Genomic DNA, 57,671 nt, shown 5'->3' on the forward strand with positions numbered 1-57,671 from the left:
AAAATCGCCAATTTTTCAGCTTTAGAATATTTCATTCGAGCCATAAAAAATACTCCCCTTAGATAAGCAGATTTTTATATTTTATCTGTCTACCTAATGAATGGGGAGCATATCAAGATTGCTCAAATTGAATTCTACATTTTTGAGTACAAATGGAATTTTTATAAAGAAAAATCGAATGAACGAAAAAATATTTTTTAGATTTATTCACCTGCTGTGCACAAAAATAAAAAAGTCGTTCCCTTCTTTAAAGGAAAACGACTTTTCTATCTTGAAGTTTATTCTATGTTATCGCCCTCGTCTTTGCTGACCTTGCTTTGCATCACTTTTCTTTTTACTTGATTTATGAAATGATCGTTGTTTTCCATTTTTGGATTCTTCACGATTGTCTCTTTGACGATATTGACCTGTTTTCTTTGGTTTCTTTGTGTACTCTTTTTTCTTATGCTCATTTTTTGCAGGTGCTTGATGTGCAGGTAGTTCCAATTCTTGTCTTTGCAGAGTTGTACCAATGCCTTTTTCAATCTCTTTTAAATGCATTTCATCTTTCGCTGCAACAAATGTAATTGCAAGCCCCGTTCCGCCAGCACGACCAGTTCGGCCAATTCGATGTATATAACTTTCTACGTCTTCAGGGACATCATAGTTAAATACATGTGTTACACCTTCTACATCTAATCCACGAGCAGCTACATCTGTTGCGATTAAGTATTGAATTTTTGCATCGCGGAAACTCTTCATCACTCGTTCACGTTTTCCTTGCGATAAATCGCCATGAAGTTCATCGCAGTTATAACCGTATCCTTTTAAATCATCATATAATTTACTTGCTCTACGCTTTGTACGGCAGAAAATAACTGCTAAAAACGGCTGATCTCGGTCCATCACATGACGCAGTGCATCTTGTTTCGCACGATCCGTTGTTTCAATTACGCGTTGCTTTATACTATTTACCGTTACTTCTTCGCTTTGAATTTGAATTATCTCAGGTTCTTTCATATAACGCTTCGCAAGTTTTTTAATATCTTTCGGCATCGTTGCTGAGAATAACATCGTTTGTTTACTCTCAGGTGTTACTTCTAAGATGTCTTCGATATCATATAAAAAACCGAAATGAAGCATTTGATCCGCTTCATCTAACACAAGCATAGAAACATTTGATAATACAATTGTTTCACGACGTAAATGGTCTAATAAACGTCCTGGTGTCGCTACAACAATGTGCGTATTTCCTTTTAGCTTTCTCATTTGCTGTGCAACATCTTGCCCACCATATATTGCAAGAACGTTAGTATCGTCTTTATGAACAAGCATCTTTTCAACTTCATTTGTAATTTGTAATGCTAATTCCCTAGTTGGTGCAACGATTAAAGCTTGTACATCACTTGACTCAGGGTCAATTTTTTCTAAAATTGGCAAGACAAACGCAAGTGTCTTACCTGTTCCCGTTTTCGCTTGACCAATTATATCTTTTCCTGACATAACAATTGGTATAGCCTTCTCCTGGATTGGTGTAGCTTCAGCAATCCCATTTTCACGTAGTGTATGATTAAATGTTTCACTAATTCCTAGTTCTAAAAAGTTTTTCAAACAGATCACTTCTTTTCCTTATTTTTCACATTAAGTTTTCATTGTACCATTTGTTTCACTAAATATGAAAAATAAGATAATTCTTATCTCCTTTTTTCCTGCTCGCTATGAATTAAGTGGATCAGTTCTTTCTGTTTCTCTTTTGATTTTGGTAGAAATTTCATATTTGCAGGCGACAAAATAAATTTCTTGATTTTTCTATTATTCCATATAAGCCATGTGTATCTTGAGTCTTCATGTAATTTTCGAAACCATTCTCCTTCACTTAGCTTTGCAATATGATGCTTTAGCTTCACGTCTGCTCTCGGATAAAACAATATAATATCTGCTATCACATCAAACAAAATGCCCATATTTCTTTCTCCTATCTTTTCCTTTTTTATCTTATGAAAATTAGCAACAAGAAAGAAACAATAAAAAAGGTTATTTTATCGATTGTTTGTCTATCCTTTTAAAAACTCTAACTTTTAAATATTTTTACATAATGTTGAATATGCTTTTACAAAATTAACAAAAAAGACAAAATGAGGAGTGGTTGTATGGAGAAGCAGAAACTATGGAGAAAATTAAAGCACGGTGCAACAAAGTTAGGAAAGTCCGGTGCGTATGAGAGCATTATTTTATATTACACCTTACAAAAGAAAGGACTACCTACTAAAACCAAGATGATTATATTAGTTGCACTGTCCTATTACGTATGGTCAATAGACTTAATCCCGGATCTAGCAGCTATTATTGGAATTGGTCTGTTAGACGATGTTATAGCAATTGCCTGGGCACACAAGTATATTATGGTACATACAGATGCAGGAGTTCGAGAAAAAGGGAAAATGAAAATGGAATCCTTATTTGGCTCAGCACATGCATAATACACGAAATAGAAAAGACGGTTTTCATAACCGTCTTTTCACTATACATGTACTTGTTCCACGTACATCTGTAAACTATTCAACATTCTTTTCATTTCACGTTCTTTATAATGATTTAAGCAAGCGATTTGAACCCAATTATTTTGTTGCAAATAGGATGATTCATAATGGATGATGAATCCTTGTAACGCTAATGAGTCCCCTATTTCTTTAGACGAAAGTTCTCTACCTAGTGCGATTGTAAGAATGATAGGTGCAGCATGTTCCTTAGGTGAAACAAGTTGCAATCCCATATTATTGACAGCTTTTTCAATAAAAGCATACGTTTGATATATTTTTTTATACTTATGTTCATCTTCAAATCTCTTTAATGCTTCTTGCAATGCATGAATTAAATTCCAAGACTGAGAATAACTTTCCATTTAAAGAGAATAGGGTATACATGCCCTATAATAACTGCTAATAACGAAAGTAATAAAAATATAGAATCCTCAAAGAAGAGGCTTGCTACATACACAACAATTACACCTTTAAGCGCATCCCCTAAAAATGTAGCAATAAAATATCCTTTTCCATATACCCTTCCCATATTACGGGCACCGGGATTTCCGCTACCAGCTTCTCGAATATCTATCCCATATTTCCATTTTGTAATCATATCTGCCGTTAACATGTTCCCCACCATATAAGCGCCTATTACATATAGAAGCTGGTTCATACTGATCATGTAATCATTCACTTTCTAAATAAAAGTAGTTTGCTATTTTCATAAAATCCCCCATGTATACGAGGTATATTGGAAAGCGATAAAATAACATATAACACTCACTACTGTTGTAATCACTATCAATTTCCATGCAATTACACGTAAAGATTTAAAATATTGTATACTATATCCTGCTAACCAGGCTACAAATACACTTACGGGTACTATAACTTGCAGTTTATACAATGGAACTTTATCGATTCCTATAATAGCTATAATATTTATAAATACTATAAATAAGAAAATTGGAAATAGAATTCTAAATAGCCCCCCCTATTTTAACCCCAAGGCTCATACGATACCCTCTTTTTGTAAATAATATCAAATCCCTATTTAAAATAAAGATAATCTTTTTGCCGCTAAAAAATAAGCGCCTTTAGCTGATGAGATTTCACTTTTGATAAAGTTTATTTTATTGATATGCTCCCTGCAGCATCTCTTAAATTCAGCATATATTTCCGGAACTGAACAAAGTATTCCGCCTTTTACTGCAATGGAAATTGGCACTTCAAATGACATCTTCTTATAAACATCGACTGTAATTCTTGCTAATTCTTTACCAGCTTGCAATATAATTTTGGACGCATCATTATTTCCTTTTCTAGCTTCTTCTATAACAAGAGGTACAATGGCAGCGACCTTATCTTTCGCTGAAGAATATACAAGCTGTTTGATATCAGATGGCGTGTGAATATGAAACTGCTCTTGTACTGCTTGACTAAGACTACAGAACGGAATGCCTTTATCGTATTCCATTGTCATTCTTTTTAATGCTTGCATGGCGATCCAATATCCACTTCCTGCATCTCCCAAAATGTGGCCCCAGCCCCCACTGTATTCGTAAGTCTCCCCCTTTTTCCCTAAACAGATTGCACCTGTTCCGGCTATCGTTAAAATACCGTCTTTTCCTTTTAATAAGGCTGCATGTGCAATCATTGCATCATCATAGATTTCAATATGAGTTTGATACTTCTCTATTAAACGTTTCTTTAATCCTTCAATATCTATACTTTTGACACCTGCCAACCCTAAAATAATACAAACACAGTTCTCCTGAGGTAACCCTTGTTGACATTGATTAATTGCAGTTATAATGTGTGATAGAGCTTTTTCATACTCTAGCAATACATTTCCAAAACGACTCATTCCTTTTGCAACTTCTTTCCCATTTTGATTAAACGCTATTGCTTCTGTTTTCGTTCCACCACCGTCTACACCAATCATATACTTCATTGTTTCACCTGCTCTTTCTCATTTCACAGTTGGTGGAAATGTTATATTCCCTAAAACAACAGATTCTCTTGCACCTGTAGCACTTGGTACATTATTAGGATTACGATGATACGTTTCATTCGCTAACACAGCAAAAGCAATTGCTTCTTTTGCTTCGGAAGAATAACCCAAATCTTCTTGTATACATACTTTACAATCTTCTTTTAAACCTTCTTTTATCATTTCTACAAGCGCCATATTATAACTTCCGCCCCCACCAAGAATCACTTCATCAATATGATAATGCGGGAAAATAAATTCTCGATAATGATGAACAATTGAAGCGGCTGTAAACATCGTCACAGTAGTAACTATGTCTTCCTTTCGGTGCTCCTTAAATCGCTTAAGCAATTCATCGGTAAACTCTTTTCCAAATTGTTCTCTACCTGTTGATTTAGGTGGAACCGTTATAAAAAACGGATGATTCATACAATACGAAAGCATTTCATTTACAACTTCCCCCTGTCTTGCTAGTTCCCCATTTTTATCAAAAGGCTGCTGAAATAATTGCTGACATACTTCATCGATCACCATATTCCCAGGTCCCGTGTCAAATGCAATCACTTCTTGTTTAGATACTCGACTTGGAATGACAGTTACATTCCCGATTCCACCAATATTTTGGAGGATTCGGTTTTTCGTTGCGTCTCTATATAAAATGAGTTCTGAATACGGAACAAGGGGAGCTCCCTGTCCACCAGCTGCCATATCCATCGTTCGAAAATTTGAAATAACCGTTGTCGCTGTTTCATAAGCAATAACAGCAGCTTCTCCAATTTGTAGTGTCGATGAAACCATTTTGCCGTCTTGAAAAGGTTGATGATAAATTGTTTGACCATGTGAACCAATTAAATCTAACTGCTCTATTGGAAAATCAGCTTGTTTACAAATCATTTTCACCGCATTCGCAAAACATAATCCAAGTTTAAAATTCAAACTGCATATGAGTTGCACATGAGAAGTTTCCAACGATTGCGCTTGCTGAATCTCACTTTTTATTTCTTTTGAAAACGGTACTGTAATAAAGTGGATGAGTTCCACTTTTGCATCCTCACCACTTCCTTCAACATGGACAAGGGCAACGTCTATTCCATCTAAAGATGTACCAGACATTAAACCGACAACATACATAGCATTACCTCCGAATTTTATTAAAAAGCAATCATATAAGTAAGCAATGTACAACCAACTAGAAAAGATACAAATCTAACAAACAATTGAATTTTTGATGAATACGTACCATCTATAAAAGATACAACGATTGTCAACATAATACTTGCTGAAATACTGGTCACGATCCATATGCTATGCATTTGGGATACTTCTAGCATTTTTAAAAGAGGCGTAAACAGAAGATTTGAGCAAACAACTACAAATAGAAGTAAAAACACGCTTTTATAACTGAATTTTATACTCATATCATTTCACCTTCTTCTATTGATATAATGAAGTATGAAACTATCAACTACTACAAGTGATTTTATATAGATAGTTCATCTCTTCTTTTCAAAAAATAAAATGCTATGATCATATAAACGATAGCTATCCCTATACCTAATTCTGTAGTAAATAATTTCGTATATTGATGATTAAACCCCTTACCAATTTCAACTTCAATCATGAAAGAAGTGATAGACGAATTGCCTATCACTAATACATAACTATATAATTTCTTCTTATTTACAATCATTACACGTTCACAGAACCTTGTTCACCATTCCCATTCTTTTCAACTTCAATCATATTTTTATCGTACATTTTAAAGAATGGCAGATAGATAAGGAATGAGATTGCTATATTAATAAAGACTAATACAACCGCTCTCCAGTCTCCACCTGTTGCCAAATAGGCACCTATTGGGGCCGGTAATGTCCACGGCGGCATAATATAGGTCGCTGTAACGAGCCCCATCGCAGTTGCAGTATATGCAATAGTGGCAGTCACAAGCGGTGTAATAATAAAAGGAATAATTAAAATAGGATTTAAAACAATCGGAAGTCCAAATATAACGGGTTCATTAATATTGAAAATACCAGGCACAATACATGTTCTTGACAACGCTTTGGAATATTTTGATCTACCAAACACAATCATCGCTAACACAAGTCCTAACGTCGCCCCGGAACCGCCAATCCATATAAACCATTGGTATAATGGTTCTGGTGCAATAAAAGGAATATTGCTTGCTCCACCAGCTACTGCCTCGGCGTTTTTCCCAATATAAACTTCCCATAACGGACGTGCAACCGTACCAACAACGGAAACACCGTGAATGCCAAAAGACCAGAAGAATGTAATTAAAAACACCGGTAGAATAACTCCAAAGTAACTATCTCCAGCTTTCACTAATGGAGCAGCTAACTTATCGACTACATGATGTAAATCAATGCTAAAAACAACAGTAATCATACTCATAATAATAATAACGAAAGCAGCAGGTATAAGTGCTTCAAAGGAACGAGATACAGATGGTGGTACTTGTTCTGGCATCTTAATCATCACATTTTTTGTCTTACAAAACCTTAAGATTTCAACTGATAAAATGGAAACAATCATCGTAACAAATAATCCATGCCCTCCAAGGTTTGTCATTGGGAGCATAAATCCTTTCTTATCAATTAGTTCAGGTGTCAATGTAAGCAGTAGGGAACAGACTGCAAGTTGTGCTCCTGATAAAGCATCTAATTTGTAACTTTTCGCTAAATTATATCCAATACCAAAGGCAATATAGAGAGACATAATAAACATCGTTAACCGATATGGTATTAAAATACTCGCTTGATGTTTTGCTGCCCAAAGTGATATAAAGCTATCCTTTGGAAGTGGTGGAAATGCTACTATTAAAAAGAAGCTTCCTACAATAATAAAAGGTAATGCTGAAATAACACCGTCACGAATTGCTTGTAAATGCCTTTGTTCAGAAAGCCTCGCCATTGGACCAGATAAGTTATTCTCAAGAAATGAGACAAACTTATTCATACAACTCCCTCCTAACCAATTAATTCATTTACAGCTTTTAATAGTGTCGGACCACCAAGCGGTGTATAAGCCTGCGGTGGAATCACCCCACAAGGAACAGACTGCTGATCTGCTATTTTTTTTACGGTATCAAATCTATGCCTTACTTGCGGAGCTACCATTACAACATCCCAACCATTCTTCACCTCTTCTTCTACTTCACTCGTTCCAATTGCATGGACATCCATACTGATCCCTTTTTTCTCCGCCTCTTTTTTTAAAGCGTTTACAACAATTGAACTGGACATTCCTCCAGAACATACAAATAGAACCTTCATTTCATAATCCTCCTATATGCTTTAAGTAATTTTTATCCCTTTTCAAGGATTGTCAAACCACCAACTAAAGTAAGTTTCACGTTATTAAAAATCATATGAAGAATATAGACAAATTAGTTCTGATGAAATGAAATTTCAGCAAAAATATTTTTTATCCTGCATTAACGGGCTGTAAGACCCCCACCTCAAAATTGAGAAAAAACAAAGAAGTTAGGTGGGGATCAACTGCCCGTAAAAGCCCGATTCGTGAGGGCTGATAATCAGTGGGGATGAAGAAAACCCCACTGATTAAAGTTTCACTTTATATTAAATAGAAGTTTTAGCACTTTACTTTCTCAATTGCGAATCTTACATTCACATGATATAGTAGTTTTAATAATAGAATATGTTAGGAGGCGTACGATGATTTTCAGAAGATTATTAATGAGTTGTTGTAGCGTCATCTTGTTTATCCCTTTCCTGTTCATAACCCCTAAGTCCACACATGCTGAAGTACCCACTACTTATCAAAAACAAGAATTACGTGCCGCATGGATTGCATCTGTTCTCAATATTGATTGGCCCTCCAAACCAAACTTACCGATAGAAAAACAGCAACAAGAGTTTAGAAAATTACTAGATGATGTAAAAAATGTAGGTATGAACGCAGTTGTTGTACAAATTAAACCAACCGCAGACGCTTTTTATCCTTCCAAATATGGTCCTTGGTCCGAATATCTCACCGGTACACAAGGTAAAGACCCTGGCTATGATCCACTCGCATTTATGGTTGAAGAATCCCACAAAAGAAACCTTGAATTTCATGCATGGTTTAATCCTTATCGAATAACCATGAACCACACCGATTTAAATCGTTTAGCAGAAACTCATCCCGCTAAACAACATCCTGATTGGGTTATACCTTACGGCGGGAAACTATACTATAATCCCGGTATTCCAGAAGTGAAAAATTTTATAACTGAAAGTGTATTAGAAGTTGTACAAAACTATAATATTGATGCAGTTCACATGGACGATTATTTCTATCCCTACAAAATAGTTGGCGAGGAGTTCCCAGATCGAAGCACATATGAATCATATAATAACGGAAGATTCTCTACTATAGAAGACTGGCGCCGTGATAACGTGAACCAACTTGTAAGTGGTTTAAATACTGCTATTAAACAAGAAAAGTCGTATGTGAAGTTTGGAATTAGTCCATTTGGCGTATGGAGGAATATCGCTGACGACCCAACTGGTTCTAACACAACCGCTGGACAACGAAATTACGATGACTTATATGCCGACACACGAGAATGGATTCAAAAAGGATATATTGACTATATTACTCCTCAAATCTATTGGAATATCGGTTTTGCACCTGCAGCATATGACATCTTATTAAATTGGTGGGTGAAAGAAACCATAAACAAACCAATTCACTTATATATTGGCCAAGCTGCATATAAAATTAATAACAACTCAGTTCCCGCATGGTCAGACCCTGAAGAATATCCAAGACAAATTGCACTAAACCATCAATATTCACAAATAAAAGGAAGTATGCATTTTAGCCTTAAAGATATAAATAATAATCCATTAGGAATAAAAGATCGACTGCAAAATGACATTTACGAACACCCTGCATTAATTCCACCAATGCCTTGGTTAGATAAAGATCCACCTGAGCAACCTACGTTAAAAGGTGCTATCTCTAGAAATGATGGTGTTGCTTTAGGAATCCTCGATGATAGAGACAATGACTCTACGTATTATGCAATCTATCGGGTAAATGGAAAGAACGACATTGATATTCAAAAAGCAGAAAATCTCCTTACTACTGTACGAAAAACAAAATCTGGGGAAATTTACGTAGATAAGACCGCTACACCTGGTGAAACGTATACGTATGTAGTAACCGCACTGGATCGATTGCATAACGAAAGCACTGCCTCGAACAAAACTACTATTAAAATGAAATAGTAAAATCCCCCACTCTATATGTGGGGGATTTTACTTTCCGTACATTCTAAAAACAAACTACTATTTTCTTAATTCACTATACTAAATGTGAATTCTATTTTCAGGATTTTTATCTACTGTATATAATACAAGTAAGAAAAACCATTCCAACGGCTTCATTATGATATAAATGAAATCAGCTGACCATTTCGTATTGATGTGTTTACTAATTGGGTAACCATATTTATCGTAAAAATTACGAATGACTTTATGCCATTTTCTCTCTACTCTTAAAAAATATAAATAAACTGAATCAACTTAGTAATCTCAAATAAAAACAAACGAAACAACCATTTTTCAAACCATTGTATTATAATACATCAAATAAACGTGTATTTATACTATAAACCCCCTCTTGAATACTTATCAAGAGGGGGTTTAACTAGTTCTTAAACTTCTCCTTCGCCGCTCTCATTTTCACATTCAAATCATGATCAATGGAGTCTCGAATATCACGCTCTACTGCTTCCATTTCTTTTTGGAAGTTTTGTAAGTAGACCTGTAATTCTTCTTCTTTTTCAGGACGTTGTGATGGTGGCAATTGCGCCACTAGTGACAACATATCCGTTAAATCTTTCATTAAGAACGTTTCCAATTTGTGTTGTTGTTCAAACATGCGCTGTTCTTGATAGTACGGAAGTGCATGTAATACTGAAATTGTAATTTCATCAACCGTTCTTTGTAATGAAGGATTAACTGAACGTTTATACACTTGAATGGTATTTAACGCATCCGGATAACGGTCGTAAAAATACAATTTATAAAACGATAGATCCGTTGGTTTAGATGATTGTTGTGATTCTTGTCTTAAGAAACCCTTTACTTTCATCGCTGCTACATCAATATCTTCATTTGTAACCTTTTTCGTTTTTTTCGCCATTACGTGTACTTTTTTCTGTTTATCTTTCGGTAACATAGAGAGAACTTGTTCTCTTGCACGTTGATCCGCAGAACAGAAAAGAGTATTCAATGCTTTTTGTTCCTTTTTTCCCTCTGTACGGATCCAACGATAAAAGAGTGGATGTTGCGTAAATTCGTGTAAAAACGGTGTTGATTTATTTGAGAGTTTTTCAATTGATTCGTGTGCTCTCTTATAAGGTTTCGTCCATGAAAAATAAAATTTCCGGCCGAAATACACAAGCAAGACAACGATTGTAAATCCAACTAAAAGCAACGTTCCAATTAGTATTAAAACCATTTTAATGAAACCCATCTTTTCACCTCCTCTAATGACCCTTTATTTCTTTGGACGCTGAATGAGCTTCTGCTTCATTTCATCATTAAATGTGTCAAGTTCAATAACAAACTTCTTACTAGATTCAATAATGCGCTCTGATGATTTCTCAGATGCTTCAATAGCCGCAAACACATTTTGGAATGATTCTCTCAGCTTATCCATACTGATCGCAGGATTTTCAAGCAATTTAGTTGTTTCTTCTGTATTTTGTTTTAATGCTTGAGAGTTACTTAATACCATTGATTCAATTGCTTCATTCGTAGCATTCACTGCATCAATCGTCTTACGTTGATTTGTCAATGCAAGCTGAATCGCTGCTGATACAGTAACTACGTTTTGCGTCATTGTAATCGCATTACGAATTGCTTCTGTTAACTTCTCATTGTTTTTCTTAATGATATCTACAGACGCGATAGATTGTAGTAATACACTTTTAGCTTGCTGCATGTTACGTGTACGTACAAGAATTTTCTCTAATGCATCATTAATTAATGGAATATCTTTTTGACGTTCTGGATTTTGCTTTTCTGCTTCCAACATGCCAGCAAGCTTCCGCCCTAGGTATACTTGTTTGTCAAGAGCATGAATTTTATCGTGTGATTGCTCTTTTAACATTTCTAAACCGACTGTATCTTCTTGTAAATTATCACGTCCAATAAGTAATGATCTTATAATCTCCTCAATTTGTTTATCGATGGATTGATATTTATGAACATATGTTTCAAGAGGATTTTTCTTAAAAACCTTAAACATAAATTTCTTCATACCTGATGCTTTTAGTGAATTTGGATCAAGTTCTGATACCACTTTACGCAATTCTAACAATGTATTTGGAATTTCTTCATTCTTTCCATTCATCATTGCAGTTACCGGACGTTTTAGTGCTGATAATGTTTGTCCTGCAGCTTGTTGTTCTTTATCTCCTAAGTCTCCAAGTTGTGATAATACTTTTGAAAGGTCAGTATTTTGTTCACTATTTAACTTTTGTACATAGATATCGGCTTCTTTATTCAGTTCAACGAGTTCTTCATCTTTAATAACTGTATCAACAATTACTTCTACATTCTCCTTCACTACTGATACAGGTTCTTTTTTCTCTAATTCAGTCAACAAAATCGCTCCTTTATTTATATGTGCGAAATTATTTGCACTATATTTCATCTAAAATATCGTATTCAACATGCATTACACTTGTTTGAAATCGATTTTTAATAAACGCCTGCTTATGCAGTCATTCCCTGTTTCTTATCATAAGTATACCTGTTCTCTACATAATTTTCCTCAGACTTAAGACCTAGAAGGCTAGGTGCTGAAGGCGGATTCTTCACATGTTACACAGCTTATTACTCAATAATTCCGCTTTCAATTTCATTTTATCTACCTTCCCGTTCGGCTTCTTTGGTAATTGTCGTAATACAGTCCAATTTCTTGGTTGTTTATACGATATCAATTTTTGACGGCACTCTTTCTGAATATCTACTAATTCTCGAGAAAACTCTTTAACGATAACAGCCCATATGATTTCCCCGCGTTTCTCATCCTTTTCCGAAAATACTACTGCTTCTGTAATCCCGGTGATTCCAAGTAATACATCCTCTATTTCACCAGCGTATACAAAACTCCCAGCAGCTTTTATAACGTCTCGGTCTCTGCCTACTAAAACAATTTTTCCATCTTCTCTTTGGAAACCAATATCATGTGATGTTACCCAATCTTCTATGAAAGTATTGTTCGTTTGTTCTTCAATTTCAATATATCCTTCAAAAGCTTGATCTGATCGAACAAATAATTTCCCAAAGTTTTCTGGATTAGTTGCTATTCGTTCTTTCTTCTCATTAAAGAAGGCAATCTCCACATCCGGAAATGGTACTCCGACTGTTTCAGGTGCAGTTCTTGCATTTTCTGGTGTTAATAATGAGGCATATCCCATTTCTGATGATCCGTAATATTCATATAAAGATGATTTAGAAAAACATTCCTCAAATTTTTGTCTTTGTATAGGCAATAATTTTGTTCCGACTGAAATTACACATCCCGGAATTGTTTCCTGAACATTTCGTTTTTGCTTTGTATAACGAATTAAAGGTTCAATTAAAGCAGGTGTGATAGAAGCACATGATGCTTTTGCTTTGAAAAATGCCTCTGGTGTGAATTTGGATAATAAAGTAACTTCAGCCCCAATAGCTAGCGCGTGAAGCGCTGGATATAACTGAGCTGAATAAGATAGATGTAACGGCACTACTACACGATCACTTTCAGTTAGCGAAAACGCCTTACTCCATCCTTCAAAACTACAAATCCATGACCGATGACTTTTAACAAATCCTTTCGGTGTACCTGTTGAGCCAGAAGTATAACCAAAGAAATATAACTCATCCGCTTTACTCACATGTCTAAAAGGAAATTGAATATTATTTTGCTCCATCGTTTGACATAGTGTCTCTTCACATGTGATAATCCAATTGGGCTTCGTTCTACTTATAATATCTTCCCATTCAATCTCTGTAACATCCGGATGAACAGGCATTAAAATTCCACCAATTTTTGAAATTGCAAGTGCATCTCGAATCCATTCCATACAATTTTCTAACTTTATAATAAAAATCTGTCCTGGTATCGCTCCATCTTGCATAAGAGCTAATGCACGCTCTGAAACACATTTCGCCAATTCATTGTAAGTCCAACTATTATGCTGTATCGAAAGTGCAACACGATTAGGATGTTTTTTTGCCTGTTCATAGAAATAAGAATGTATACGCATTTTCAATTAATCTCCTTGTTTGTTATAGCTATATCTCTTCCTTTTTTCGGGCTACAAACGCTCCTTTTTGAAAAGCTAGTAAAACTGTTTCAAATGTATCGTCTTCTTCAATCATCTGAATGAATTCCGTTAACTCCTCTGCATGTGAAGTCGCATTATCAATTACAAGAATTCCTTTCAGCTCTAATATGCGCTTAATATTTTCCCACCACCACATATATTGCGTACGCTCTGAATCTAAGAAAATGAAATCAAATGATCGATCTACTTGCACATCTAAAAAGGCTCCTGCTTCCTGATTATGAATGTCAATTCGATGTCTGAGTTTCGCCTTTTCAAAATTCACAAGTGCCTCTGCAACACGTTCCGAGGCAAGTTCAACAGTTGTAACATGTCCACTTGTTTCTTCAGCTGCATTTGCTAGCCATAATGTTGAATACCCATTGGAAGTACCAATTTCCAATACTCGCTTAGCGCTGCACCCTTTTACCAAAATGGATAAAAACTGTCCCATTTCACGAGAAATATTTCGTAATCCTTCTTCACGTTTTTCTTTTTTACTATCATGCTCTTCCCCGTATCTTTCAAGCTCTAACAAAAGTGATTCTAAGTAACTCATGTGCTATTCCTCACCTTTCTAACAAATTTAATAATTAAAAAATTGATGAGAAAGTTGATTATGTTTGTCTACTTTCTATTATATTCGAAACGAAATTCTTTTTCCTTCTATAAGACAAAAAATCGAATTTTTTTGTAGCATATTGTTTCATTTTTTGGTAAAGTTAATTTCTACGTGAAAATTATTGAATCCACATTATTTTATATTCAAAATGCAATTATAAAAACCATTTACATCTTATTTATATGAATCGGTATTTCAGATCAAAGAAGCGCCTTTTTTGGACGCATTTTCTTTTGTTTATAACTACATTTAAGGAAGGATGCTTTTACATGAACGTGATTAATTTAGATGCTGCTAGAAAACGTAAACAGCAAAAAAAGCACATGATAACTATACCGATTATTAAACGTATTTACGAAGAGGACGGAGAAATTAAATTTGAGGTATTAGGTGAAAAAGACGTACCTCTTGAAATGTTAGAGAAGTAACGTACATGACCCTAAATGTAATTCGTATTTCCCTTGTCTAATTAAAAATCAAGAGACTTCATAAATCACTTGGCAAAGAAATATTTATAAAATTTCGCATATTATATAAGTGCTAAGAGAATGATAGCTAAAGCAGAAAAGCATTAGGCCTTAGCTATCTTTTTTGTACTACATATTACCTCATTTACTACCACACCCGTTAAGTTTTACCACAACAGAATGAACTTAATAACCGAAAGTAAACTTTAGTATATTAATCCGTATTATTTTTCTGAATTTTATCACAATTAATCTATATTCTCTCAAACTACTAATCAAAATATATATTCAAAACATGATAAATAAAGGATGGATAGGTTTCAAGGTGTAGCCACCAAATATTTTGATAACTACCTCTATTGGTTCAGCTTCCTTCAACAAAGTAAGAAAATCGAGGAAAAAGAGCGAATAAATCAAATGCTGCTCAGTGCTTGTCAAAACTCGAACAGCATCACTGTAAATTTTTCGCGAGAGATAAAAAAACAGCCATTTCATTAAAGAAACAGCTGTATTCCTTATTACACTAAAGCTACCGATAGTTCAATAAGCTACTTTTGATTTTGGGTAATATTGTTTTTAGCTCAATTAAGTCATCTATTACCAAATCAGCCTGAGCGAGTTCATCTTCTTGTGCAAAATCAAAATTACATCCAATTGCAATTAAACCATTATCTTTAGCCGCATTTATATCAGACAGACGGTCTCCAACTACTGCTGCTTTTTTTATATCATATTTTTTTATAATTGTTTTAACTAAATCGCCTTTATCAAGCGTTTGTATCTGCCCAATACTAAATATTTCAGTAACCCAATTATCCAAATTATAATAACTCACAATAGCTTTTAAATATTCCGTTAAACCATTACTCGCTATGTAAATTGAACAATTATTCTCTTTTAAATAACTGAAAACTTCCTTTACATTAGGATATAAAGCACCTTTCCCATCCCTTATATTTTTAACTAATTTTTCCAGAAAATAAGCATCAGTTTGTTCTCGTACTTCATTGGAATGATTAGGTAATAAAGTTTCCCATACTTTTGGTAAAGGTACACCCATAATTTCACGATACTTTCCAATGGGCGTAACTGTATCCCATAAATTTAGTGATCGTAAATGGTTAAAAGTATCCTCAAGTGATAGTTCTAAAATTTTATCTGTTTGAAATAGTGTTCCATCCATATCAAAAATCAGTGATTGTAACATTGATTTCTCTCCCTTTTTACAATTGCTGAATAACTTCTGGTTTTACATAAAGATAGAATAACTCAACTAATCTGAACGTTTAACGAGTAAACATCTTTAGCTATTATACTATAAAAAGTAAGTTTTTCCTTGTAATACTAACAAGCAACAATTTTTACAAAAAGAGCTCTAATAAAAGATTAAAGTCATGTAGGATTAGTGATTTAGTTCAAAATGCTCTTCTTTAAGTTCGACAATCTCAATGTCATCATTTAAGTCTCTTATACGTTCAACTAAACTTCTTACTCCATATATTTCAGTAAAAGTATGACTACCAACTATAAGGTTAATTCCTACAAACTGAGCATATTGGATTGTGTATAAAGTTGCTTCTCCAGTGATATAAGCATCACATTCTGCTTCTACTGCTAGTTTGATATAATTTGAAGCATGCCCCGCACCAGTCAATACCCCTATTCTTTTTAGTTCTCTTTCGTTATTTTTCCAACTTCTTACTGGTTCATTTAGATTCGTTTGCATTCTTTGAACAAGTGTTGAAAAACTTATTGGTTTATCGAATTCACCAATTCCAGGATTATCTCCATGATCATAAAAAGAATATTGTTTTATATAATCAACTTCAACAACATTCATAAATTCCTCTAACAATTCTTTTTTAAATAATTCTTTAATGGTATCCTCAAATCGTTTTAAGTTCATGTTAAGAATCCCCTTCTGTGAAAAAGTCATTTTTTTCTAAATATTATAATCTTTAATAAGCGGACTGAAAATACAAAATGATTTTTTTATACATGTAATCTTTACTGTATTCATGTGAAGTTAACATCCTTCACTTATCAGACGTACAAAAAAGTACACCACTACATGTATGAGTGATGTACCCTATTCATATACTGCGCAACATTATATGCAAGATATTGTTTCTAACAAGCTCCTGTATGATTACAGAGTAAATTGCGGCTTTTCACTTTATATATTCCTATTTAAATGGATAAGCTTTTCTGGATTTGCCATCATATAAATAGAGGAAACCCCTTCATCTTCGAACTCAAATGAAAGTACATATGCAACGCGGTCATTAACATGTACAATAATACCAGGGGTACCGTTTACCATTCTAAAATGAATAGAATGTTTCTCTGGTAATTTCTTAGCAATTCCAAAGAACAAGCTTACAATTCTTTCAGCAGTATAAATCGGTTTAATTGCTGTTGTAACTTTGCCACCGCCATCTGATTTAAATATAGCATCCGTTTTTAAGATTTCTAACATTCCTTCCACGTCTCCTCGCTGCAAAGATGCAACAAACTGTTCAACATACGTGGTCATCTGCTTTATATTCAATTTTGAATTTTTGGGTTTATCTATTAGGCTCTTTCTTGCCCGCTGAAAAATTTTCCGGCAGTTCACACTATTTTTATCAACAATTGAAGCTATTTCATCATAATCATATCCAAACACTTCTCGTAATATAAAAACTGCGCGTTCAACTTCAGATAATTGTTGTAAGAGTAAAAGATACGCTGTAGAGATAGATTCTTTCATCATATATGTCTCAGATGGATCATCGCTTTCTTCAACCAGTGGTTCAGGTAACCACATGCCAACATAAACATTTCGTTTATGTGCTACTGAACGTAACTTATCAATCGCACGATTCGTGACCATCTTACATAAATACGCTTTCACATTATCAACAGATTCTATATCTTTTATTTGATTTAATGAAAGAAATGTATCATGAACGATATCTTCTGCATCCATGACACTCCCGAGCATACGATAGGCTAAAGAAAATAACAAAGGCTTATGTGCTTGATACAAGTGCTCTGTTTCCACACTCACGTGCCTCTCTTTCAATTTGTGACTTTACTCCATTCTAAAATTTGTAGTGCTGCTCGTTTGCCGCTAGCAACTGCGGCGTCAGCTAATAATTCATCATGACCAGCCCAATCTCCTGCAACATACACTCCTGGCATTTCAGGAACAGCAGGTCCTGGATTTTCAGTACGACCAATATGCGGAAAATCATATACAACTGTTATTTTCGGTAAATATTGCTTTACAACTAATTCCTGTTGCCAATTAGGATGTAATCGATCCATTGTATGTTCTAACAAAATTTTATCCTCATCAGAATTACTAATGTGTAATGTAGGATTCTGATATTTTATCAATCCCACTACTACAGTTCCATCATCGCTTAGCTTAGCGGCTCTTGATTGATTCGTAAAAAATACAGGTTGATCTAACCCCAAGACAAATTGATGTGATGGATTTGGCAATTTTCTTAAACCGAGATCTAAGGCAGCTGCTGTAACTGGTACAGATTGTTCTTTCCATATATGCAATGCGGTGTCTTTTGCACCTCTTACAATTTTATAGGCCTCTTTTGGTGGTATAGTGATGACAACCGTAGGAACTTCAACTGATTCATCGCTAGAACAACGTATTCTTTGAATATTGGCACTGTGTTCAATTTCAATTACGTTTTTATTCGCTATAAACTGGACTCCAGCATTCATAGCTTCCTCTCTTAGTTTTGTTATAATAGTCTCCCATCCACCATCTACATAAAAGACACCGTCTTTCATTGATCGCTGTATTTGTTTTAATACGGAAGATGCTAACTGTAATGTAGGCGCATATGTGTAGGTTGATGTCCGGCATAATGCATAAAACATATTTCTTATCATTGGGTCTCTTATTTCTTTCTCTGCCCATACACTTAAACTCATAACAGGAATTGTATTTAAATCTAATTTTCCGAGTTTTAACATCAAATGAGAAAACTGTATTTTAGCAGACCATGAAAGTAATGGTGTAGATAAAATTGACCGAAAATCTGTTGGCACTATATACACATCATTTTTCCATATACCATGTGCAATAGTTGAAGGTATCCCTCCTGGAATACGGATCCCAAGTTCTTCAAAAGTCGATAATGCTTCTCCCCCTCGATATAAAGCATGTGCTCCAAGATTCATAAGAACGCCCTTTTTATTTGTTGTTATTGCTCTTCCCCCAAAGCGACTTGATTTTTCTAATACAACAACCTTTTTACCTTCTCTAGCTAAATAAATTGAGGCTGTTAATCCTGCCAGACCTCCGCCAATAATGGCTACATCAAATTTATCCATGTAAATCCCTCCTTCTCGTTCTACACACAAGACGAATAAAGAAGAAGTGATGTGACATTTTTAAAGATTTATTTTTCAATAAAAAATAAAAAGATCCTCTATTTCATATTAGAGGATCTTTTGTTTACATAATATAATTACCATAGACTTATATAAGTAGTAGACTGCAATGGAACTGGCTTCCAACTTTGTTGTATTGTTTGCCATGATTTTACTGTTCCATCTTTACCTTTAATAAACGCTTTAAATTCTATATTTCTCTCAGCTGGCAACACAACATTGCCTCTCCAATCATTATTATGAGAATCATAAGATAATCGAATTGGATACTGCTTCGTATCCCATATTCCTAATTCTGCACGATTCCCAGTAATATATACCGTATCGCCTACTGTTGTAGGAGCATTTTTTACTACAACTGTTTGCATAACAGGAGTTACACCTAATAAGTCCTTAAATTTCCCCATTAATGAATTGTTATAAATTACGTCTTGATAACGAAGTAGTGTAAATCCAGCAAAATTATAATTAAAGGCCATTTCTGCAACTCGTTTATACTCCGCCTCATTTCCCATACTTAAAGCATTTTCACCATTTAGTACAATTCCCTTTTCATTAGCTAATGTTGCAATCGTTTGTACCAATGTTTTTGGCATTGAATATTCCGGATAACTCCCTTTATCCGTCATTTCTAAACAAGTAAATGTTACATCTAGCTTTGCATCTTTGAAAGCATCAAGTAAATGGCTATAATCATTATATCCTGCTGGCTTTTCAGCTCCGTGAGGTATGAGCGGATTATTATACTGCCAATGTACACCTGCAATTTTTGCACCGATTGGTACTTGAAAGCTTGAATCAAAAGCGTTGTGGGCCAATTCACCAATCAATTTTGTATGACTTTCCAAAACACCTTGATACCATTCTAAATAATCTTTTCCATATGAAGAGTTATATCCATTCATAAGAAACTGTTCTCCATTACTTGGTGGTAGAATCTCTGAGACCGAAGTAAGTTTTGTACTCCATACTTTGTTCACTTCATTTAAAGAACCATATTTATTTAATACCCAGGAACGAAATTTAGATTTTGCAAACTCTGTATATGCTTGAAGTTTTCCACGTGACGGATAACCAGTTCCATCAGCAGATGTATAGGAAGGATATCTCAGTTCTCCAGCTGGTCCTCCAGATAAATAGATTTTTGCGATTACATCTTTATATGGTTTCATAGCAGCTGCAAATGCTGTATATAATTCGCCGTATTCCTTTCGAATTACATCAGAAGCTAATGGATTCAAAGTTTCTTTATTAACGGTTCCTGTTTCAGATTTAAAATAAAGACTATCATCTGATTTTTGATTCCACACCCACGAAGGAATCGATACATTACAATCATCTCCAACATTTCCACCGCATTGATGTGTGGACAGGATAGGAACCATTTTCATGCCCGCATTTTTTACCGATTGAGCAAACCGCTGCGCGTACGAAAAATCGAATTGTTGATCTCCGGCCTTTTCCATGTCTCCCCACCAAAAATCAACAGTAATTGCATAAAAACCATTTTGCTTCGCCCACCGCAAATCATTTTCAAATGTCTCCCAATTTGTTACTTCCGGAATCTTTTTTAATGGCGCCATTAAGTAAGCTTTGTAATCTTGATTCATTCCCTTTCCATTTACAGCTGCAAAACTTACTTGCGGACTTAATGAAGATATACATAATATCAAGGCAAATAAAATGACAATACTATAAAACTGTTTTTTCATCTCTTCTCTCCATTTCAAACTATTTTTATCATACCCTTAATGTATGTGCTTTCATTATAAAACAGACAACGAAAACGCTTGCATGCAATAATGCATATTTTAATTAAAAAACCTAAAGTAGTACTTCCATCAATAGGACTACATCCCCCCCACTAATGATTCTCCCTTCCTAATCAAACTTTCACTAACAATCCCTACATCTAAGTCCTTCACTTTCGCTAAATTTTGCAGTATGGAGATTGCTGTACGTTGTTAATATAAAAAAGAACTAGACATGTACCTAGTTCTTTATTTATATACTAAATTCATTTATTTTCTAACTTTTTTACAAATCTATCATACTGCATCCGGAAAAGTTCAATGAGTAATGGAAGATCCTCTTCACTTTTTATATGGTAACTAATCCATCCTGATTCAGGTAATACATGATGTGGCTGTGCTAAGCCTTGATTTATTAATTCATTACGTTTTGATTTTGGAAATGGCAGATCAGCTAATGTATCTCCGTGAAGATGACCTAATTCTTTCTTTTTATAATTTAATTCAATACCACCAAATCGATGTGGCTTTTCAGAAACACCTTCCCAGCTCAACACTTCTTTTCTAATCATTTCACTATATGACATAACCATTCACTCCTTTATTAATCTGAATGTAAGAATAGGATATCTTTTTTCATGAAAAATTACTTCAATCAAAAGTATGAATGTATATGCGAAAATAGTTTATAACAAGGAAGAAGCAAATACGTTTTTATTTATTTTTCGTTTTCATTACTATTACACTCTTCAATATGTACGTTTGAAAGATTACAACGTTCAAATGTCATTTCTCCTCCCCTTGATTATGATGCCACCCTAAATTTATATCATTACAAATTAGCCAACCATCACCTATAACTTGAACCCATACCTCTTTCCAGTATGGGTTCAACATATGTTAGATTTAAGTGTTATACAAGATATTTACCCGCGTATAACACCTTCAATCCACGGGGAAGTGTTTCCAGTCTCATTTCTTACTGTTTCCATGTTTGAATATTATATTAATGATTATTGATTACCTGTGGTAAAATTTTCAATTCAAAACACTGGTTACAACACAGGTCCTACGTTATCTTGAAACCCTTTATTATTCCTAGTTGGATCATAGGCTCTTTGATTACTTCTGTTGGACTCGTAGGTTCTGTGATTATCCCTATCCAGACCATAGGCTCTTTGCTTACTCCTGTTGGATTCATCAGCCCTGTGATTATCCCTATTCAGACCATAGGCTCTTTGATTACTCCTGTTGGATTCATCAGCCCTGTGATTATTCCTAATTGAATCATAGGCTCTTTGATTACTTCTGTTGGACTCGTAGGTTCTGTGATTATCCCTATTCAGACCATAGGCTCTTTGATTACTTCTGTTGGACTCATCAGCTCTTTGCTTATCCCTAGTCGTACCATAGGCTCTTTGATTACTCCTGTTGAACTCATCAGCTCTTTGTTTATCCCTAGTCGGATCATCGACTCTATAATTACTCCTGTTGGATTCATCAGCTCGTTTATTATTCCTAATTGAATCATAGGCTCTTTGATTACTTCTATTGAACTCATCGGCTCTTTGTTTATCCCTAGTTGGCTCGTATCCTCTTTGCTTACTCCTGTTGGATTCATCAGCTCGTTTATTGTTCCTAATTGAATCATAGGCTCTTTGCTTACTTCTGTTGAACTCATCGGCTCTTTGTTTATCCCTAGTTAGCTCGTATCCTCTTTGCTTACTCCTGTTGGATTCATCAGCTCTTTGATTACTTCTGTTGAACTCATCGGCTCTTTGTTTATCCCTAGTTGGCTCGTATCCTCTTTGCTTACTCCTGTTGGATTCATCAGCTCTTTGATTATTCCTAGCCGAATCATAGGCTCTTTGATTATCTCTGTTAGACTCATAATCCCTGTGATTATCCCTAGTTGGACCATAGGCTCTTTGATTACTTCTGTTGAACTCATCGGCCCCGTTGGTCCTATATCTCCTAATGACCTTACGACTTCTATTGCCCCTGTTCATCCTACGGCCCCTTCCTTTAGCTTCTGTTGATCTAAATTTAGGCAAAGGTACCGATATACATGGATCCTTTTTAAATTCACTCATTTTTCCACCTACCTTATAGATAAAACAGTTTTCCTAACTACATACCATAGCTTATGAATCTACAAATATACAAGTATAAGGAAAGCATCTATAAAAACTATAAAAGAACCATCAGATCAAGCCTTATTTTACATTTCAAAATAGAAAGCATATCATAAAAAAGAATACATTCTCCTCAAAACACTTTCAGTTGAATACTGTATTCATATCAGACTTACATAACACATCATAATTAAATCATTTCCTCTTAAACCATACAGAACACATATAAACTTTACATGTGTTCTGTATGGTTTATTTTTCAAATATTGTTGATTACTACTTTTCTAATCAGCTACAACAAGTTAAAAACAGAAAGAAATGATACACTGTTAGCTAAATTAGGATTATTTTCTATAACCTAAAAAACACCTATTTTAAAATAGATGTTTTTTACAAATAACTTAAAAAACTATAATTCTTGAACAAATATTCATTACCGCACAATATATGAACTAGACTCATATCCTAATCCGTATACCTATTTCAAAATAGAAAGGCAGGAAAAGTGTATGACTTCCTATATAGATTATGCTTCTCCCTCTGTTAGCTTCACTCATGATTTAAACACAAGTAATTTCTTTAAAAAGGATGCTCAAAACTATATAAACGTACTTGGTATTAAACAATTAAATACACTAGATAATACATCCTTATTAGATATTTTTTTAAGTACCGGTAATGTTGTTGAGCCTCATGTACATCAAAATGCAGCCGAACTTGTTTACTGTATATCTGGAGCTGCTGTCGTTTCTTTACTTAATCCGTTCACAAATCAAATTCTGAATCTCCCTATAAAACCAGGGCAAGTTGCCAATGTTCCACAAGGTTGGTGGCATTATGAAATTGCTTCTGTAGACAATACACATTTATTAGCAATTTTCAATGCTCCTACGCCAGAAGTTATTTTTGGATCTGATATTTTAAGACTAACCCCATCAAATGTAATGGCCCATACTTATTGTCTTGATGAACAGCAATGGAAACAAGCAATATCTCCTCTCCAATCTACTACTGTAATTGGTCCTCCAGCAAACTGTAATCAAAGTCAAAACCGAGATGGTATGCATCATGCTGTATATTCAAATCAACCACCTGTACAACAGCCACCTTCTTATTACCAACAACAGCTTCCATTTGATCCATATTGGGGATATTAATACAGAAAGCTCTGGTTAAAACCCCTGCGTAATAAATACTTTCAAAACCATATCATATCTCATTGCCAGTTGATCAATTCTTTTTCACTGTATTTTATAATTATAAACAATATACTTACTGGCAATTATCCCTTTACCCCTATACCTTCTATCGTAACGATTACTAAAGCTTGTACATATAATAATATTAGTATGTTATATAGGAGGTGATGTTAGCGTGAATAAAAATTACAACTCTAACAAAAATTCTTCGAACAATAAAAATAACCGTACTCAATCTTCCGATCAACGACGGTCCGAAAATTCATACCAACAAGGATATGTAAAGAAAAAAGGTTGTAATTGTGGTAAAAATAAATAAATCTTTATTTTATACCAAAAGAGCATTTTTCAACTATCAAATCATCCATTGTATCATAATCAATGGCTTATTCTGATTCTCAACACTTTATCGTAAAGTTATCTTTATCAAATTGACCATCTAAAAAGGAATACTCATTTCTGAGAGTACTCCTTTTTAGATATTTTGCAAGTTAAATCTGTTAAAGTTAATGAAGCGAAAACAGTATATAATGCCACCTTTTTTCTTCACACTATATTGAATACTTTCAAATTTCGGCGCTTCCATCTCCGGAAAATCTTTTGTTTCATCTATTTCATATAGTGTTTCCGCATCAGACTTTGCCCCGTCAGCAAACGCTAACGTTTCTAATGCTATATCCATCACTTCCTCCTTACTTAACGTTTTCAGTAACTCTATTAATCCTCCCATAGTTTCTGGCATCCTCATAACAATCATCCTCCTCTAGATTAGAATGGGATTACATAAACTTTTACATATACACCATGTTTCATCGCAAATTGCTCCAATGTTTTTTGTCTATACTCAGTCACTGTAAAAAAATGAATGATTGGTATTTTTCCGTTATATTTAATTTTATAATACATGGTAAACTCGCCATATCTATTCAGTTTCTCGCTATTCACATTCATCATCTGTGTACGATCAATTTCCACTGCATTTAATATCCCTTCTTCATCTCGATACTTTACATCAGGAATAATTGTTTTCTTTTTATCATTTACTTTATAACGGATGGGTTCTTCTATTCTCCAATCGTCAGGACAGAATAGATAGAACCACGCTTCATTTCTCATAAGGCTGTGTGCTAATCGAATTGTTGGTACTATCTTTTCTGTATCATCAAATAGCGCACGCCCTTTTTTATTTAAATAATATACATACTCTTTTTTATAAACTGTACTATTCACAAAGGGATTTAGGTCTTTTAAAATTCGATTCGCATTCCTTATTCCCCCCATATCATGAATAGCCATTAAATGCCTTCTTGTTGCAAATTTTAGCTTTCTAATCGAGGTCAGAATCGTCATCTGACGGTTCAATTTGATGTGTGTTTGAATGTTCATGTTTCTCCACCTCGTATTGTTTTAATACATTCCACATCTTTTCATTAGAAATATAAGGGACCTGTATCTCTGTCAATCTATCCGTTTTGAAAAGCGCACGTCCGGGTATGCTTTCAATGGATTCAAGACCAGCTTCATCAATTACAACTTGAGAAGCTATTTGAGTTGGTAACCTGAAACCGAGTTTTGCATCTGAATTTTGTTTTACTTGACGAGGTAATGTGTCACCAGTTGGATACTGTGTGCAAAAAATAAGCCTAAATCCAAGTGCTCCCCCTATACGTGCGATGTGAGAAAGCATTTGTTGGCAAGCTCCTAATAGTTTTTGTTGCTCCTTCTCCATACTTTTATCTGGACAAAGTTCTGCTCCTTCATCCACAATGACGAAATATCGTTCTTTTATATCTGTCTCCACAACATTTGTATAGTGCCTTCCCTTCATGTAACGCATCTTTTCTTCCATTTTTTCAAGGATTGTATTCAATACTTGAAAAGCTTGAATTGGTTTTTCTGCGACACATTCAACTTGTTTCAAATTTTGATATGATCCAAATTCTAAACCGTCTTTTAAATCGATAATATACAAATAAGTATGATCTGCTTGTGCTGTAATAAGAGATGTCATCACATTCTTTAAAAAAACTGTCTTTCCCATACGTGTTAAACCACCTAATGTCATATGAGGGGTTTTATCGAAATCATGATAAATTAATTGCTCTAAACTTTGCCCTATTGGTACAAGCCATTTATCTTTTTCAACTAACGTTTGTGACCACTCCCACTTCTTAAGAATGTCTTTATTGAATACGCGGATACTTAGTTCATAATTATCATATTGAATCCGTACAGGTTTGTTTAATCCCTCACTTACCACATCTGCTACCTTTTGTATAATCTTATTCGGCATTCCTACTGGTAAGCTGTATATAAAAGTGATACTCCTATCGTCTTCAATTTGTTTTTCGAATTTCGGATAATGTAATTTATCATCCCTTTTAATAACTATGCCGGACACTTCAAAAAACACTTTGATTTTCTTTCTATCATCATCTTTTCGTTTGAACTTATCACTTACCAATGCGTAGGTAAGTGCTGCCGTTGGAACTAACAATAATTCCAACATAAAAAATTCCCCCTTATATATCCTATAAGGGGGAATTTTTGGAATATTGCAGAACAAGCAATTCCTTTTGTATAGTGCGTTGTCTCATTCTTCCAAGTACTATTCCTTCATAGAAACAACATTAGAACATAACGTAGAAGGTATAAGAACGAGCCTGTAAGTGTGGTGTACAAAGTCACTTGTGGAAGCCAATGTGGAATACTCTTCCCCATTTTTCCCGCCACTTTCATCGTGATGACAGACAAGCCTGTCGCTGTCCAAATAATTACCGCTTCCGCTGCAAGTGTCATAGCTATTCCGCCTCTTCTCTCTCACGAAATTTAATCCCTAACTTTGTAGCAACAACTTCATAACAATCCATTAAAATTTGCCAATTGAGAACATCCTCTTCTTCACCATACAAATCTTCTTCAACAACTTGCGATAAGCTGAAATAACCCTTGTATTCTTTGTTATTCAACACTTCATGATTTTTCATATGAGTTAAAATGGATTCTGTTTCCCCTCTTGATCTTGATTCATTGTACATATGACGAAGTTCTTTTGATGAATATAGATATGGAGTTGTATTGAGGTAACTATACTGCCAACGCATATATCCCTCTCCCTTCTTGATGTCCTTGATTCCTCGTAGTCTTCCAGGTGGAAGTAATATAGGTATATGAACTAGAAAGAAGGAATTTGCATGTCCAATTGAAAAAATAATAAAAAGAACTATTATTTTTTTATAAAGGGGGGGCCAATGTGAATAGCCAATTAAAAGAAATTCTTGATAATAGAGGAATAAAATATGGATTTATAGCAAAAAAAGCTGGTATCACTAATGCCACCATGACAAACCTCATTAAAGGCGGTATTCCTACATTACCTGTTGCATACCGTATTGCTAAATTGCTAAATATGCACATAGAGGATATTTGGATTGAAGAAGATTTAGAATAGAAATCAACTGGGCATACTCATATTGAGGTGAGGTATGTGATTTGGGCTATCCTGTTATTAATACTTGTTTTTGTAATCGGAGCAACTATGCCAAATACAGAAGTCTCTAGCGAAGAACTTCGTGTTGCCCAACTAAAAGTACAAGCAAATCGAAAGTATTTAGAAGAAATGGACCCACGAAAGTTTGAATATGTCGTCGCTGACTTGTTCCGTTCTATCGGATACAAAGCACAAGTAACATCTGGATCTAATGATGGTGGAAAAGACATTATTCTACATAAAGGAAACGAAGTGAAGTACGTTGAGGTGAAACGTTATACGAAGGGAACGATTGGCAGACCCTTCATTCAGAAACTCCACAGTGCTATTGTGGATACTGAAGCTGTCGGGGGGTATTTCGTTACGCTGAGTAATTTCAACAAAAACGCAAGACAATATGCAGCAAATAAAAATATAGAATTAATTGATGGAGATGCACTAATTCATATGATGAATTCGAAGCCAATGTAATTAAAAAAAGCCGCCTCTACGAAAGAGACGGCTTTCAACTTATTTCACATATACATAGACTTCATTTGCTGTTACATAATATGTTTTACCTTTACTATTGTGTACTTTGTATTGTGGTGATCCATTAACATTTACTTTCACATCAATTGCAAATCCTAGTCCTGAATCTAAAGTTCCAGCAACATCTTTATCTTGCCAAGATGGAGAATCATAGAAACGTAGGTTATTAACTTTAGAAACAACGCGCTTCTCTGCAACTGGATTTACAGGCTCTTTCTTTTCAAAGCGGATATATGATGGATTGTATTTAATCCACTGATTTCCACCTAAGTTTAGCCAACCGTCTTTCTCTCCCCACACTTGATAAGCTTCAGGTTTATTCAGCTGACGAATAACGGAATAACTCGCACCTGGGCCTTTACGCAAATTAACGTTATTCCCTTGAATGTATGCAACTCCCTCAATGTTTGCAGTTGGTTCACCTGGTTGAGAAGGTTTATTCGGAACAGATACGTCACCATTATTGTACGCACGTTGTACATCAGCGCGGAATTGAGCTTCAGAAACACCATGACTACGTAAGTAATCAAGTGGATCTTCATGATCTGTGCCGCCCAAATATTTCGTTACATCATAGTGAGTCCATAATCCTTTTTCGACTGATAGTTTGTTATCTTTCAAGATTTTTGCAAGTAACCTTACATATTTATCATAGCTGCGTTTGAATTTCGTATAGTCTGCCGTTTCACATAACTCCACATGTACAAAACGTTTATTTGCTCCTGGTCCTGCTCCATATGCGATGTACTTCGTATCAGCAATTTGAATTGTTTCATTCCAATCTACCGCATAATGAACAAATGCTGAACGCCATGTACAAGACTCATATTTTTGAATGTTAATAGCTGGAGCTTCTGGAGTTGCTGTAGAATGTGCCACAACTCCCTCATAAGCCCCTACACCGTAACGATATGGTGTTTTAGGTAAACCATCAATTAAGTGTTCTATCAGCAAAAGCACTTGTTGAAAAAGAAACAGCAAGTACTAAAATCGTAAGAAGAGAAGTAAAATGTTTCATTGTCTTTTTCATTTAGCATCAACATCCTTTTTCATAATTTTTGTGTGGTCAAATAATCCACTTGCTGACAGTCCAATGATGATTCCTTGAAATACATTCATTTTTAAGTCTTGTGGCAAAAATAAAACGCCTAGCACAATGCCAAGCGTTAAATTTAATAACGGAATGTATTTTGTTTGTAATCCAACTGTTTTTGCAATCTGTGAAAGACCGACTACAATGCCAATCATTACAGTAATTTCAACCATTACACACCACCTCCTTTCAAGAAGAAAGTGAGAGCTGCCCCAATAATTCCGCCAACAATAAGGCGTAAAATCCACGTTGTATTGGCGCTGATTTTATCCAATTGTTTATTAATGTTGATGATACCCTTTTCATTTCCTGTAGTTCGCGTTTCTAAGCTTCGAATATCTAACCTAATTTCTTTTATTTCCATTGGTTTCACCTTGCTATCACTCCAGCACAGTTGACATAGTCCGTTGTCTCTGTCCTTTACTCTCGCCCTTGTTAATCCCCAGGCTTTAGAGTTATAGAACTTCTGATTGTCTACATCAGTACGCTTAGCCTTATAGTCTTTGTGCCTTTGCTTCCTTCTCTTCTCGGTAATAGTAGCACACGCTTCACACATACCTTGCTCCATCCGAACTGTCTTACCGCATCTACATATCTTGAGTAGCATGACATCACCTACTTATTTTTAATACTAAGTAAAACTAAGTATTAAAAATATTAATAGATTAAATTAAGAAAGGATTGTTTATTTATGTCTATAACACATTATCCTCCAAAGTATCGCAGTAAAAGTTTTCATTGTCCGCATTGTCAGGTATACGCTAAGCAGACTTGGTATAGAACCCTTTTAGAAGGGGAGCTTCTTTTGAACGAATTGGAAGTATCTTTGTGCGCGCATTGCAATATGAAAGCGTTTTGGTTTAACAAGGTGCTAATAGTGCCTAATAGTTCATTAATTGCACCTCCCCACATTGATATGCCAGAATCTATTAAACCGGATTATACAGAAGCTTATGGTTGAACTTGGAGAAAAAGGGAATAATATCAATGATGATATTGCTTCACTGGTAAAAAAAGGACTGCCAGTAGAAGTACAACAAGTCTTAGATACACTAAGAGTAATAGGAAATAATGCCGTTCACCTTGGTGAATTGGATCTCTCCGCTGATGTTGAAACTGCTGTAGCTATCTTTGAATTAATTAACTTTATTATTGAAGAACAAATAAGTAAGAAAATGAAAATTGCATCTCTCTTTGAGAAATTACCTGCAGGTGCAAAAGCAGCAATAGAAAGAAGAGATGCAAAATAAAAAGCACCCATTTGGGTGCTCTATCTTCTACTATTTTTTTTAATTAATATACAGTAAATGAAGTTTTATCCTTTTCCCAATCACCTGATGTTTTTTCGTATAAGGTACACATTGAACAGTATCAAGTAACTGGAAGAAGAGCAAAAGCCCTTCCATGCTTCAATAGTCATTCAATCAGCTCCATTAAAGCTGTCGGAAATCAAGTTCTAAACCATGATATAAAATGAGCCGTTTATCATTATAAAGTTATCCTTGTGAGTTGTGTTTTCCGCCACTTCTCACAATACAAATATATCATGCTGAATCCAAAACAACCGGCACATTTACTGCCAAAAAGCGGTCACGACTCTGCCACTTTATTTTAATTCGCCAATAACCTTTATTTCCCTAGACAAGCTCATTGCAACAACCATAAAGAATAAATTGGATTTCTATTAAGGTATTATGCTTGTTCTGATTGTTGAACATGTAATGGAGGCGGAATAATCCAACCTTTTTTCTTATTCAGACGAAGTAATATAGCTCCAGCTTGTGCTTTTTTCATATGGAATTGACCAAACATCATTCCTACATCTTCTCGAAGAGATTGTCCCATTGCTTGGCTACATGCTACTAACCCAGCAGCAAGATCCATAGAAACTTTAGTTGCAATTTCTGCATCATTAATACGAGCACCAGGAGGAATCGTTTCAATAGATGCAACTGGTCTTTCTGGAGGTGCTGGTGGTAATGCAACACCATTTAATTTTAATAAATTTTTTAATTCTTCAACTTCTGATTGGATATCGTTCTGTACAAGGTTTTCTAAAAATTTCTTTAAATCGTCGTCTCCTGTGTGATTAATAAGAACTTGATATCCAGCAATTGCACCTTGTGCTGCTGCAAGATAACTCCAAATCCCAAAGACTTCTCCGTAGTGCATTGGTTCATTTTGTGGATTTCCACTTAAAATACCCATTAAAATATTCCTCCTTAAAGAAATTAAACTCTTAACAAAAATGCTTACTATAGAAAAAATTTTCCCAACCATGTTCCTGATTAAAGAAAATAAGTTCTTATAACTCATAAGGAACACCTTACCCAAATATAGTAATTACACCTTATAGAATGTACTGTTACAAAAAAATTATTCTTATAAATAACACATATATTTCAATTAACATAATCCATTATTATCAGTACTTTTAATAATAGAAATTAAAGATATTTATCATAATTTTAACTCAAATGGATTTATAATATTTTTAAACGAATATTGTCTAAAGGAACGGGAGACATTACTAAATATGAAAGGAGGGAAAACCATGAAGAAAAAATTGTCATCTATTTTAGGTGCCCTATTACTAACTATTATGGTTTTTGGTACAAGTGTCCATGCTGAATACGATGGTAATAATATGGATAGAGTTAACAATAATGATATTACAACCCGAGTTAATGACAATAACATGAATAGAGTTAATAATGATACTAGAACTCGAAATGTGAATACAACAAATGATTTGAATAATGATCGTGATGATAATAATAATTGGGCGTGGCTTGGTTTATTAGGACTAGCAGGTTTATTCGGTCTTAGAAGAAAAGAAAAAGAACCAGAAACACGTTAATGTAGAACATTGCATTTAACTTTAAAAGATACTTATTTATCAAAAGAATGCAAAATGAATAAACTATGAATCGCCTTTAATAAGGCGATTTTTTATTTTTTCAAAATCAATAATAATTACATAAAAACGGATATTATTAATCGGAAACAATGAATTTCTTAATTTGATGGTAATGAAGCGTTACGTCCATTTGACGAACTACGCTTCTTTTTTATGCCGTTGCTTCACTTACCCATATCTTATATTGTGTGTAACTGAGCCTATTGCTGAATCCCTTGGTATCAGTGAATTTATAAGATTTTCTTTTCTAAGTTACACATTACAAAAATTATGGATAACTGTATAAAATATGAGCGTGTTCTCCGTAGTGATGTACGTTATCGATTCGTTATAGACATGTCTACTCTGTAACTATTAAGAGGGTTTAATTTTATCCCTTAATAGTTGGGCATATTTCAGGGCAATTTTTAATCGATAAATTATGCTAATTTAACAAAATTCGGAAGTAAGAATTACTCAAATGGAATATGAGAAATTTGGAAATACAGGATTAGATATATCTCGTCTTACCCTCGGTTGTATGAGCTTTTTATAAGAAAATTTAATCACAATTCACTTAGAATTCTTTATTTGAAGGGGCAGAAAAAGATATCTTTTTTAGAAGTGTCGCAACTTTCTTCAATATTTCGGACCGCTTTTACAAACATTACGACTTTATTTTAAAAGTGTAAAACTTTAATATTCTATGCATGCCCCGCCTCCTAAACAAATTGCCTATTTTATCACTATAATGAACTATATTATTATATTCTTCATATATTGTTTAATGAATACTATTTTATAGATTCCCTATCATCACTTATTCTTTTAGAGGAGGAATATATTTGGAAGCAAAAAGCTCAATACAAGAATATCTAAAAAGTCTTTTAATTCGCCTGAAAAATTTACAATGTACTGAAGTATCTCCACATAAGCAAAATAATTTAGGTAATTTATTAGAAAATCTTATATCCGTTTTACCAATAGATTGTTTCTGTACACTATCCGAACAAACTATTACAATGCTGAAAAATGCACTGAATGCATTATTAGCATGGAGTATCCTTGCTCCTATCAGTTTTAGTTTAAAATCAGACCTACAAGCCGCTTTGAGTTCTTTGAAAAATCAATTACAATCAAATCATTTTTCTTGTTGTGCAACCATAAAAGCATTGCAAGTACTTGAGCTGGTATTAATAAAAATTATAAATCAACCTTTAGTTAGCAGCAGAAACAAATATAACTTACAAAATTTATTACAACAATTCCAAGGGATTATTACTCAATATTTGATTTGCCTTGCTTGCGAACTAGGACCAACCGGACCAACCGGACCAACTGGACCAACTGGACCAACCGGACCAACCGGACCAACCGGACCAACCGGACCAACCGGACCAACCGGACCAACCGGACCAACTGAATCACTTCTTTATATTTCAAATAACGGCGATAATACTGTTAAAATCTTTGATCTAAATACGAATGCCATTATAGATTCTGTGAGCGGATTTAATGATCCGAACGAAATAGCAATTTCCTCAGATAAATCTAAAGCTTACATTGCAGACTCATCTAATAATAGAATAGTCATTCTCGACTTAACTACTAATGCCATTATTGATACTATTTCTGGTTTTTTTATAACGGAAGGAATAGCACTTAGCTCAGATGACACCACTGCTTATGTGCCCAATGCTGATACTATATCCATTGTTGATTTAAATACAAATACCATTACTGCTAATATTAATGTATATGAATTTCCAAGCTCAATAGCAGTTACTTCAGATAACTCTAAAGCTTATATACCACAGTATTCATTACATGATGGTACTTTTATAACTATTTTAGATTTAAATACGAATACCATTTCTGACATCATTTCAGGTTTTCCTGAAGCAATTATGAATGGCATTGCAATTACTTCAGATGATTCGATTGCTTATGTTGCAGCTTCAACTCTTGGTAAAGTATTCATTCTCGATTTAAATACAAAGGAGATTATTGGTTCTATATCAGGTTTTTCTTTCCCAACTGCAATTGCAATTACTTCAGATGATTCCACTGCTTATGTGACAAATTTTCAAAATAGCACTGTGTCTATTGTTGATTTAAATGCTGGAGTAATCACTGGTTCTATATTAGGATTTTCTCAACCATTTGGAATTGCAATCAAATAAACACATTGGAATGTAGGAAATTCTAAAGAGTTCTTCATTAGTATGAACCTGCATTAAACTAAAAAATCCGCCTACAAGGGCGGTTTTTTTACGGTGCTATCGTCTCAAGTGTTAGAAACATGAGTATAGCAGAGACACAACGAATATTTTTAAGACGTATAAAACACGCTCTATCATAATACAAAAAGAATAGCATTTTCTGTGAATTATAAGTATAAATTTATCTTAGATTAATAGGAGGATGGTGAGACCTCAGTTGCACTTACATATAGGACAGTCTTATTTTTAGAGATTGGAAAAGAATTTTTGGATTTGTTGGGCTGTTCTTTTGATTTAAAATGAGAAGTAATGTTCTGAAAAATATAAAGAGTATAGAGGTAAAAAAAATGAATGGTTTTAAAGATGGGAGATTATGATTATAAGTGAAATATTTAAAATAAATATTTTTTGTAGTTCACCTATAAGTAAAATAAAGGTAAATAAAAAAGAAATAGATACTATGTTCCCAATTCAGATATTTGATCAGATAGTTAAAGAAGAGATTCAAGTTGATTTTGTAAACATATCTGTAGAGGAAGTCTTATTTTCTATAGAAAATGAAAAATTAGCCAAGGTAATTACAATTATCGAACAGTTAGACTATATTCCTGAAATCCATCCAGGGTGTATTAAGGTAACCATAGAAGGAGCAGCTGAATTTTTTTGGGTACCACCAGGAAACGTAACACAAGTCATTTCTGCTTTATGGAAAAAAGGTGTGCAAATCTTACAAGCTACTGATAGTCATAAGACAATTTTTACACCTGGAGATGCCAATTTTCTCTTTTTGGGGTATTTGCTGAATCTATACCAATAGAAGGAGTTATTTCAGGTCCAATACATTTTGAAGGAGCTCGAATAAGTTAGAACTAATTATTCCTCTAAACGTACAATTTTCTTTTTTGATATAGTTACTCACTATTTCCATAATTGTATCTTTTTTTAATTTCCTTGAAGACGAGCAGTTAGCTTTTGCTATCTGCTCTTTTGTTTGCGTCGAATGGTCCAATATCTTCACCAATAGCACCTAAGTAATTCTTACGATCCATATCCCAACAACTGCGGCACATCTTTTTACTAGGAACGAAATCTAATAAGTGTGGTCCTCGTAATTCCTTACTGATACCACCACACCAATCACATTCACTGCCATTTTCATACTCTGCCATAATTTTATTCACTTGATGTTCTGAAAGCTCTATACTTCCAATTGGCTCTGTACAAGCTAGCTCGCCAGTATCATATTTACTTGGCATACCGTCATACGCTAATGACTCCATGTAATCATCTGTCATTTTGTTTAAATCGATAACCAATTTATGATCAATAATTTTAAGTTCATATTTTCCCATTTCCCTCTTCCTCCCTGAATAAAACTCAATATTTCGTCAATACTGTAGATAGGCCAACCAGCCAAAACTCATTTGAATTTCTTTCTCCTTGTTCCCCCTTGGAGATGAGCGGTTAGCTTTTGCTAGCTGCTCTTTTTTGGTTACATTTACCACTAGTAACTATTACAGTTACACTTTATAATATAGAGGCTCGAATAAATCGAGCTGTTATACCCATTACCCTAGGAAACTAGGGTTTTGTTTTGTACAAAATGAAATTTTTGTTAACTAGCCTTCACTTCATGAATAATTCCCCAAATATTATCCATAATATAGATAAGCTGGTGAAACAGCTATACTACAATCCATAATGAATCTCTGATTTTCTTGAATTCTCCCTAAGACAAGGCAGTTAGCTTACGCTAACTGCTTTGTTGTATAAGTTTTCATCACAAGTACATACTATTTACGGGATGCTTGATTGATTGTCATTTGAGATGTTATTTAACTTCGACGCTCCCGCTCCTTTGGAGAACAGCTTATACAACTGTTCTCCTGTTTTTTATTTAATTTTCACCTTTGAATAAAAAATAAATATACTATCATGAAGTTACCTATTAGGATACATCTTAACAAGAGCACTATTTGAAGGTGCTCTTTTTTCTTTATCAAATAAATACTTTGTCTTCCTTTACATATTTTTAGGAAAACTACACATACTAGCCATAAACCGTTTAAACTAGCGGTTTCACTCTTCTTGTAATGAGAAGGCAATTTATCTAATTGACCAACTCGTTCAACCCACCGGCAGATAACTAAAAACGTTATCTGCCAAACCATTAACAATTTTTGTATACTAAGTATCAAACTTGTGCATACTTTTAAAGAGCTACATGTATTAATATTTATATTCTTTCTAACGGATTCCCCTCCGTTACATAAGATCCTAATTAGCAGATAACTAAAAAGTTGTCTGCTATTTTTTGTATAGCTATATTTTTTTTACACATACTATCTACGAGCCAGCTTACCAATATGAGTCATTTGGACACTTGAGAGTCCTCCTAAATTATTTTACTTTTGATAGGGCAAGCAATTTCGCTTGTCCTATTCTCAATTAAATATTTATTTTTCCTCTTTCTCTACTTTCTACTCAAATGAAGTTTTTATTAAGTTCCCTTTCATTCCGCATAATATTTCCAATCCCGTTTATACTATAGTTGTAACTGTCCGTTACAAATCATTGCTTGTAAGCGCGGGTTTCTTTTGTACAACGAGCAGTTAGCTAATTGAGCTAGCTGCTTTGTTGTGCAAAATAGCGTTTTTGTTCAAAAACTTCACAAACTCATTTCTACTAATATGGTTTCAAATTTTTCTATTGACAGTTATAATACTTTTACACAATTGAAATTCTACAATCAATATCGGAGGCACTTTAATGGTAAACACCCCTAAATTTTCATCACAACAATTGAATCCCAATACATATCAAAATAAGGGTAAGAATAAAAAACTCAGACGTCGTCTTTTATTAGCTTTAGCTTTTATGTTACCTCTAATTTTTTCTACTCAATATTCCATTTATCAGCAACAAAAAATGATTAAAGAAAAACAAATCATACTTAATAAGGAAAAACAAAGATTATCTTCTTTAAAGAAAATTGGGCATGATCTTGAGTACGATATTAAAACTTTAACAGGAAGTGAAGAAGGTATTTTAAAATTCGCAAGGAAACTATATGGATTTTCTAAGCCAGATGAAACTATATTTCAAATAACTGAATAAATTTTTATGATATATGAACGACCTTACGAAAATTACATATCCTACAAGTAAAATCAGCTTCAATCTAAAAGTGCTCGGCATTCCCCCAAAGGCGATATAATGATAATCGTCTTTTTATTTATCAGCAATCTATCAAATAACTATTTTGTACTAATTGCATCCCAATCAAATGTTTCTAATATATTTAACAATCGTTCCACTTTCGGTGGTCTCCAAGCCATCATAGCATAGGTGTGAGCTTTTGAAGTATAGTGATAATCATTTTCCTGTGTTAGCAATTCCTGCTGCAGTTCCTTTAAAAATTGAATGTGCTTGTTCATTTCTCATTCCCCCAATTTGTATTAAAATAACGCTTTTGTTTAGTTTGCGTTTTATAGTCCTCTTCTTTCTTATCAACAAAAATTTGTTCATATTCCATTCATATTGTGCATTTAATAAGTACGATTAGAAATTTCTGGAGATGAAAATATGTCTGAAAAAGATGAATTGAATTCATCTGAAATTTTATATAGCGCTGCATTAAATCCAAGTTTAATCGGTCCCACATTACCATCTATTCCACCATTCGCTTTTCCATCAGGGTCAACTGGACCGACTGGACCAACTGGGTCAACTGGTTCTCAGGGAATAGTTAATGTTTTTTTGCCAGTGAAAGGAACTCCCTAAGTCCCATCCCAGCCACCACAACTTTAGTACTGCCTCCAATAACTGTAGCATCAGGGCAAGTCGTAAAATTAGAAGCATTTGCTTTTGGTCTTTCCCTCCAAGCAGATCTAGATGTCACCTATACAGCTCGTTTTCGTCTAAGAATATTTAGGGACATAGTTACTATTGTAGATATAGAACAAGGGGTTAATTCTCAAACTTCTGATGGTGAAGCGGGAGTTTTATCTCTAAATCCATCTTTGTTTTGGTTAGATTCCCCATTACCAGGCACATACACTTATTCTCTACGAATTGATCTTGTAGGGCCTCCTTTTAACCTACTAGATTTTAGCTCACTAAGAGATCGAGCAATAATTGCAACACTAATTAATACGTAAAAAAATTTTGTTAATAAAGATTCTATTAATGTAAAGTCTCTCTAAATCTTTTAGAGGGATTTTTTTATTTCTAGATACACATTTAATATTTCTTAACAAAATTCAAATTTGATCTTAATATCCGTTATCCTGACGTTGGTGATTTACTTCATTCTTTTTGATATACGCTTGTTCGATTTCATCAAATGTAAATCCTAATTTCTTACCTAAACCTAGGAAAGAATATAGTAATTCTTTATAGCACTCTATATCTTTTGGATTTGCACGAAATTCCGAAACCATTTCATATACATTATTAAACTGACTAACTAACGTACTTGATGTAAAAACATCCGCATTATGATTTAGTAATTTTAAGTTATACTCATTAGGATTAAATTGAATTCCATTTCCTAATGATGCTATAAAATGCAATCCGTCAACATATTCCATTAAAATGACCTCTTTTTCACTAGGTCCTTTATTGCTCCAATTTTTGAAACATCTTGTTTCATTTGCAAGTTCTCCATTTACTGTTTTTAACAAGGAATGACAAACTTATCCTATAACCTATGCTGTTTATATATAGTAAAATAAATCCATCGCTGATATGTCCCAAAATGTAATTTTCATAACAGCAAAATTACAACTAGACTTACACAACATGATTCAAAATGAGATGAAGGAGTGTTTAAAGTGAAAGGGCATATTCGAAAAAGAGGAACAAAGTGGTGTATTATCATCGACATCGGTGCTGATTCAGAGACAGGAAAAAGAAGACAAAAAAAGAAGCGCAAGCGGATGTTGCGAAAAAGATTACTGAGTTGAATGAGGGTACTTTTGTTGAACCATCAAAAATCACAGTTAAATCCTTTTTAAACGAATGGGTTGAAACAAAAAAATAAATGTTAAAAGTAGCACTTATAAAGGCTATCACTCTGTAATAACCAAGCATTTAACACCTAACTTGGGTGAAATTAAACTCGTAAAGTTAAATGCATTGCAAATTCAACATTTCTATAAAAAGATTAGTGAAACTACTCACCCTAATATGGCGCATTATATACACAGAATTTTGACCATATCATTAAATCAAGCTGTAAAATTGAAATTGATTAACATTAATCCGACTACATTGGTTGAAATACCTAAAAAAGAAAAAACCTCATTCCAAGTGTGCGATGAGGATGACATAAAACATTTCTTGAATATAACTCAAAAATCACGATATCATATCGCGTATATATTAGCAATCACTACTGGAATGAGATTAGGAGAAATATTAGGATTAAGATGGCAAGATGTTGACTTGAAAAGCAAAACAATATCCATTAATCAAACTTTAAGTCCCGATAACCAATTGGTGTTAGATACAAAAACTTCAAGTTCTAGACGTTTGATATCAATAGATGAAAGAACTATAGAAGCATTACAAAAACACAAATCAAAAATTAATATCGAAAAGATAAGGCTTGGTCCATCGTATATAGACCATAATTTAATTGTTTGTACAAAGATAGGAAATATAATTTGTCGTGGTGGCTTTCATGATACTTTTAAAACTTATATAAAGAAGTCTGGGATCAAAGACATTCGATTTCATGATCTACGCCATACTCATGCAATTCTACTCTTAAAACAAGGAGTACATCCAAAAGTGGTAAGTGAGCGGCTAGGACACAAAGATATATACATTACTTTAAATCGCTATTCGCATGTATTGCCTGGTATGCAGGAAGCAGCAATAAAAATGTTCTCTGAAAATCTGTTTGGATAACGAATGTTTGCAAAATGTTTGCAATCGCAAAAAACGCGGTTTCTTCTATCAGCAGAAACCGCATTACATCAATGTTTTTAATTAAATCTTAAACTGACTTGTATACAATCCATGATAGAATCCTTGATTCTCCATAAGAGATTCATGGTTCCCTCTCTCAATAATCTCTCCATCTTCAATAACAAGAATTTGGTCTGCTTTTTCAATTGTCTTTAATCGATGGGCAATTACAAAACTTGTGCGTCCTTTCATCAAGTTGTTTAATCCTGCTTGGATTTGTAATTCTGTTCTTGTATCAATATTAGATGTCGCTTCATCAAGAATTAAAATATCTGCATCTGCTAAAATTGCTCTTGCAATTGCAAGTAATTGCTTTTGCCCCTGACTCAAATTCGATCCTTCCGAAGCAATCTCGGTTTCATATCGATTTGGTAAATGCTTAATAAAAGAATGTGCAGATGCCGCTTTCGCTGCCGCAATAACTTCATCATCACTTGCATCTAGTCGTCCATAACGGATATTATCCATAATCGTCCCGGCAAAAAGATATGTATCTTGTAAGACGACGCCTATTTTACTTCGCAAAGAGCTAATATCGTAATCTTTTATATCTCTACCATCAATTTGAATTTGTCCCTTTTGAATATCATAAAAACGTGTTAATAAATTAATGATTGTTGTTTTTCCTGAACCAGTTGGTCCAACAAGTGCGATCGTTTCTCCTGGATTGGCATGCAAGCTTACATCTTTTAAAATTTCTTTTTCTTTCTCATATCCAAATGATACATGCTCAAAAGCAACATTGCCTTTTAGGTTCTTAACAACGATGGCATCTTTTTTATTTTGAATTTCTGGTACTTCGTCCATAATTTCAAAGACTCGCTCTCCTCCAGCAACTGCAGCTTGAATTGTATTCATAAGCGTTGCAAACTGACTTAGCGGTCTTGAAAATTGGCGAGAATAGTTAATAAATGCTGCGATGACACCAACTGTTGTCATACCGTTTAAAACCATAATTGCTCCTGCTCCGATAACAAGTCCCATTCCTAAGTTATTAATAAAGTTCATGCTCGGGAAGATAAATGCTGAAAAAGTGTCAGCTTTTGTAGCAGAAGATCTAAGCTGTTCATTAATTACATGAAACTTATTGACAGTTTCTTTTTCTTTTCCATATAACGTAATAACATCTGATCCTGTAATGGCTTCTTCAATAAAACCATTCAATTCACCTAAATCCTTTTGACGTTTTGCAAAGTTTTTACCACTATAGGCAACCAATTTTTTTGTAACGAAAAACATAATTGGGACTGTAATTAATGTCACGATTGCTAAAATCCAATCTAGTGAAAACATCGCAATTGTTACGCCTACAAATGTTAAAGCAGACGAAATAATTTGGACAACACTTTGTGTTAGCGCTTGGTTTAAGCTATCGATATCATTTGTAACACGACTCATTAAGTCCCCTTGTGAACGTACATCAAAAAAACGAAGAGAAAGTGTTTGGATCTTCTCGAAAATATCTTGTCGTATTTTTTGTATCGTTTTCAGTGCAACGTTTATCATTACGAATGTTTGTAGCCATGTTAATAATACAGTCACACCATAAATTCCAATGAGTAGCATACACATTCGCGCTGTACCATTTAAATCTCTTGGTACGATATATTCATCGATAATAACTCCCATATAATATGGACCTAGTAAACCAAGTAATGTCGTAACAAATACGAGAACAATAACGAAGATAAGGGCTGCTTTTTGATATCCCATATAGTTCCATACCCGCATTACTGTTCCTTTTGTATTTTTGGGTTTGCCTGACTTTGGATTGTTACGTCCGTTTTTATTTCCGAATTGCCCTTGGAAATTACGCATGCTCTTCCCCTCCTTCTTGATGCAAATTGCCACCTTGGGAAAGATAAATTTCCTGATATACTTCACATTTTTGTAACAGATTTTCGTGCGTATCATTTCCAACTAACTCACCATTATCTAAAACGAGGATCTGATCAGCATCGATGATAGATGATATTTTTGATGCAATTAAAAATGTCGTTGTTCCTGCATACTCATCGCTCAACGCTTCTTGTATAATTGCTTCTGATTTCGCATCAACTGCTGATGTAGAATCGTCTAACACAAGAATAGAAGGTTTTCGTACAAGTGCTCTTGCGATTGAAAGGCGCTGTTTTTGACCGCCAGAAAGATTCGTTGCACCTTGCGTTAAATTGTGCTGATATGCATCTTCAAGCTTATTAATAAATTCTGTTGCACAAGCAGCTGCAGAAGCCGTTTCTAATTCACTATATGTAGCTTCTTCTTTTCCATATCGCACATTTTCTTCAATACTTCCTGAGAATAACAATGCCTTTTGTGACACAAAACCGATTGAAGAACGCAGCATTTGTAAATCATATGCTTTGACATTGACGCCATCAATAAAAACTTCACCTTTATCCACATCATACAGACGTGGAAGTAGTTTAACCAATGTAGACTTACCACTTCCTGTGGATCCAATAATCCCTATTTTTTCACCTTTACGTACGGTAAATGAAATATCTTTCAAGACATATTCATCATTTTTGCTATAACTGTAGCTGACATGTTTAAACTCAACATTGCCGTTTACTTTTTCCGGTTCATACATATCCTCTTCATTTGTAATATCGACTTTCGTCTCTAACACTTGTTGTACACGATCAGCGGACGGAAAAGCACGAGCGATTTGAATAAATACCATACTGATAGACATGAGTGACATTAAAATAATATTTAAGTAGTTAATAAATGCTAAAATCGCCCCTACTTGTAGTGTACCGTTAAAGACTTTCACACCACCAATCCATAATGTAGCTACAATACCGCCATTTACAACGAGCATAATAATGGGCATCATTAATGAAATGATCTGCACTGCACGAATATTAATCCCTGTTAAATTCTTATTTACCTTCTCAAACTGTGAGATTTCATGATTTTGTCTTACATATGCTTTTACAACACGAACACCAGATAAATTTTCTTGTAGCTTTGTATTTACTTTATCCAGTGCTTCTTGCACCTTTTTAAATGACCCACTTGCTTGACCTGCAATTAAAACAATCGCAACTAATAAAATAGGTACAACTACAAGTAATATAGGAAATAAATCTCTCGCCGTTACAAAGACAATAATAATACTCCCTATAAATAATAAAGGCCCTCGAACAAGAACACGTAATGTCATCGTCATAGCTGCCTGAATGGATGTAATATCATTTGTTACGATTGTCAACAATTTTCCTGTTCCAAATGAATCACGATTTTTACTAGAAAACGTCTCGATTTTCGTAAAAACCTCTTTTCTTATATCCGTGGCAAAATTAACCGCAGCTTTCGTAGAATACATCATACATCCAAGACCACCAACTAATCCAAGCGCTGCCGCTCCTATCATGAGAAGTCCCATTTTGATGACATAATTAAAATCTTGGTTTGCAATGCCAACATCAATAATATGTTGCATAATAGTTGGTTGAATTAAGTCCATCGCAACCTCAAGTACCATAAACAGTGGTCCAATAACAGCGAAGAACGTGTATGGTTTTAAATGCTGTAACAATTTGCGAAATGATTTCATACATAGTCTCCTTTTCTTATGAAATTGTCATTTTATAATTCAAATACTCACTCCTTTTTATTCATCTATAAGTACATTTTCATCACTATTACTATTATATTCTATAGATTAATATTTAACATGATTAAATGATAAATATTAATTTTGTATTCGTCAATCAATGTGCCCTACTTTTATGTAAGAGGAATCTGCTATCATTAGGATTTATATATTACTTAACTCTACACCTTTACCTTTCCAGCCATAAATAAAACCGCATTCTTTTATACTAGAATGCGGTCTACTTCAATTATATATATTGAATCGTAAAATTTAAAAATTCTGTTTCAAAACCACCATTTTTTGATGGACTACAAGTATAGAATCCTACCCTTATAGGATTATTCCCCTGATCTTCCATAAGATGAGCGATGCGAATCTGTTCCCACTCCTGATTTTGTTGTTCCGTCTTCACATAGATTGAATAATCTCCGTTCTTTCGAATGATGCGAAATGAAAGATTTTGATTCACCAATTCATTTTGAAAATCTTGCGTCGACCAATCAGAGTATCCACTATTCGTCACAACAGCCCCTAAATGTGAGGGCCCCTCAGGAATATATTCAAGTGATGTTTTCAACCAGCACTCCTTAGATATCATTACAAAAAGTCCCGCTTGATCGTATGTTGCTTTCGGGTTCATACGTAATGAAACTTCAGCTTGAAAGTCTGCAGAAACCTCTTCATAAAACACATGACCATTCATCACTTCAAATCCGTAATGTGTTTTTAACCAAAAATCTGTTTCTTCTTTTGAATGAACAATAAGTGAATCATCTTTTCTCTCATGATATTTTGGTTCATTCATTATTGTAAGTTGTTCTATATGAGTTGGTACGTAAGATGTTTTCATAGCTCCTCCATAAAAATCTTTTTACATTACACATTAAAATTCAGTCAAAATCGGAAATTTATACCCATTGAAATGAATCTTATTACTGCTCCGAACCATTAAATACTTATCAGACTGAAATTCTTTGTATGCTAACTTTTCAATTCCTAACTCATCAGGATAAAAATAAAACTCAATCTCTGTAAATACTTCAGGGATTTCAGCACATATTTCATCTAAAATTGGAAAAACAGATGCAAACACACCAAATAACTTTAGTGTTTGATCTTTTACTTCATATACAAAAAGTGCGTCCAATTTCTTTGAATAGTATAGTTTTTCATTCCACTTCGTATCATACATATTAAAATAAAAAGAAGATTGGTAGTTTAATGTCGAAAACATATTGGAAAGCGGTTGACTATTTTCCAGTTTCTCCTTTATTAATTGTAAATCCTCTTCATCAGAAAAATTTAATTTTTGAAGTGATAAAGTTTTATGTTTCGTTTTATCATACGATAATGTCATCAGATGTTCTTTTACAACTTGAAATCCAAACGCCTCATATAATTCTGGTTTTTCTGTGAATAACATAGCACATTCATAATGTTCATCTATTTTTTGTAACATCTCACAAAAAAGTTGTTTCATCAATCCTTTTCCACGATAATCAGGATGTGTCATTACAGATTGGATACCTGCCGCATTTACAAATTCTCCATTTACAAAGAGTGGAAGTGAAAAACTAGATACATTCGCAATTACCTGTTCTCCTTGCATATATGCCACAGGTTTATATGTTTGATCCCAAAATCCCCTCGCATCAAAATTTTGCATTGTTTGCACAGAAATATCAAACACTTCTTCAAACAATTGAAATAACTGCTCCTTTTTTGGTTCTTGCACAAACAAATTTTCAGAAATAGTAACATTCTCCATGTTGCCCCTCCATAAATTCATTCCATTAGTTTAATTGTATTGTATTTTATTGTATATATATGTAATAATAATCCTTTCAAATCAATATAGTATCACATAATTTACCAAAAGAGTTTAATTTATTTTATGTTTCGATTGCTCCATGAAAATCAGAATAAAAGAATGTTACGATTTCAATACTTTCAGTTTTTTAGTTGATTCCTCCATAATCAATATCTATACTGTCATCTTCATCATGAGCTACACTAAGAAAAATAATTATAAAAAATGTGTCCCTCTGTCAGCTGTTCAGCCATTTTAAGGACACATTTTCTCCCATAATTATTCTATTAAGACCTAAAAAAGATTCTTCATCAAAGCTTTAAGAATCAAATATCCCTCCATTACTCACTAATTCCTTCTAATCGCTCCTTCGTACTTACTTCTTCTCCTTTCAAACGTTTTTCAAATGTTTTTCTCCAACTTGCTGAAAGAGCCTCTACTTCTAAAATTCTTCGTACTCCCTCAAAATTACGTTTTTCTTTATGCATCATGTGGTTTGCAAAAGCGATTGAGATACCTTTACAATCAGGCTCAAGCTGTATAAGAGCATCTGTTGGTGATACCCACCCCTCTTTTAGGACGCGAAAATAAAATCCCGTATAACCTGTATTTTGGAAGTACAGTGGTAATTGCGGTATATCATACTTTTTGGCTAATTTAAAACAAGGTTGTCTTGGTTGGCTTACTTGTACCATCGCTTCGCCAATTTGAAATATATCCCCTATACAAACATCCTCTTCAAGCATGTCTTGTACGGTCATATTTTCGCCAAAAGCACCATATAGAAGTTTTCGATTTAATTCCTTTTCCCAATATGGATAATGGTTATAGGAATAAACACAAACAGCTTTATCTATTCCGCCATGATGAACTAAATCAGCTTGCCCATCTCCATTAAATTTTAATGATGATAAAAAGACAGGCTCACTTACCCGTGATTTATTCATACCGGTTTGTATTATTTTCCCTCCATATGACACTTCTTTTGGCATGCCTAAATTAAGAGACATCAATTTATATAATTTTGACATCACTCACCACTCCTTTCACTATTTTGACAAAGTACTTCAAAAGCTTGATTTATTATCTCAAATCCCTTATCAATTTCCTCATTCGAAATTACAAGTGGTGGTAAGAATCGAAGAACATTATCATATATGCCTGCCCCAATACTTATAAGTCCATTCTTCCAAAACTCCTCAATTAACTGCGTTGTTAATTCTTTTGCTGGTTCTTTCGTTACACGATTTGTCACTAGCTCCATCGCCACCATTGCACCAATTCCACGAACATCACCAATCACTTCATATTTCAGCTGCATTTGAAGCAGGTGCTCCTTCACCCTCTCCCCAATTTGCTGTGCTCGTTCAATTAAACTCTCTTCTTCCATTATTTCAAATACAGCAAGTCCTGCTACACATGACAGTGGACTTCCTGCAAAAGTACCTCCAATTTGTCCTTTTCCAGGCGAATCCATCAGTTCCGCCCGTCCGACAATAGCACTTAATGGAAGACCTGCTGCAATAGATTTTGATAGTGTCATAATGTCAGGTTCAATTTGAAAATGCTCTGTTGCAAACCACTTTCCAGTTCGCCCAAATCCGGTTTGCACTTCATCCATTATCATTAAAATGCCATATCGATCACAAATTTTCCGAAGACGTTTCACAAATGTAACTGACGGAGTAATAAATCCACCTTCACCTTGTACTGGTTCCATCACAATTGCCGCCACTTTCTCAGGTGATACTTGTTCTAAAAAATTTTCGAATTGACTAATAACTTGATAATCGACTTCGTCAGGAGACATTCCTTCTTCAGCTCGATAATAATACGGGTAAGGTAATATATACATATCTGAAACAAAAGGACCAAATCCTGCTTTATATGGATTTTCCTTTGTTGATAAAGACATTGTCATTAGCGTTCTTCCATGAAAACCACGTTCAAAAGATACAACCTTACTTCGCCCTGTTACTTTACGTGCTATTTTCACAGCATTTTCAATTGCCTCTGCACCACTATTAGCAAACATCGTTTTCTTTTTGCTTGTTCCAGGAGCTTTTTCATTTATTTTCTCTGCTAAAGCAAGATAACTTTCATATGGCGTTACATGGAAACATGGATGAATAAACAATTCCACTTGTTCTTGTATAGCTTTTACAACTTTCGGATGACAATGTCCAACATTTTGCATACCAATTCCACCCGCAAAATCAATAAAATCATTTCCATCTACATCTGTAATAATGGATCCTTTTGCCGCTTGTACGTACAAAGGAGTTAAATTGTATACCCCTGTTGGCACAGCTTGTTGATATCGTTTATAAAGTTCTTGAGAATAATTACCTGGTAATGCGCTAGATTTTAATCCTTGTATCATTTCATCACCTCGTCTATTTTTTTACAATGATTACATTACTTTTCTACTAATGTGAGTATAATTTCAAGATAATCATTGTTCAATTCAATTATTTATATGATAATGATAGGTAAAACCTATCATTAGAGGTGATTTTGATGGAATTAAGACAATTAGAATATTTTTTAGCTGTTTCGAAAGAACTGCATTTTACAAAAGCAGCCGAAAAATTAAATATTTCACAGCCTTCACTTAGTCAACAAATTCGTGCGCTTGAGCATGAATTTGGCATGCCTCTTTTTGATCGAATTGGCAAAAAAATCTCTTTAACAGAGGCAGGGAGAATTTTGTTTTCACACAGTAAAAAAGTCTTTCACGAAATAGAACAAGCGCGTACTGCAATTCAAGAGTTAAACGGACTACAGCAAGGAAATTTAACCGTTGGTGCTTTATTGACGGTCATAAACTACTTATTACCACCAGCCATTTTGAATTTTAATGCGTTATATCCCAATATTGAACTTTCTGTGTTAGGTCTTCGTACGGGAGAAATCCGTGAAAAATTATTACAAAACGAACTAGATATTGGCATTACGTTTCTTCCTGTTCAAGATAAAGAAATCATATCTATTCCACTTTATCAAAGTGAACTTACTTTAGTAGTACCAACTGGTCACGAATTAACACAACACACTACTGTGACGATGGAAGTATTACAAAAATATCCTGTCATCCTCCTACCGAAAAATTTCTTTTTAACACAGCTTATTACTTTACATTGCCAGAACTTTAACTTTACACCGAAACCAATTTTAGAAATAAGTACAATGGAATCATTAATTCATATGGTATCAAAAGGCATGGGAATTACAGTTTTACCTAAACCATATATAGACTTTCTACAGAGTAACTCTATTCAAGCTATTAAAATCAAAAATCCTACTCCCACGATAGAAATTGGAATTATTTATAGAAAAGATAAATATATGTGTGCTGCTACACGTGAGTTTATTGAGCAATTAAAAAGCATTGTAGGTTCTTTTTTAAAAATATAAAAATAAAGAGAGTATGTTTACCACACTCTCTGTTTTTATATTTTCTATTATTCACTTTTGTTATGAATGAAACTTACAAAAACATCACTTAAATAGAAGAAGGCCGCTCTAAAAAATCGTTGAATGACAATTTTTTAGAACAGCCTTTTTATGAAAAATTTTCTCTACTATTAATGAACTTTCTTAGATATTGGAATATACTTTGTACAATACGCACCCACTAACAATAAAATCATTGACGTTAGCCAAGTGACTATCCCTACAAAGTTAAGCCAATATGCAAGTAAGTTTAAAATTGCAATAAGAAAGCAACAAATAGAAGTTAATGCACTTTTTACTCCTGTTAGTCCTGCATTTTTTCTTTTTTTATAAACCAAATACATTGAAACCAAAAGAGAAATAATAAGAACAATTGATAATATGAAAGGTAACAACAAATCTCCCTCCTATACAATTCCATTCACGTATACATTTTATATTACCACCTTATTCCTTTTTTAGAGTGACTTTTTCATTATTCAAGAACTTAACCTCAGGAAAATTTGCATTCGGTCCCGAGATCAGTTGTCCTTCTGTTCCTTTTAAATGTTTATTAAAGAAGTCTAGTACATATTGATTTACAATATACATACCTCTTTGGCCATCTATTTCTCCAGTCATCTTTGTTAGTTTAATAAGATCAGAAAACAATTGTAAGTCAGTGAAATTATAATGCGCCGTTCCTTTTATAGAAATCATGATCCCCCCATCAGCAAGAACCTGATCTATTCGTTGATACTCCTTTTCTTTTTGCTGTCTTATCATATTGAACTTATCTTCTGATAATTGCTTTGGTTTTATTTCACCATCAGAATGAATCTTACCTTCGATCTTCTCCCGGTTTAACATAAAATCTTCAGTTTCCATAAGCATAAAGGGCTTTTTTAAACTTTGCTTCAGTTCTAACTCATAAAGTGACCCATCCATATTTATCCCTGCCTTTACTTTCTCATTTACATACATAGCATTTAGTGCGGTTGCCCCACCAAACGAATGACCCATTACTCCAATATTATTCATATCTATATTCCCTTTAAACTTACTTTGAATGATTCCTGAATTCATCTTTTCTAATTGATTTATAACGAATCCAATATCTTCTGTCCATATCTTCCCAAGTTTACTACCATCCTCATAGAAGTTATCCAAATTAAGTGCTGTCCTAAAACCAGTCACCTTACCGTCTGGAAATGCTGTTGCAGCTGTACTATAGGTATGATCTATAGCTACAACGACAAAACCATGACTTGCAAGATTTTCAGCTTGAGCGTAGTGTAACCTGTTACTTGTACCAAGACCGTGACTAATTAATACTACGGGATAAGGATTTCTGACAGACAAACTCTCTGTTTCTTCATAAGAATTACTTTTTATATACTTCCAGTAATCTAATGTAAACTTAGGAACACTTAATTTTCCAGAAAATGATTGCATGTACTTGTTAAATATCCCTTTATCTTCTGGAAAAAGTAATTTACGTTTTTTATCTTTCATGTTTTGTGCAGGATACCAAACTTGCATCATTAACTCTCTTTTATCCTGTATATTTTCTGTCAAAACTTCATCTCTAGCATTATCTACTAAATGAAATGTTTGTGTCCCTACCGGATATAAGCCATCAGGTTTTGGTAATGTGAAAACTGGAAGGTATATTGCAGCGCAAACAGAGAAGAGAATGAAAACAAAAGCGATACAATACAAAATATAAATGAACTGTTTCCATATTTTTATTCCAAGAAATCTTTTGGATTTACAAAACATAATAAGAAGAATCAATACAATTGAAATCATATAAACAAAAAACAACTGCCATCGATATCCTTCATATAACAATTGCAAAATTAATATAAGGCTACTAATCACACACAAAAAAATTCTATTTTTTTGTGTTACTCTTTTCGAAAAAGAAATATATAACAAAAGAATCGAACATATAATCAATAATGCTTCAAGTAATCTCATTTGTTTCCCCCTTGTTATCTATAAAATTACTTCCCCACAATTTTCATCATAATCGTTGAAGTTTAAACTGCAGAATCATTTTGTTTAAAAATTGTTTAAATCCCTTTAATTTAGAACCTATTCTTCTTTATTTGCTATACTTTTATCCAAAATAAAAAAGAGTTATCTTTTATAGATAACTCTCTTTTTATTACTTTAATTATTTTCTACTCTCCAAAAATCAGCGTATGTTTGATTTACAAAATTCACATCTACTTCAGAAAACGGAAGCTCTTCCCCCACTTTCAATGAGTACCATTTATTTAAGAGTGGTGATCCAAAACAAACATCAATTGTTCGTTCATGTAAATCAAACAATAATGAGTGCAATGTCCCAAACCATTCTTGATAGTTATGAACTGTTAAGCCAGCAGGATATTCACGCTCTACTAAATTTTTTAATGAGTCCATACTTATATATTCATTTTGAACCAGGTAATCATGTAACATATGAAATCTCTTAGCCGAGTGTTCTAATTTCCTACTATTTAACTTCTTAATTGTGGAACTAACTGCATGATTAGTTGATACGATAAAAGCTTGGTTATCTTCTTCTATTCTTGTTACATATTTATGACCATCAAATATTTCAATCCTTGCTGCCTCAAAACAATCAGATATAATTACATTTATATTAGCCGCAATTGGCATTTCTTCTATTAATAAACTCGCTTCCTTTACATTCTTACATTTTTCTAATAAAACACGAATTACAGCAAAACACTGTAAACCATTTACCATCGGCTTCTTTAACCCCTCAATATTTCCAACGGGTTGACCACATGCAGAAAAAGTAACAGATAATCCATGTTCATTTATACCTTCAGTTCTCCCAAAAAACTGAGTGGAAAATCCGCTATGATAATAGGAACCTGTCACATGAGTCGAACAAAAACGCATATCATCAATTTGTGGTGATAAGTCATAATTTCTTAATACATATGTATGTTTTGAATCTGTTTTCTGAGGTAATATTGCACAATGACTACATCCCGCTTTTAAATAAGTTTGATAATAATACATGATTTGTCTAGGAACTATCTTTAACACATCACAAAACCCTTCAATTTCTTCATTAATCCCTGGACAATATTGCTCTAATATATTTCTAGATTCTCTCCAATGCTCGTCCGATATAAATTTTTCTTGTTGTAAAAATGAAGGTAAAAGATACAAATTATTTCTAACAAATTCACCTTGCTGTCTCCCCATTTCATAATGACTTCCACTTAGTGATGCAAAATGCCCCTTTACTTGATACAACTTTATAACCCCCTTGTATATTCTGGTTATGTATATCGTATCAAATGAATATTTTTTATCCTTGATGTTTTTTGCTATATATGACTTACTTTCTACTCATAGAAAACGCTATTCTTCGTATATATTTCTACAAAAAGAATAGCGTCTTTAATTATAAGGATACAACTTCTTAGCTTAATTATGATGTAGCGATTGATCCCATAGTTATTATGGTTAAATATTAAATAATGCCTTTCTCCACCATCGTCTCCGCAATCTGAACTGAATTCCAAGCTGCTCCTTTTAACAAATTATCTGATACAATCCAAAGGTGGAATCCTTTTGGATGATCCGGATCTTTTCGAATTCTTCCAACAAACGTGTCTATTTTACCTGCTGCAGATAACGGCATTGGATAAATCTGTTCACTTGGATTATCTTGCAAGATAACACCTGGGGCACTGGATAATACTTCTCTTATTTCATCAACAGTTGTAGATTTTTCCAACTCAATATATACAGATTCTGAATGCCCCGATACAACTGGAACTCTAACGCAAGTCGCTGCCATCTTAAGATTCGGATCCTCTAAAATTTTCTTGGTCTCTTGAATCATCTTTACCTCTTCAAACGTGTAATCATTATCAGTAAACACATCTACTTGAGGCAATACATTAAATGCAATTGGATAGTGTTTTTTATCCTTCTTTGCAGGCAGTATGGCGGACTTTGTCTCATTACCCGCAAGTATTGCCATTGATTGTTCTTTCAACTCATTGATGGCATGGATTCCTGATCCCGATACTGCTTGGTACGTAGAGACAATAATTCGCTCTAAACCAAATGATTTCCGAATTGGCTGGAGAGCAATTACCATCTGTAAAGCGGAACAATTCGGGACGGCAATGATGCCTTTATGGTCAGTTAGAGTATGGGCATTCACTTCCGGAACGACAAGTGGAACATTAGGTGACATCCGATATTCGCTCGTATTATCAATAACAATTGCACCACTGTCAACTGCGTAGGTTACAAATTGTCTTGACACTTCTCCGCCTGCGCTGAAAAAGGCAATATCAATACCTTTAAAACTTGTTGGTTTCGCTTCTTGTATGATGATTTCTCGTCCCTTAAATGATATTGTCTTACCAGCAGATCGTTTTGACGAAAGAAGTGTGACTTCTATTATGTCAAAATTGGTTTCCTGCTCCAACAAATCTATAATTTTTTATCCTACTGCACCTGTGGCCCCTACTACAGCGACATGGTATTTCTTTTTGCTCATTACATTCTCCTCCAATGCCCTTAAATAGTTTGATAACCATGTTTCATGCATAACAAACAACTTTTACTTTCTTAATTTTATTTTAAAAGAAGTATTACCATTTGAGAAATTGAAATATATGATATAATCGTTCATAAATCATGATACTAAAAAGAGGGTTTATCTATGGAAATGAGACATGTAAAAACATTTTGTGCTGTCATCAAATATGGTGGATTCTCAAAGGCGGCTCATGCATTAGACTATGCACAATCTACTGTGACAACACACATTAAAGCACTAGAAAACGATTTACACACTCCTCTCTTCGATCGATTAGGAAAAAAAGTACTTCTCACGAAGGCAGGACACCATTTTCATCCGTATGCATTAGAATTACTAGCTATATACGAAAAAGCACAAGAAATACCACAAGATAGCAATCATCCTAAAGGGACACTTACCATTACAGCAAATGAATCTTTAGCTGTTTACCGATTACCTCACGTATTACAAACATATAAGCAGAGGAATCCTAAAGTAAATATTATTCTTGAGACAGCTACGAATGAACAAGCACTTAAAAAGCTACGAGATGCTGAAACAGATATCGCCTTCTTGATTGAAGAATCTATGGAGTACGATGAGTTCTCTACAACAATATTAGTTAATGAGACGTTCGGATGGATTTTGCCTACTAATTTAGCCTCACGTGAAAATCCATTGGATCTTTTAAGGGACTATCAATTTATTTATACAGAGAAAAGTTGTGGATACAGGGCAATGGTAGATCACTATTTACATATAAACGGAAAACTTCCTGAGAGAACATTTGAAAGTTCGAGTGTTGAAGTCATTAAACAATCCGTTATGTGTGGATTAGGCATTGCTATCCTCCCTTATATCGTTGTAAAAGAGAACTGTAACAAAAAACAATTAGCATTTAAACCTATCGAAGTACCACTGCCTATAAAGAGTCATGCTATCCATCATAAATCCAGATGGATATCGCCCGTGTTACAATCTTTCCTTACAATATTAGGAGAGCTGGAAACGGAGCCAAATTAAAAAATAGATTATTTTACATAAAGTGAAACCTTCCATCAACGAAGATTTTCTTCACCCTTCGCGGTTGGTTAACTCTCGTCCATATTCTAGCTAATTTATTTATTACTCTAGCTAGATTAACAATAATGTTTCAATATCTTAAGATTAAAAAAATCTCAAAAAACGATAGTTTTTGAGATTTTTTAGTTTACCCCACACGCTCCGGAATCTGAATAAAACGAGCAGCAAACCTCTAATTCAAAGGATATCAAATCATTGTTTCATTTTTTGAATTAAGCGGCATTATTATGAGATGCGAAACAATAATATAGGAAACACAAGATATTATTGTTTTCCTTTCATATCAATGTAATTTCTGTCCGTTTCTCTCCTAAAGATAAAAAATGAAGAAAAATCTTTGATAATTGTAGGATAATTCTATATTAATTCATACCCTACTTACTTTAATAAATTGATTTCATTCAATTATAATTACCTAGCTCCCTTCTTTTTTTACTAATAAATTTTCTACATCTAACCACTCTTCTATAGATCCCGCATCTGGAAAAACTGTAACAACATTAAATCCGGCCCCTTTTTCTCTCCCAATTTGTTTAGCAGCTAATAGGTTTGCTGCAGCAGACGTACCTATTTTAATTCCAGTTTCATTATAAAAACGTGCCATTTCATACAAAGTATCTTCATATGAATAATTCCATTGCTTATTTATCAAATAATCTTCCTTTTCTAAAAAATGTTATTTCCTACCTAAACCCAATCCGCCTGATCCAGCATATTTCTTTAAGCCGTTTGGAGGCTGTTCAGAACCGTAAGGTAGTTCCGCAGGCATGACCAAATGTAGCTCAATACTTGGTGTATACTCCTTTACCACTTGATATACTCCCATTAAAGTTCCACCTGTTCCAGCAGATGCAACCCAAGCGTTAACTGATTTCCCATCCATTTGACTAATAATTTCTCGGCCCGTTCCCTCTATATGACTTAAAAGATTAGCATTATTATAGTGTTGAAATAAAAAATAGTAATGTGGGTTTTGTTTGCTAATCTCTATTGCCTTCTCAATAACTGAATAAAAGCCCTTTGATTTATCAACCAAAACAGTTTTAGCTCCATAATTATCTAATTCATTTAATAGAGATTTCCCTGACCCGGAACTTAACACTAAGGTACACTCAATACCTAGGTGATAGCAAATCTGACCTATGGATTTCGCTAAGTTCCCCCCACTGTACTCTAAAATGTGTAGTTTTTTATTCGTTTCTTCCATATATTTTTTTATCATTCCAAGTGCTGCTCTATCTTTGATTGATCCTGTAGGATTATGCCATTCACATTTAGCATAAATAGAAAAATCCTTTGTTTCTTCACACTCTAATTTAATTAGAGGTGTATTTCCGACTTTTCGAGAAAATTCTTCAAAGTGGTTTAATATCATATTCCCATACCTCCTTAACTTCTCATTCTTACTAATTTAATGTCTGGTCAAGTGATCTTTATATTTTAGAAAATCATTTGGCCAGATTTATTTATTTCTTTTATATAATAGACCACATTTATTGATACTGATTTAAACCGCATTATCTTAATAGTAATATATCTTTATGTTCAAAAGTATGCTCAGAATAATGCTTTTTTTACATAAAAATCCCTACAAATGTTGTAGGGATGAAGAACAAAAATTTTGCTACATTCTGTTATTACTAGAGTCATTACTTTATAAAATCTTACTTTATCCATCTGTATTCATTAATACAATTCTCCAACCATCAGGGTCTTCTATTGTAGTTCCTTTTTCTTTCCAATACGGGTTTTCTGGTTCGACTTCATAATATCCTATTTTATTTAGTCTATTAGTCATTTTTTCAATTTCATCTTTATCAGGCATATAAAAAACAAGTAAGTTATCTTTTGTGGGAGCAGGACATGGACTCCCATTAACATGTCTTGTAAACTCTAAATGATATTCTACATCAGGTAATCCAAACATTACCCCGTCGTAACCTTCATTATTTTGAAACTCCCCTATACGTTTTAAGCCCAATCCTGTTTCATAGAAATTTATCACTTCTTCAAATTTATCTGTTGGTCTTGCAACTCTAAACTGAACCCAATTTTTCATGCAATTCCCTCCTCATAAATTTAAAAATCCTTTCATTTGCTATTATAAGCTAGAAATATACTATTTAAATCCCCCATTAGGATTAGGATTAAGTAAGACAAAAGGCCTATAGATTAATAAACAGTAAAACTTTATCTTGCTGGAGATGTGGGCATACCCACTATCCTCTTTCCATCTTACATGCCAATTGGATTTTTCTTAGGTACCGCCTTCTCCTTAACAAGAAAATAAATCATCGGCAAAACAAGTAAACTAGCAATTGCGCAAACAACCCCTAAGGAAACAAATGGTAACCCCTGACTCAAAGCAAACGATGCAGTCCCAGAAGCAATCGTCATTCCCACATACATTGCTAAACTATTTAACGCCATAACAGTCCTTCGTATATGCTGTAATGAAAAGCACACCCTTTTCAGCAGGAATTCCTGTTGTTTGTGCAATAGCTGGCAATAATGGTGAA

54 protein-coding genes and 9 pseudogenes (1 of these 63 running past the window's edge) are annotated in these 57,671 nt (G+C 34.0%); 16 read left to right on the top strand and 47 right to left on the bottom strand.

The genetic code is table 11. The features are described 5' to 3' along the window. Nucleotides 1-288 precede the first annotated feature (288 nt). Together AZF08_RS24940 and AZF08_RS24945 are read right to left on the bottom strand one after the other, a co-directional pair. Nucleotides 289-1,599 carry a DEAD/DEAH box helicase gene (locus AZF08_RS24940; protein ID WP_033675536.1) on the bottom strand — a complete coding sequence of 437 codons (1,311 nt, stop codon included), beginning with the start codon at nt 1,597-1,599 and terminating at the stop codon, nt 289-291. 74 nt (nt 1,600-1,673) lie between these two features. Then, nucleotides 1,674-1,943 carry a hypothetical protein gene (locus AZF08_RS24945; RefSeq protein ID WP_033675535.1) on the bottom strand — a complete coding sequence of 90 codons (270 nt, stop codon included), beginning with the start codon at nt 1,941-1,943 and terminating at the stop codon, nt 1,674-1,676. Between the two features lie 186 nt (nt 1,944-2,129). Between AZF08_RS24945 and AZF08_RS24950 the strand changes: the two genes are divergently transcribed. Next, nucleotides 2,130-2,459: a YkvA family protein gene (locus AZF08_RS24950; protein WP_033675534.1), complete on the top strand. Its 330-nt coding sequence runs from the start codon at nt 2,130-2,132 to the stop codon at nt 2,457-2,459. A 41-nt stretch (nt 2,460-2,500) separates the two neighbouring features. Here AZF08_RS24950 and AZF08_RS24955 read toward each other — a convergent pair. From AZF08_RS24955 to AZF08_RS24990, 7 genes and pseudogenes are all read right to left on the bottom strand, one after another. Continuing rightward, a pseudogene (locus AZF08_RS24955) lies at nt 2,501-2,872 on the bottom strand (aminotransferase class V-fold PLP-dependent enzyme); the annotation flags it as partial. 2 nt (nt 2,873-2,874) lie between these two features. Then, a pseudogene (locus AZF08_RS24960) lies at nt 2,875-3,186 on the bottom strand (glycerol-3-phosphate acyltransferase); the annotation flags it as partial. A gap of 372 nt (nt 3,187-3,558) precedes the next feature. Then, complete coding sequence (locus AZF08_RS24965) at nt 3,559-4,458, bottom strand: BadF/BadG/BcrA/BcrD ATPase family protein (protein ID WP_033675532.1); 900 nt, start codon at nt 4,456-4,458, stop codon at nt 3,559-3,561. Between the two features lie 18 nt (nt 4,459-4,476). Then, entirely contained in the window at nt 4,477-5,628 is a 1,152-nt protein-coding gene (gene anmK, locus AZF08_RS24970) for an anhydro-N-acetylmuramic acid kinase AnmK (RefSeq protein ID WP_033675531.1), read from the bottom strand. A 20-nt stretch (nt 5,629-5,648) separates the two neighbouring features. Continuing rightward, the gene (locus AZF08_RS24975) at nt 5,649-5,915 is read right to left on the bottom strand and encodes a hypothetical protein (RefSeq protein WP_033675530.1); all 267 of its coding nucleotides are present in this window, start codon (nt 5,913-5,915) and stop codon (nt 5,649-5,651) included. Nucleotides 5,916-6,186: 271 nt separating this feature from the next. Next, entirely contained in the window at nt 6,187-7,476 is a 1,290-nt protein-coding gene (locus AZF08_RS24985; RefSeq protein ID WP_033675528.1) for a PTS sugar transporter subunit IIC, read from the bottom strand. A gap of 11 nt (nt 7,477-7,487) precedes the next feature. Next, nucleotides 7,488-7,793 carry a PTS sugar transporter subunit IIB gene (locus AZF08_RS24990; protein ID WP_033675527.1) on the bottom strand — a complete coding sequence of 102 codons (306 nt, stop codon included), beginning with the start codon at nt 7,791-7,793 and terminating at the stop codon, nt 7,488-7,490. 402 nt (nt 7,794-8,195) lie between these two features. Here AZF08_RS24990 and AZF08_RS24995 point away from each other — a divergent pair, with 402 nt between their 5' ends. Continuing rightward, on the top strand, nt 8,196-9,755 hold the full coding sequence (locus tag AZF08_RS24995) for a glycoside hydrolase family 10 protein (RefSeq protein WP_033675526.1): 1,560 nt from the start codon (nt 8,196-8,198) through the stop codon (nt 9,753-9,755). An 81-nt stretch (nt 9,756-9,836) separates the two neighbouring features. Here AZF08_RS24995 and AZF08_RS32065 read toward each other — a convergent pair. From AZF08_RS32065 to AZF08_RS25015, 5 genes and pseudogenes are all read right to left on the bottom strand, one after another. Then, nucleotides 9,837-10,013, bottom strand: a pseudogene (locus tag AZF08_RS32065) (DUF6688 family protein); the annotation flags it as partial. Nucleotides 10,014-10,176: 163 nt separating this feature from the next. After that, entirely contained in the window at nt 10,177-11,007 is an 831-nt protein-coding gene (locus tag AZF08_RS25000; protein ID WP_033675525.1) for a DUF3974 domain-containing protein, read from the bottom strand. A gap of 24 nt (nt 11,008-11,031) precedes the next feature. Then, on the bottom strand, nt 11,032-12,141 hold the full coding sequence (locus AZF08_RS25005) for a toxic anion resistance protein (protein ID WP_033675524.1): 1,110 nt from the start codon (nt 12,139-12,141) through the stop codon (nt 11,032-11,034). A 214-nt stretch (nt 12,142-12,355) separates the two neighbouring features. Continuing rightward, on the bottom strand, nt 12,356-13,792 hold the full coding sequence (locus tag AZF08_RS25010) for a class I adenylate-forming enzyme family protein (protein WP_033675523.1): 1,437 nt from the start codon (nt 13,790-13,792) through the stop codon (nt 12,356-12,358). A gap of 28 nt (nt 13,793-13,820) precedes the next feature. Continuing rightward, complete coding sequence (locus AZF08_RS25015; protein ID WP_033675522.1) at nt 13,821-14,411, bottom strand: O-methyltransferase; 591 nt, start codon at nt 14,409-14,411, stop codon at nt 13,821-13,823. 332 nt (nt 14,412-14,743) lie between these two features. Here AZF08_RS25015 and AZF08_RS30950 point away from each other — a divergent pair, with 332 nt between their 5' ends. Together AZF08_RS30950 and AZF08_RS29375 are read left to right on the top strand one after the other, a co-directional pair. Continuing rightward, the gene (locus AZF08_RS30950; protein ID WP_033675521.1) at nt 14,744-14,902 is read left to right on the top strand and encodes a hypothetical protein; all 159 of its coding nucleotides are present in this window, start codon (nt 14,744-14,746) and stop codon (nt 14,900-14,902) included. Nucleotides 14,903-15,250: 348 nt separating this feature from the next. Beyond that, nucleotides 15,251-15,439, top strand: a pseudogene (locus AZF08_RS29375) (IS1595 family transposase); the annotation flags it as partial. A gap of 31 nt (nt 15,440-15,470) precedes the next feature. Here AZF08_RS29375 and AZF08_RS25025 read toward each other — a convergent pair. The 7 genes from AZF08_RS25025 to AZF08_RS25055 all read right to left on the bottom strand — a co-directional run bounded on the left by AZF08_RS25025 (nt 15,471) and on the right by AZF08_RS25055 (nt 23,192). Beyond that, nucleotides 15,471-16,148 carry an HAD hydrolase-like protein gene (locus AZF08_RS25025; protein ID WP_033675520.1) on the bottom strand — a complete coding sequence of 226 codons (678 nt, stop codon included), beginning with the start codon at nt 16,146-16,148 and terminating at the stop codon, nt 15,471-15,473. A 195-nt stretch (nt 16,149-16,343) separates the two neighbouring features. Continuing rightward, a complete protein-coding gene (locus tag AZF08_RS25030) occupies nt 16,344-16,847 on the bottom strand; it encodes a Nif3-like dinuclear metal center hexameric protein (RefSeq protein ID WP_051725804.1) in 504 nt (167 codons plus the stop codon). 270 nt (nt 16,848-17,117) lie between these two features. After that, nucleotides 17,118-17,987: an RNA polymerase sigma-70 factor gene (locus AZF08_RS25035; RefSeq protein WP_033675519.1), complete on the bottom strand. Its 870-nt coding sequence runs from the start codon at nt 17,985-17,987 to the stop codon at nt 17,118-17,120. Nucleotides 17,988-18,004: 17 nt separating this feature from the next. Beyond that, on the bottom strand, nt 18,005-19,288 hold the full coding sequence (locus tag AZF08_RS25040) for a phytoene desaturase family protein (RefSeq protein WP_033675518.1): 1,284 nt from the start codon (nt 19,286-19,288) through the stop codon (nt 18,005-18,007). Between the two features lie 137 nt (nt 19,289-19,425). Beyond that, nucleotides 19,426-21,060 (bottom strand): family 14 glycosylhydrolase, encoded by a 1,635-nt coding sequence (locus AZF08_RS25045; RefSeq protein WP_033675517.1) that lies wholly within the window; start codon nt 21,058-21,060, stop codon nt 19,426-19,428. A 305-nt stretch (nt 21,061-21,365) separates the two neighbouring features. Beyond that, nucleotides 21,366-21,686 (bottom strand): luciferase domain-containing protein, encoded by a 321-nt coding sequence (locus AZF08_RS25050; RefSeq protein ID WP_033675516.1) that lies wholly within the window; start codon nt 21,684-21,686, stop codon nt 21,366-21,368. A 468-nt stretch (nt 21,687-22,154) separates the two neighbouring features. Next, nucleotides 22,155-23,192, bottom strand: a complete 1,038-nt coding sequence (locus tag AZF08_RS25055) for a hypothetical protein (protein WP_063177401.1) — start codon at nt 23,190-23,192, stop codon at nt 22,155-22,157. A 551-nt stretch (nt 23,193-23,743) separates the two neighbouring features. Between AZF08_RS25055 and AZF08_RS25060 the strand changes: the two genes are divergently transcribed. Next, the gene (locus tag AZF08_RS25060) at nt 23,744-24,391 is read left to right on the top strand and encodes a cupin domain-containing protein (protein ID WP_033675513.1); all 648 of its coding nucleotides are present in this window, start codon (nt 23,744-23,746) and stop codon (nt 24,389-24,391) included. Between the two features lie 517 nt (nt 24,392-24,908). On the opposite strand, the gene AZF08_RS25065 is transcribed toward AZF08_RS25060, so the two are convergent. The 5 genes from AZF08_RS25065 to AZF08_RS25085 all read right to left on the bottom strand — a co-directional run bounded on the left by AZF08_RS25065 (nt 24,909) and on the right by AZF08_RS25085 (nt 27,537). Then, a complete protein-coding gene (locus AZF08_RS25065; protein ID WP_033675512.1) occupies nt 24,909-25,181 on the bottom strand; it encodes a hypothetical protein in 273 nt (90 codons plus the stop codon). A 20-nt stretch (nt 25,182-25,201) separates the two neighbouring features. Continuing rightward, nucleotides 25,202-25,819, bottom strand: a complete 618-nt coding sequence (locus AZF08_RS25070) for a replication-relaxation family protein (protein WP_033675511.1) — start codon at nt 25,817-25,819, stop codon at nt 25,202-25,204. Next, the gene (locus AZF08_RS25075; protein ID WP_033675510.1) at nt 25,761-26,942 is read right to left on the bottom strand and encodes an FtsK/SpoIIIE domain-containing protein; all 1,182 of its coding nucleotides are present in this window, start codon (nt 26,940-26,942) and stop codon (nt 25,761-25,763) included. Before AZF08_RS25075 ends, AZF08_RS25070 begins: the two co-directional genes overlap by 59 nt. A gap of 107 nt (nt 26,943-27,049) precedes the next feature. Next, nucleotides 27,050-27,232: a hypothetical protein gene (locus AZF08_RS25080; protein ID WP_033675509.1), complete on the bottom strand. Its 183-nt coding sequence runs from the start codon at nt 27,230-27,232 to the stop codon at nt 27,050-27,052. Between the two features lie 2 nt (nt 27,233-27,234). Then, nucleotides 27,235-27,537 (bottom strand): hypothetical protein, encoded by a 303-nt coding sequence (locus AZF08_RS25085; protein ID WP_033675508.1) that lies wholly within the window; start codon nt 27,535-27,537, stop codon nt 27,235-27,237. Nucleotides 27,538-27,686: 149 nt separating this feature from the next. Between AZF08_RS25085 and AZF08_RS25090 the strand changes: the two genes are divergently transcribed. Further along, nucleotides 27,687-27,884 carry a helix-turn-helix transcriptional regulator gene (locus tag AZF08_RS25090; RefSeq protein WP_033675506.1) on the top strand — a complete coding sequence of 66 codons (198 nt, stop codon included), beginning with the start codon at nt 27,687-27,689 and terminating at the stop codon, nt 27,882-27,884. 36 nt (nt 27,885-27,920) lie between these two features. Next, the gene (locus tag AZF08_RS25095; protein WP_033675505.1) at nt 27,921-28,394 is read left to right on the top strand and encodes a restriction endonuclease; all 474 of its coding nucleotides are present in this window, start codon (nt 27,921-27,923) and stop codon (nt 28,392-28,394) included. 39 nt (nt 28,395-28,433) lie between these two features. Here the strand turns inward: AZF08_RS25095 and AZF08_RS25100 are convergent. The 3 genes and pseudogenes from AZF08_RS25100 to AZF08_RS30955 all read right to left on the bottom strand — a co-directional run bounded on the left by AZF08_RS25100 (nt 28,434) and on the right by AZF08_RS30955 (nt 29,911). After that, nucleotides 28,434-29,484: pseudogene (locus AZF08_RS25100) on the bottom strand (N-acetylmuramoyl-L-alanine amidase). After that, nucleotides 29,481-29,720 (bottom strand): hypothetical protein, encoded by a 240-nt coding sequence (locus AZF08_RS25105; protein WP_033675504.1) that lies wholly within the window; start codon nt 29,718-29,720, stop codon nt 29,481-29,483. The pseudogene AZF08_RS25100 and the gene AZF08_RS25105 overlap by 4 nt, the downstream one beginning before the upstream one ends. Further along, a complete protein-coding gene (locus AZF08_RS30955; RefSeq protein WP_051725808.1) occupies nt 29,720-29,911 on the bottom strand; it encodes a hemolysin XhlA family protein in 192 nt (63 codons plus the stop codon). The genes AZF08_RS25105 and AZF08_RS30955 overlap by 1 nt, the downstream gene beginning before the upstream one ends. A gap of 589 nt (nt 29,912-30,500) precedes the next feature. Here AZF08_RS30955 and AZF08_RS29380 point away from each other — a divergent pair. Continuing rightward, a complete protein-coding gene (locus tag AZF08_RS29380) occupies nt 30,501-30,797 on the top strand; it encodes a DUF4145 domain-containing protein (protein WP_051725803.1) in 297 nt (98 codons plus the stop codon). A 442-nt stretch (nt 30,798-31,239) separates the two neighbouring features. On the opposite strand, the gene AZF08_RS25125 is transcribed toward AZF08_RS29380, so the two are convergent. Then, the gene (locus tag AZF08_RS25125; protein WP_033675503.1) at nt 31,240-31,755 is read right to left on the bottom strand and encodes a DUF3231 family protein; all 516 of its coding nucleotides are present in this window, start codon (nt 31,753-31,755) and stop codon (nt 31,240-31,242) included. A 346-nt stretch (nt 31,756-32,101) separates the two neighbouring features. Between AZF08_RS25125 and AZF08_RS25130 the strand changes: the two genes are divergently transcribed. The 3 genes from AZF08_RS25130 (at nt 32,102) to AZF08_RS25140 (ending at nt 35,485) form a co-directional block, all read left to right on the top strand. Next, nucleotides 32,102-32,407, top strand: a complete 306-nt coding sequence (locus AZF08_RS25130) for a WGxxGxxG family protein (protein ID WP_033675502.1) — start codon at nt 32,102-32,104, stop codon at nt 32,405-32,407. A gap of 884 nt (nt 32,408-33,291) precedes the next feature. Continuing rightward, complete coding sequence (locus tag AZF08_RS30275) at nt 33,292-34,629, top strand: YncE family protein (protein ID WP_063177403.1); 1,338 nt, start codon at nt 33,292-33,294, stop codon at nt 34,627-34,629. Between the two features lie 412 nt (nt 34,630-35,041). Then, a complete protein-coding gene (locus AZF08_RS25140; protein WP_033675501.1) occupies nt 35,042-35,485 on the top strand; it encodes a hypothetical protein in 444 nt (147 codons plus the stop codon). Between the two features lie 148 nt (nt 35,486-35,633). On the opposite strand, the gene AZF08_RS25145 is transcribed toward AZF08_RS25140, so the two are convergent. Next, nucleotides 35,634-36,020, bottom strand: a complete 387-nt coding sequence (locus AZF08_RS25145) for a hypothetical protein (RefSeq protein WP_033675500.1) — start codon at nt 36,018-36,020, stop codon at nt 35,634-35,636. A 1,417-nt stretch (nt 36,021-37,437) separates the two neighbouring features. Between AZF08_RS25145 and AZF08_RS25150 the strand changes: the two genes are divergently transcribed. Then, complete coding sequence (locus AZF08_RS25150) at nt 37,438-37,785, top strand: FtsB family cell division protein (protein WP_033675499.1); 348 nt, start codon at nt 37,438-37,440, stop codon at nt 37,783-37,785. 140 nt (nt 37,786-37,925) lie between these two features. Here the strand turns inward: AZF08_RS25150 and AZF08_RS25155 are convergent, their stop codons facing one another. After that, nucleotides 37,926-38,105 (bottom strand): hypothetical protein, encoded by a 180-nt coding sequence (locus AZF08_RS25155; RefSeq protein WP_033675498.1) that lies wholly within the window; start codon nt 38,103-38,105, stop codon nt 37,926-37,928. 148 nt (nt 38,106-38,253) lie between these two features. Here AZF08_RS25155 and AZF08_RS25160 point away from each other — a divergent pair, with 148 nt between their 5' ends. Next, on the top strand, nt 38,254-38,451 hold the full coding sequence (locus AZF08_RS25160) for an exosporium leader peptide-containing protein (RefSeq protein WP_033675497.1): 198 nt from the start codon (nt 38,254-38,256) through the stop codon (nt 38,449-38,451). Between the two features lie 491 nt (nt 38,452-38,942). Here AZF08_RS25160 and AZF08_RS25165 read toward each other — a convergent pair. Next, a pseudogene (locus AZF08_RS25165) lies at nt 38,943-39,335 on the bottom strand (dUTP diphosphatase); the annotation flags it as partial. Between the two features lie 168 nt (nt 39,336-39,503). Here AZF08_RS25165 and AZF08_RS25170 point away from each other — a divergent pair. Next, nucleotides 39,504-40,584, top strand: a pseudogene (locus AZF08_RS25170) (tyrosine-type recombinase/integrase). Between the two features lie 81 nt (nt 40,585-40,665). Here the strand turns inward: AZF08_RS25170 and AZF08_RS25175 are convergent. The 6 genes from AZF08_RS25175 to gabT all read right to left on the bottom strand — a co-directional run bounded on the left by AZF08_RS25175 (nt 40,666) and on the right by gabT (nt 48,444). Further along, the gene (locus AZF08_RS25175; protein WP_033675495.1) at nt 40,666-42,462 is read right to left on the bottom strand and encodes an ABC transporter ATP-binding protein; all 1,797 of its coding nucleotides are present in this window, start codon (nt 42,460-42,462) and stop codon (nt 40,666-40,668) included. Then, nucleotides 42,455-44,209, bottom strand: a complete 1,755-nt coding sequence (locus AZF08_RS25180; RefSeq protein WP_033675494.1) for an ABC transporter ATP-binding protein — start codon at nt 44,207-44,209, stop codon at nt 42,455-42,457. Before AZF08_RS25180 ends, AZF08_RS25175 begins: the two co-directional genes overlap by 8 nt. 289 nt (nt 44,210-44,498) lie before the next feature. Further along, nucleotides 44,499-45,101 (bottom strand): DUF1349 domain-containing protein, encoded by a 603-nt coding sequence (locus tag AZF08_RS25185; RefSeq protein ID WP_033675493.1) that lies wholly within the window; start codon nt 45,099-45,101, stop codon nt 44,499-44,501. A 33-nt stretch (nt 45,102-45,134) separates the two neighbouring features. Next, entirely contained in the window at nt 45,135-46,019 is an 885-nt protein-coding gene (locus AZF08_RS25190) for a GNAT family N-acetyltransferase (RefSeq protein WP_033675492.1), read from the bottom strand. A 383-nt stretch (nt 46,020-46,402) separates the two neighbouring features. Then, the gene (locus AZF08_RS25195) at nt 46,403-47,092 is read right to left on the bottom strand and encodes an MOSC domain-containing protein (protein WP_033675491.1); all 690 of its coding nucleotides are present in this window, start codon (nt 47,090-47,092) and stop codon (nt 46,403-46,405) included. Beyond that, the gene (gabT, locus tag AZF08_RS25200) at nt 47,092-48,444 is read right to left on the bottom strand and encodes a 4-aminobutyrate--2-oxoglutarate transaminase (protein ID WP_033675490.1); all 1,353 of its coding nucleotides are present in this window, start codon (nt 48,442-48,444) and stop codon (nt 47,092-47,094) included. The genes AZF08_RS25195 and gabT overlap by 1 nt, the downstream gene beginning before the upstream one ends. A 128-nt stretch (nt 48,445-48,572) precedes the next feature. Here gabT and AZF08_RS25205 point away from each other — a divergent pair, with 128 nt between their 5' ends. Beyond that, the gene (locus AZF08_RS25205) at nt 48,573-49,478 is read left to right on the top strand and encodes a LysR family transcriptional regulator (protein ID WP_033675489.1); all 906 of its coding nucleotides are present in this window, start codon (nt 48,573-48,575) and stop codon (nt 49,476-49,478) included. Nucleotides 49,479-49,648: 170 nt separating this feature from the next. On the opposite strand, the gene AZF08_RS25210 is transcribed toward AZF08_RS25205, so the two are convergent. The 4 genes from AZF08_RS25210 to AZF08_RS25225 all read right to left on the bottom strand — a co-directional run bounded on the left by AZF08_RS25210 (nt 49,649) and on the right by AZF08_RS25225 (nt 53,985). Continuing rightward, on the bottom strand, nt 49,649-49,912 hold the full coding sequence (locus AZF08_RS25210) for a hypothetical protein (RefSeq protein WP_033675488.1): 264 nt from the start codon (nt 49,910-49,912) through the stop codon (nt 49,649-49,651). A 52-nt stretch (nt 49,913-49,964) separates the two neighbouring features. Further along, nucleotides 49,965-51,479, bottom strand: coding sequence for an alpha/beta hydrolase family protein (locus tag AZF08_RS25215; protein WP_033675487.1), 1,515 nt, complete (start codon nt 51,477-51,479; stop codon nt 49,965-49,967). A gap of 195 nt (nt 51,480-51,674) precedes the next feature. Further along, nucleotides 51,675-52,781 carry a C45 family autoproteolytic acyltransferase/hydolase gene (locus AZF08_RS25220; protein ID WP_033675486.1) on the bottom strand — a complete coding sequence of 369 codons (1,107 nt, stop codon included), beginning with the start codon at nt 52,779-52,781 and terminating at the stop codon, nt 51,675-51,677. Between the two features lie 220 nt (nt 52,782-53,001). Beyond that, the gene (locus tag AZF08_RS25225; protein ID WP_235190066.1) at nt 53,002-53,985 is read right to left on the bottom strand and encodes an aspartate-semialdehyde dehydrogenase; all 984 of its coding nucleotides are present in this window, start codon (nt 53,983-53,985) and stop codon (nt 53,002-53,004) included. Nucleotides 53,986-54,210: 225 nt separating this feature from the next. Between AZF08_RS25225 and AZF08_RS25230 the strand changes: the two genes are divergently transcribed. Beyond that, nucleotides 54,211-55,092: a LysR family transcriptional regulator gene (locus tag AZF08_RS25230; RefSeq protein ID WP_033675485.1), complete on the top strand. Its 882-nt coding sequence runs from the start codon at nt 54,211-54,213 to the stop codon at nt 55,090-55,092. A gap of 475 nt (nt 55,093-55,567) precedes the next feature. Here AZF08_RS25230 and AZF08_RS25235 read toward each other — a convergent pair. From AZF08_RS25235 to AZF08_RS30605, 4 genes and pseudogenes are all read right to left on the bottom strand, one after another. After that, nucleotides 55,568-56,527 (bottom strand): annotated as a pseudogene (locus AZF08_RS25235) (PLP-dependent cysteine synthase family protein). A 294-nt stretch (nt 56,528-56,821) separates the two neighbouring features. Next, nucleotides 56,822-57,211 (bottom strand): VOC family protein, encoded by a 390-nt coding sequence (locus tag AZF08_RS25240; RefSeq protein WP_033675484.1) that lies wholly within the window; start codon nt 57,209-57,211, stop codon nt 56,822-56,824. A gap of 176 nt (nt 57,212-57,387) precedes the next feature. Beyond that, nucleotides 57,388-57,597: pseudogene (locus AZF08_RS25245) on the bottom strand (MFS transporter); the annotation flags it as partial. After that, on the bottom strand, nt 57,569-57,671 hold the 3' portion of the coding sequence (locus AZF08_RS30605) for a hypothetical protein (protein WP_156029123.1). The gene runs 71 nt beyond the window's last position; 103 of the gene's 174 nt are visible here — the last part of the coding sequence; its start codon lies beyond the right edge, outside the window — the gene reads right to left on this strand; its stop codon occupies nt 57,569-57,571. The pseudogene AZF08_RS25245 and the gene AZF08_RS30605, both read right to left, overlap by 29 nt.

The organism is Bacillus gaemokensis (assembly GCF_001590835.1).
GTDB classification, from domain to species: domain Bacteria; phylum Bacillota; class Bacilli; order Bacillales; family Bacillaceae_G; genus Bacillus_A; species Bacillus_A gaemokensis.

Bases quoted from the DNA above. Each gene is read 5' to 3' on its own strand.
- AZF08_RS24945 (WP_033675535.1), bottom strand. From the start codon at position 1,943: ATGGGCATTTTGTTTGATGTGATAGCAGATATTATATTGTTTTATCCG.
- AZF08_RS24950 (WP_033675534.1), top strand. From the start codon at position 2,130: ATGGAGAAGCAGAAACTATGGAGAAAATTAAAGCACGGTGCAACAAAG.
- AZF08_RS24965 (WP_033675532.1), bottom strand. From the start codon at position 4,458: ATGAAGTATATGATTGGTGTAGACGGTGGTGGAACGAAAACAGAAGCA.
- anmK (WP_033675531.1), bottom strand. From the start codon at position 5,628: ATGTATGTTGTCGGTTTAATGTCTGGTACATCTTTAGATGGAATAGAC.
- AZF08_RS24975 (WP_033675530.1), bottom strand. From the start codon at position 5,915: ATGAGTATAAAATTCAGTTATAAAAGCGTGTTTTTACTTCTATTTGTA.
- AZF08_RS24985 (WP_033675528.1), bottom strand. From the start codon at position 7,476: ATGAATAAGTTTGTCTCATTTCTTGAGAATAACTTATCTGGTCCAATG.
- AZF08_RS24990 (WP_033675527.1), bottom strand. From the start codon at position 7,793: ATGAAGGTTCTATTTGTATGTTCTGGAGGAATGTCCAGTTCAATTGTT.
- AZF08_RS24995 (WP_033675526.1), top strand. From the start codon at position 8,196: ATGATTTTCAGAAGATTATTAATGAGTTGTTGTAGCGTCATCTTGTTT.
- AZF08_RS25000 (WP_033675525.1), bottom strand. From the start codon at position 11,007: ATGGGTTTCATTAAAATGGTTTTAATACTAATTGGAACGTTGCTTTTA.
- AZF08_RS25010 (WP_033675523.1), bottom strand. From the start codon at position 13,792: ATGCGTATACATTCTTATTTCTATGAACAGGCAAAAAAACATCCTAAT.
- AZF08_RS25015 (WP_033675522.1), bottom strand. From the start codon at position 14,411: ATGAGTTACTTAGAATCACTTTTGTTAGAGCTTGAAAGATACGGGGAA.
- AZF08_RS30950 (WP_033675521.1), top strand. From the start codon at position 14,744: ATGAACGTGATTAATTTAGATGCTGCTAGAAAACGTAAACAGCAAAAA.
- AZF08_RS25025 (WP_033675520.1), bottom strand. From the start codon at position 16,148: ATGTTACAATCACTGATTTTTGATATGGATGGAACACTATTTCAAACA.
- AZF08_RS25030 (WP_051725804.1), bottom strand. From the start codon at position 16,847: ATGAACTTAAAACGATTTGAGGATACCATTAAAGAATTATTTAAAAAA.
- AZF08_RS25040 (WP_033675518.1), bottom strand. From the start codon at position 19,288: ATGGATAAATTTGATGTAGCCATTATTGGCGGAGGTCTGGCAGGATTA.
- AZF08_RS25045 (WP_033675517.1), bottom strand. From the start codon at position 21,060: ATGAAAAAACAGTTTTATAGTATTGTCATTTTATTTGCCTTGATATTA.
- AZF08_RS25050 (WP_033675516.1), bottom strand. From the start codon at position 21,686: ATGTCATATAGTGAAATGATTAGAAAAGAAGTGTTGAGCTGGGAAGGT.
- AZF08_RS25055 (WP_063177401.1), bottom strand. From the start codon at position 23,192: ATGAGTGAATTTAAAAAGGATCCATGTATATCGGTACCTTTGCCTAAA.
- AZF08_RS25060 (WP_033675513.1), top strand. From the start codon at position 23,744: ATGACTTCCTATATAGATTATGCTTCTCCCTCTGTTAGCTTCACTCAT.
- AZF08_RS25065 (WP_033675512.1), bottom strand. From the start codon at position 25,181: ATGAGGATGCCAGAAACTATGGGAGGATTAATAGAGTTACTGAAAACG.
- AZF08_RS25070 (WP_033675511.1), bottom strand. From the start codon at position 25,819: ATGAACATTCAAACACACATCAAATTGAACCGTCAGATGACGATTCTG.
- AZF08_RS25075 (WP_033675510.1), bottom strand. From the start codon at position 26,942: ATGTTGGAATTATTGTTAGTTCCAACGGCAGCACTTACCTACGCATTG.
- AZF08_RS25080 (WP_033675509.1), bottom strand. From the start codon at position 27,232: ATGACACTTGCAGCGGAAGCGGTAATTATTTGGACAGCGACAGGCTTG.
- AZF08_RS25085 (WP_033675508.1), bottom strand. From the start codon at position 27,537: ATGCGTTGGCAGTATAGTTACCTCAATACAACTCCATATCTATATTCA.
- AZF08_RS25105 (WP_033675504.1), bottom strand. From the start codon at position 29,720: ATGGTTGAAATTACTGTAATGATTGGCATTGTAGTCGGTCTTTCACAG.
- AZF08_RS30955 (WP_051725808.1), bottom strand. From the start codon at position 29,911: ATGGAAATAAAAGAAATTAGGTTAGATATTCGAAGCTTAGAAACGCGA.
- AZF08_RS29380 (WP_051725803.1), top strand. From the start codon at position 30,501: ATGGTTGAACTTGGAGAAAAAGGGAATAATATCAATGATGATATTGCT.
- AZF08_RS25125 (WP_033675503.1), bottom strand. From the start codon at position 31,755: ATGGGTATTTTAAGTGGAAATCCACAAAATGAACCAATGCACTACGGA.
- AZF08_RS25130 (WP_033675502.1), top strand. From the start codon at position 32,102: ATGAAGAAAAAATTGTCATCTATTTTAGGTGCCCTATTACTAACTATT.
- AZF08_RS25140 (WP_033675501.1), top strand. From the start codon at position 35,042: ATGATTATAAGTGAAATATTTAAAATAAATATTTTTTGTAGTTCACCT.
- AZF08_RS25145 (WP_033675500.1), bottom strand. From the start codon at position 36,020: ATGGGAAAATATGAACTTAAAATTATTGATCATAAATTGGTTATCGAT.
- AZF08_RS25150 (WP_033675499.1), top strand. From the start codon at position 37,438: ATGGTAAACACCCCTAAATTTTCATCACAACAATTGAATCCCAATACA.
- AZF08_RS25155 (WP_033675498.1), bottom strand. From the start codon at position 38,105: ATGAACAAGCACATTCAATTTTTAAAGGAACTGCAGCAGGAATTGCTA.
- AZF08_RS25160 (WP_033675497.1), top strand. From the start codon at position 38,254: ATGTCTGAAAAAGATGAATTGAATTCATCTGAAATTTTATATAGCGCT.
- AZF08_RS25175 (WP_033675495.1), bottom strand. From the start codon at position 42,462: ATGCGTAATTTCCAAGGGCAATTCGGAAATAAAAACGGACGTAACAAT.
- AZF08_RS25180 (WP_033675494.1), bottom strand. From the start codon at position 44,209: ATGAAATCATTTCGCAAATTGTTACAGCATTTAAAACCATACACGTTC.
- AZF08_RS25185 (WP_033675493.1), bottom strand. From the start codon at position 45,101: ATGAAAACATCTTACGTACCAACTCATATAGAACAACTTACAATAATG.
- AZF08_RS25190 (WP_033675492.1), bottom strand. From the start codon at position 46,019: ATGGAGAATGTTACTATTTCTGAAAATTTGTTTGTGCAAGAACCAAAA.
- AZF08_RS25195 (WP_033675491.1), bottom strand. From the start codon at position 47,092: ATGTCAAAATTATATAAATTGATGTCTCTTAATTTAGGCATGCCAAAA.
- gabT (WP_033675490.1), bottom strand. From the start codon at position 48,444: ATGATACAAGGATTAAAATCTAGCGCATTACCAGGTAATTATTCTCAA.
- AZF08_RS25215 (WP_033675487.1), bottom strand. From the start codon at position 51,479: ATGAGATTACTTGAAGCATTATTGATTATATGTTCGATTCTTTTGTTA.
- AZF08_RS25230 (WP_033675485.1), top strand. From the start codon at position 54,211: ATGGAAATGAGACATGTAAAAACATTTTGTGCTGTCATCAAATATGGT.
- AZF08_RS25240 (WP_033675484.1), bottom strand. From the start codon at position 57,211: ATGAAAAATTGGGTTCAGTTTAGAGTTGCAAGACCAACAGATAAATTT.